This is a genomic window from Deinococcus taeanensis (genome assembly GCF_020229735.1).
GTDB classification, from domain to species: Bacteria; Deinococcota; Deinococci; order Deinococcales; family Deinococcaceae; genus Deinococcus; species Deinococcus taeanensis.
This window is the reverse complement of the sequence record NZ_CP083459.1, coordinates 284207-339983: the sequence shown is the minus strand read 5'-3', so window position 1 is coordinate 339983 and position 55777 is coordinate 284207. Positions and strand designations below refer to the sequence as shown.

Annotated in this window: 53 protein-coding genes and 3 pseudogenes (2 of these 56 cut by a window edge); 21 read left to right on the top strand and 35 right to left on the bottom strand. The window is 66.1% G+C overall.

Annotation, left to right across the window (positions count from 1 at the left end):
• On the top strand, positions 1-166 hold the final stretch of the coding sequence (locus tag LAJ19_RS21160; RefSeq protein WP_225524626.1) for a RidA family protein. Its footprint begins 197 nt before the window's first position; 166 of the gene's 363 nt are visible here — the last part of the coding sequence; its start codon lies off the left edge, out of view; it ends in the stop codon at positions 164-166.
• 438 nt (positions 167-604) lie between these two features.
• On the opposite strand, the gene LAJ19_RS21155 is transcribed toward LAJ19_RS21160, so the two are convergent.
• Entirely contained in the window at positions 605-1045 is a 441-nt protein-coding gene (locus LAJ19_RS21155; protein ID WP_225524624.1) for a hypothetical protein, read from the bottom strand.
• Between the two features lie 205 nt (positions 1046-1250).
• Here LAJ19_RS21155 and LAJ19_RS21150 point away from each other — a divergent pair, with 205 nt between their 5' ends.
• Complete coding sequence (locus LAJ19_RS21150) at positions 1251-1670, top strand: hypothetical protein (RefSeq protein WP_225524622.1); 420 nt, start codon at positions 1251-1253, stop codon at positions 1668-1670.
• A gap of 236 nt (positions 1671-1906) precedes the next feature.
• Here LAJ19_RS21150 and LAJ19_RS21145 read toward each other — a convergent pair whose 3' ends face one another.
• The 7 genes from LAJ19_RS21145 to LAJ19_RS21115 form a co-directional block, all read right to left on the bottom strand.
• A complete protein-coding gene (locus LAJ19_RS21145; RefSeq protein WP_225524620.1) occupies positions 1907-2731 on the bottom strand; it encodes a hypothetical protein in 825 nt (274 codons plus the stop codon).
• A gap of 368 nt (positions 2732-3099) precedes the next feature.
• Positions 3100-3348, bottom strand: a complete 249-nt coding sequence (locus tag LAJ19_RS21140; protein WP_225524618.1) for a hypothetical protein — start codon at positions 3346-3348, stop codon at positions 3100-3102.
• A gap of 437 nt (positions 3349-3785) precedes the next feature.
• Positions 3786-4499, bottom strand: a complete 714-nt coding sequence (locus LAJ19_RS21135) for a phosphatase PAP2 family protein (RefSeq protein ID WP_225524616.1) — start codon at positions 4497-4499, stop codon at positions 3786-3788.
• Positions 4500-4623: 124 nt separating this feature from the next.
• Entirely contained in the window at positions 4624-5823 is a 1200-nt protein-coding gene (locus LAJ19_RS21130; RefSeq protein WP_225524614.1) for an FAD-dependent monooxygenase, read from the bottom strand.
• Positions 5820-6464, bottom strand: coding sequence for a TetR/AcrR family transcriptional regulator (locus LAJ19_RS21125; protein WP_225524612.1), 645 nt, complete (start codon positions 6462-6464; stop codon positions 5820-5822). The genes LAJ19_RS21130 and LAJ19_RS21125 overlap by 4 nt, the downstream gene beginning before the upstream one ends.
• Positions 6461-6862, bottom strand: a complete 402-nt coding sequence (locus LAJ19_RS21120) for a DUF6463 family protein (protein ID WP_225524610.1) — start codon at positions 6860-6862, stop codon at positions 6461-6463. Before LAJ19_RS21120 ends, LAJ19_RS21125 begins: the two co-directional genes overlap by 4 nt.
• 424 nt (positions 6863-7286) lie before the next feature.
• Entirely contained in the window at positions 7287-7754 is a 468-nt protein-coding gene (locus tag LAJ19_RS21115; protein ID WP_225524608.1) for an Lrp/AsnC family transcriptional regulator, read from the bottom strand.
• Positions 7755-7864: 110 nt separating this feature from the next.
• On the opposite strand from LAJ19_RS21115, the gene LAJ19_RS21110 reads away from it, so the two are divergent.
• From LAJ19_RS21110 to LAJ19_RS21065, 10 genes are all read left to right on the top strand, one after another.
• Entirely contained in the window at positions 7865-8818 is a 954-nt protein-coding gene (locus LAJ19_RS21110) for a DMT family transporter (protein WP_225524607.1), read from the top strand.
• Positions 8811-10025 (top strand): amino acid aminotransferase, encoded by a 1215-nt coding sequence (locus LAJ19_RS21105; protein WP_225524605.1) that lies wholly within the window; start codon positions 8811-8813, stop codon positions 10023-10025. Before LAJ19_RS21110 ends, LAJ19_RS21105 begins: the two co-directional genes overlap by 8 nt.
• Before the next feature lie 336 nt (positions 10026-10361).
• Positions 10362-12092, top strand: coding sequence for a hypothetical protein (locus LAJ19_RS21100; RefSeq protein ID WP_225524603.1), 1731 nt, complete (start codon positions 10362-10364; stop codon positions 12090-12092).
• A 430-nt stretch (positions 12093-12522) separates the two neighbouring features.
• Positions 12523-13599 carry a GGDEF domain-containing protein gene (locus LAJ19_RS21095; RefSeq protein WP_225524600.1) on the top strand — a complete coding sequence of 359 codons (1077 nt, stop codon included), beginning with the start codon at positions 12523-12525 and terminating at the stop codon, positions 13597-13599.
• A 115-nt stretch (positions 13600-13714) separates the two neighbouring features.
• Positions 13715-14683 (top strand): proline iminopeptidase-family hydrolase, encoded by a 969-nt coding sequence (locus LAJ19_RS21090; RefSeq protein ID WP_225524598.1) that lies wholly within the window; start codon positions 13715-13717, stop codon positions 14681-14683.
• A 247-nt stretch (positions 14684-14930) separates the two neighbouring features.
• Complete coding sequence (locus LAJ19_RS21085; RefSeq protein ID WP_225524596.1) at positions 14931-15845, top strand: threonine/serine dehydratase family protein; 915 nt, start codon at positions 14931-14933, stop codon at positions 15843-15845.
• 25 nt (positions 15846-15870) lie between these two features.
• The gene (locus LAJ19_RS21080) at positions 15871-16251 is read left to right on the top strand and encodes a RidA family protein (RefSeq protein WP_225524595.1); all 381 of its coding nucleotides are present in this window, start codon (positions 15871-15873) and stop codon (positions 16249-16251) included.
• A 527-nt stretch (positions 16252-16778) separates the two neighbouring features.
• Positions 16779-16943 (top strand): hypothetical protein, encoded by a 165-nt coding sequence (locus LAJ19_RS21075; protein WP_225524593.1) that lies wholly within the window; start codon positions 16779-16781, stop codon positions 16941-16943.
• A gap of 143 nt (positions 16944-17086) precedes the next feature.
• The gene (locus LAJ19_RS21070; RefSeq protein ID WP_225524591.1) at positions 17087-19597 is read left to right on the top strand and encodes a heavy metal translocating P-type ATPase; all 2511 of its coding nucleotides are present in this window, start codon (positions 17087-17089) and stop codon (positions 19595-19597) included.
• A 53-nt stretch (positions 19598-19650) separates the two neighbouring features.
• Positions 19651-20070 carry a hypothetical protein gene (locus LAJ19_RS21065; RefSeq protein WP_225524589.1) on the top strand — a complete coding sequence of 140 codons (420 nt, stop codon included), beginning with the start codon at positions 19651-19653 and terminating at the stop codon, positions 20068-20070.
• Positions 20071-20160: 90 nt separating this feature from the next.
• On the opposite strand, the gene LAJ19_RS21060 is transcribed toward LAJ19_RS21065, so the two are convergent.
• The 3 genes from LAJ19_RS21060 to LAJ19_RS21050 form a co-directional block, all read right to left on the bottom strand.
• On the bottom strand, positions 20161-20628 hold the full coding sequence (locus LAJ19_RS21060) for a GNAT family N-acetyltransferase (RefSeq protein ID WP_225524587.1): 468 nt from the start codon (positions 20626-20628) through the stop codon (positions 20161-20163).
• Positions 20629-21098: 470 nt separating this feature from the next.
• Positions 21099-24206 carry a PAS domain S-box protein gene (locus LAJ19_RS21055; RefSeq protein WP_225524585.1) on the bottom strand — a complete coding sequence of 1036 codons (3108 nt, stop codon included), beginning with the start codon at positions 24204-24206 and terminating at the stop codon, positions 21099-21101.
• 484 nt (positions 24207-24690) lie between these two features.
• Positions 24691-27111: a putative bifunctional diguanylate cyclase/phosphodiesterase gene (locus LAJ19_RS21050; RefSeq protein WP_225524583.1), complete on the bottom strand. Its 2421-nt coding sequence runs from the start codon at positions 27109-27111 to the stop codon at positions 24691-24693.
• A 334-nt stretch (positions 27112-27445) separates the two neighbouring features.
• On the opposite strand from LAJ19_RS21050, the gene LAJ19_RS21045 reads away from it, so the two are divergent.
• The 3 genes and pseudogenes from LAJ19_RS21045 to LAJ19_RS21035 all read left to right on the top strand — a co-directional run.
• Complete coding sequence (locus tag LAJ19_RS21045) at positions 27446-27709, top strand: WGxxGxxG family protein (protein ID WP_225524581.1); 264 nt, start codon at positions 27446-27448, stop codon at positions 27707-27709.
• Positions 27710-28072: 363 nt separating this feature from the next.
• Positions 28073-28522 (top strand): response regulator, encoded by a 450-nt coding sequence (locus LAJ19_RS21040; protein ID WP_225524579.1) that lies wholly within the window; start codon positions 28073-28075, stop codon positions 28520-28522.
• 534 nt (positions 28523-29056) lie between these two features.
• A pseudogene (locus LAJ19_RS21035) lies at positions 29057-29737 on the top strand (IS6 family transposase); the annotation flags it as partial.
• Positions 29738-30354: 617 nt separating this feature from the next.
• Here the strand turns inward: LAJ19_RS21035 and LAJ19_RS21030 are convergent.
• The 3 genes from LAJ19_RS21030 to LAJ19_RS22240 form a co-directional block, all read right to left on the bottom strand.
• Complete coding sequence (locus LAJ19_RS21030; protein WP_225524577.1) at positions 30355-30639, bottom strand: hypothetical protein; 285 nt, start codon at positions 30637-30639, stop codon at positions 30355-30357.
• Between the two features lie 188 nt (positions 30640-30827).
• On the bottom strand, positions 30828-31787 hold the full coding sequence (locus LAJ19_RS21025) for an alpha/beta fold hydrolase (protein WP_225524575.1): 960 nt from the start codon (positions 31785-31787) through the stop codon (positions 30828-30830).
• Between the two features lie 401 nt (positions 31788-32188).
• On the bottom strand, positions 32189-32320 hold the full coding sequence (locus tag LAJ19_RS22240) for a hypothetical protein (protein WP_432804278.1): 132 nt from the start codon (positions 32318-32320) through the stop codon (positions 32189-32191).
• A 113-nt stretch (positions 32321-32433) separates the two neighbouring features.
• On the opposite strand from LAJ19_RS22240, the gene LAJ19_RS21015 reads away from it, so the two are divergent.
• Positions 32434-32931 (top strand): hypothetical protein, encoded by a 498-nt coding sequence (locus LAJ19_RS21015; RefSeq protein ID WP_225524572.1) that lies wholly within the window; start codon positions 32434-32436, stop codon positions 32929-32931.
• Positions 32932-33029: 98 nt separating this feature from the next.
• On the opposite strand, the gene LAJ19_RS21010 is transcribed toward LAJ19_RS21015, so the two are convergent.
• Positions 33030-33209 (bottom strand): hypothetical protein, encoded by a 180-nt coding sequence (locus tag LAJ19_RS21010; RefSeq protein ID WP_225524570.1) that lies wholly within the window; start codon positions 33207-33209, stop codon positions 33030-33032.
• Between the two features lie 652 nt (positions 33210-33861).
• On the opposite strand from LAJ19_RS21010, the gene LAJ19_RS21000 reads away from it, so the two are divergent.
• Positions 33862-34962, top strand: a complete 1101-nt coding sequence (locus LAJ19_RS21000; protein WP_432804266.1) for an IS4 family transposase — start codon at positions 33862-33864, stop codon at positions 34960-34962.
• 75 nt (positions 34963-35037) lie between these two features.
• On the opposite strand, the gene LAJ19_RS20995 is transcribed toward LAJ19_RS21000, so the two are convergent.
• From LAJ19_RS20995 to lexA, 5 genes are all read right to left on the bottom strand, one after another.
• Positions 35038-36834 (bottom strand): hypothetical protein, encoded by a 1797-nt coding sequence (locus LAJ19_RS20995; protein WP_225524568.1) that lies wholly within the window; start codon positions 36832-36834, stop codon positions 35038-35040.
• A gap of 608 nt (positions 36835-37442) precedes the next feature.
• Entirely contained in the window at positions 37443-37802 is a 360-nt protein-coding gene (locus LAJ19_RS20990) for a PHP domain-containing protein (protein ID WP_225524566.1), read from the bottom strand.
• A 208-nt stretch (positions 37803-38010) separates the two neighbouring features.
• Entirely contained in the window at positions 38011-38253 is a 243-nt protein-coding gene (locus LAJ19_RS20985; protein ID WP_225524564.1) for a DUF6504 family protein, read from the bottom strand.
• Positions 38250-39308: a DNA polymerase Y subunit UmuC family protein gene (locus tag LAJ19_RS20980; protein ID WP_225524562.1), complete on the bottom strand. Its 1059-nt coding sequence runs from the start codon at positions 39306-39308 to the stop codon at positions 38250-38252. Before LAJ19_RS20980 ends, LAJ19_RS20985 begins: the two co-directional genes overlap by 4 nt.
• Before the next feature lie 155 nt (positions 39309-39463).
• Positions 39464-40102: a transcriptional repressor LexA gene (gene lexA / locus LAJ19_RS20975; RefSeq protein ID WP_225524560.1), complete on the bottom strand. Its 639-nt coding sequence runs from the start codon at positions 40100-40102 to the stop codon at positions 39464-39466.
• Between the two features lie 104 nt (positions 40103-40206).
• On the opposite strand from lexA, the gene LAJ19_RS20970 reads away from it, so the two are divergent.
• Positions 40207-40512 carry a hypothetical protein gene (locus LAJ19_RS20970; RefSeq protein ID WP_225524552.1) on the top strand — a complete coding sequence of 102 codons (306 nt, stop codon included), beginning with the start codon at positions 40207-40209 and terminating at the stop codon, positions 40510-40512.
• Between the two features lie 21 nt (positions 40513-40533).
• On the opposite strand, the gene LAJ19_RS20965 is transcribed toward LAJ19_RS20970, so the two are convergent.
• Positions 40534-40875: a hypothetical protein gene (locus tag LAJ19_RS20965; protein WP_225524550.1), complete on the bottom strand. Its 342-nt coding sequence runs from the start codon at positions 40873-40875 to the stop codon at positions 40534-40536.
• A 369-nt stretch (positions 40876-41244) separates the two neighbouring features.
• Between LAJ19_RS20965 and LAJ19_RS20960 the strand changes: the two genes are divergently transcribed.
• Entirely contained in the window at positions 41245-42933 is a 1689-nt protein-coding gene (locus LAJ19_RS20960; protein ID WP_225524548.1) for a glycoside hydrolase family 13 protein, read from the top strand.
• A gap of 153 nt (positions 42934-43086) precedes the next feature.
• On the opposite strand, the pseudogene LAJ19_RS20955 reads toward LAJ19_RS20960, so the two are convergent.
• The 10 genes and pseudogenes from LAJ19_RS20955 to LAJ19_RS20915 all read right to left on the bottom strand — a co-directional run.
• A pseudogene (locus tag LAJ19_RS20955) lies at positions 43087-43642 on the bottom strand (IS701 family transposase); the annotation flags it as partial.
• An 11-nt stretch (positions 43643-43653) separates the two neighbouring features.
• Positions 43654-44067 (bottom strand): transposase, encoded by a 414-nt coding sequence (locus tag LAJ19_RS20950; RefSeq protein WP_225524544.1) that lies wholly within the window; start codon positions 44065-44067, stop codon positions 43654-43656.
• 196 nt (positions 44068-44263) lie between these two features.
• Positions 44264-45247, bottom strand: a complete 984-nt coding sequence (locus LAJ19_RS20945; RefSeq protein ID WP_225524536.1) for an aldo/keto reductase — start codon at positions 45245-45247, stop codon at positions 44264-44266.
• A 14-nt stretch (positions 45248-45261) separates the two neighbouring features.
• A complete protein-coding gene (locus tag LAJ19_RS20940; RefSeq protein WP_225524534.1) occupies positions 45262-45774 on the bottom strand; it encodes an AAA family ATPase in 513 nt (170 codons plus the stop codon).
• A 159-nt stretch (positions 45775-45933) separates the two neighbouring features.
• Positions 45934-46638, bottom strand: a complete 705-nt coding sequence (locus tag LAJ19_RS20935; protein ID WP_225524532.1) for a hypothetical protein — start codon at positions 46636-46638, stop codon at positions 45934-45936.
• A 31-nt stretch (positions 46639-46669) separates the two neighbouring features.
• Positions 46670-48187, bottom strand: a complete 1518-nt coding sequence (locus tag LAJ19_RS20930; RefSeq protein WP_225524530.1) for a hypothetical protein — start codon at positions 48185-48187, stop codon at positions 46670-46672.
• Positions 48188-48212: 25 nt separating this feature from the next.
• Positions 48213-48347: a hypothetical protein gene (locus LAJ19_RS21815; protein WP_255639952.1), complete on the bottom strand. Its 135-nt coding sequence runs from the start codon at positions 48345-48347 to the stop codon at positions 48213-48215.
• A 496-nt stretch (positions 48348-48843) separates the two neighbouring features.
• A complete protein-coding gene (locus LAJ19_RS20925) occupies positions 48844-49344 on the bottom strand; it encodes an RICIN domain-containing protein (RefSeq protein ID WP_225524528.1) in 501 nt (166 codons plus the stop codon).
• 197 nt (positions 49345-49541) lie between these two features.
• Positions 49542-49679, bottom strand: coding sequence for a hypothetical protein (locus LAJ19_RS20920; protein WP_225524527.1), 138 nt, complete (start codon positions 49677-49679; stop codon positions 49542-49544).
• Positions 49680-49701: 22 nt separating this feature from the next.
• A complete protein-coding gene (locus tag LAJ19_RS20915) occupies positions 49702-50124 on the bottom strand; it encodes an ester cyclase (RefSeq protein ID WP_225524525.1) in 423 nt (140 codons plus the stop codon).
• Between the two features lie 56 nt (positions 50125-50180).
• On the opposite strand from LAJ19_RS20915, the gene LAJ19_RS20910 reads away from it, so the two are divergent.
• A complete protein-coding gene (locus LAJ19_RS20910; RefSeq protein WP_225524524.1) occupies positions 50181-50783 on the top strand; it encodes a TetR/AcrR family transcriptional regulator in 603 nt (200 codons plus the stop codon).
• Positions 50784-51282: 499 nt separating this feature from the next.
• A pseudogene (locus tag LAJ19_RS20900) lies at positions 51283-51941 on the top strand (IS6 family transposase).
• A gap of 73 nt (positions 51942-52014) precedes the next feature.
• Here the strand turns inward: LAJ19_RS20900 and LAJ19_RS20895 are convergent.
• From LAJ19_RS20895 to LAJ19_RS20880, 4 genes are all read right to left on the bottom strand, one after another.
• Positions 52015-53868 (bottom strand): SBBP repeat-containing protein, encoded by a 1854-nt coding sequence (locus LAJ19_RS20895; RefSeq protein WP_225524522.1) that lies wholly within the window; start codon positions 53866-53868, stop codon positions 52015-52017.
• Between the two features lie 368 nt (positions 53869-54236).
• Positions 54237-54794, bottom strand: a complete 558-nt coding sequence (locus tag LAJ19_RS20890) for an IS630 family transposase (RefSeq protein WP_225524519.1) — start codon at positions 54792-54794, stop codon at positions 54237-54239.
• Positions 54769-55020 carry a helix-turn-helix domain-containing protein gene (locus LAJ19_RS20885; RefSeq protein WP_225524517.1) on the bottom strand — a complete coding sequence of 84 codons (252 nt, stop codon included), beginning with the start codon at positions 55018-55020 and terminating at the stop codon, positions 54769-54771. The genes LAJ19_RS20890 and LAJ19_RS20885 overlap by 26 nt, the downstream gene beginning before the upstream one ends.
• A 65-nt stretch (positions 55021-55085) precedes the next feature.
• Positions 55086-55777, bottom strand: a protein-coding gene (locus LAJ19_RS20880) for an IS3 family transposase (protein ID WP_255639959.1); it runs 399 nt beyond the window's last position. Within the gene, positions 55086-55777 belong to an annotated coding region that runs on past the window's edge; the region does not span the whole gene.

Genomic DNA, 55777 nt, shown 5'->3' with positions numbered 1-55777 from the left:
GGGCGAGGCATACGAGTGTCTGGAACAACTGAACGACCTGAATGACCCACCTGCGGGCAGTGCGGTCGTGGTTCCGGCCCTGACGCACTCAGGGGCGCTGGTGGAGGTCGAATGTGTGTGCTCTCCGGAAGGGACCAGGACCCCCGCGAAGGCCCCTCAGGGTTGACCGGACGCCCGGCATCACCCTGGACCCGCGCAGGCAGCGCCCGGGTTCACGGTATGGTCACCGTGCGCCGCGGGGCGCTGATGACTGATGCCGGTGGCAGGGAAACGCTGTGCCCTCAACCTCAGGACGGGTCGGGGCATCCACTCCCTTTCTACCGAACGGGCAGGTCGGTCTCTCTCTCCCTGGACCGCCATTCGTGGCACTGTGACTTACCCAGCAGACCGGGGTGTCTTCAGTTCCCTGATCCGTCACGCAGCTGAGAATCTCAGAGATCAAAACCCGGTGGTGAACAGCAGCAGTGGACAGGCGGCGGCACCTTCACCCTACTGACAGGGGAGCCGACCTGACGGGAGGAGCCCTGTTCAGGCTGGCACTGACTTTGGCGTCAGATACCCCTTCCCGCTCTCCAGCGCCGTGTGCCCAGATGCGGGGTGGGGCTCAGTGGCCTTGCGCGCCACGGGGGAGCAGGTGCTCTTCGGCCCACTGTTCAATGACTTTCCCCAGCGCGGCCTTGTCACCGATGTTGAACTCCAGCCGGGTGCCCTGCGTAAAGTCAGGCTGCGCCGTCACCACCAGGGTCTGCGTTCGTACCCCCAGGTCACAGGTCACCTCTCCGACGCCGTCGACGGTCATCGTGCAGCTCAACCCTGTTTCTGAGTCCTGGGAGGTGACGCTGGTCCGTGATGAAAAGCCGGCTTCGTTCAGTTCCCCGGCAATGCGTTTCATCTCGAGGAGCCCAGTGCGGTCCAGCGCATCCTGCGTCGCTTCGTGATCATCGTCATCCTGACGGGTACTTCCGGTCCGCTGCGTTTTCGCAGCCTGTTCGGTGAAGTCGTGCGTTCGTTTCAGTTGGTCCAGCCGCTCGGTGAAGTCGCTCATGGGGCAGCGTAGGTCAGGCACATGAGGGGCGTCCTTGACCTGAGCGGCCAGACGACCACCTGAACGCCCGGGCCGTCACGTCCTTGCTCTCCCCAACAGCTCAGGGCCGCGTGGGGGGCGCGCCGCGCCGGGACATGATGAAGCACCCAAGGTTCAGGGCCACGTGGTGGGCGCCCAGTCAGGTGAGGGGGACTACGCTTCACGAATGACCTTTCAGAGCATTGAGCACTTCGAACGGAGCCGGTTCTATCAGAGCTATGCGCTGCTCCGCAACGACGAACGGACCGACGTCACCGGTGGGCAGACGTTCTCGTATGGGTTCGCGCCGTCCATGCTCGCCGTTGAGGACCTCAGCCTGGATCTGGGACCGGACCGGAGCCACATCACGCGCGTGAGCCTGGTGGTGGCGGAGGAACACCCTGCCGCCGGCCTGAATGAACATCAGGTTCAGGCGGTCCGGATGCTCGTCCGCTTTATGGCGCCCTCAGCCGATGTGGAGGGCGTGGTGCGCGCCGTGGCTTCACTGCTGGCTGCCCCTGAGGCCGGCAGGTCCGCTTCAGTTGGAGCGGTTCAGGTGACGGCGGACCGGACAGGGCCGCTGGTGATTACCCTCGAATGCTGCTGACCTGGACCCAGGCCACAGGTCAGGACCAACGGTGGCTCCGGGACCGGCGTGGATCCTGACGGCGGCGCATCCTATCGGGGGATCTCCCGGAGGCCGGGGTTGGAAGCAGCGGCAATCCGGCGAACCCGCGCAGCAGCACATCGAAGCGGCGGTTACGGGCAGCGGGGCTCTGATCCGGTGATCGGCCAGGTGGACAGGTCGCGGCAACCGGCCGGTCAGAGTGCAGAGCCGTCTGCTCAGTCCTGAGGGGTCCCCAACGGCTGGGTCTGGGTCAGCTCCATCTGCGCTTCGAGGTCCTTCTGGCGCTGTGTTGTCGCCTGCGCCTCCCGCTCCAGGCTGGCCAGCTGGTCCCGGTGTTCTTCCTCACCGTGCTCCAGGGCCGCGATTCGCAGGCGCGCCCGGTCCGCCTGGTCCTCCAGCGCCGCGCGCTGTGCGGCGTGCGTCAGGCCACCCTCCTCCAGGTCCCGCACCCGCGCCAGCGCCTCGGCGCCCAGGGTCTCCAGCTGGACCAGTTCCCGTTCGCTCTGCTCATGTTCCAGCTGGACCTGTCGGGCCTGCGCGTCGCTCCTGACCTGCTGAAGTTCCGCGACCTGCTCGACGCTGTCCGCTTCTCCCAGGGCGGTCGTGATCAGGTCCTGAAGCTGCGCGAGTTGCCGCTGCACCACGGCCCCCAGGGTGTTGAGCAGATTGGCACTGATCTCTTCGAGGGGAGTGCCCTGGACGTCGGTGAGGGTGCGCTGAATGGCGTCACGCAGCGCGGTGGCCGTCCGGATCTGGGCCTGGCTGGACGTCACGATACCCCGGAGCGTTTCAACATGCGCCTGCTCGTCCAGGGCGCCCATGCCGGACAGGGCCTGCAGTTGCGCCTGGGTGGAGGCGACAATCTGACGCAGGGAACGGGTCACGCTGATCTGCTCCCGGCCCGCGCTGATGATCTGTTCCAGCACGTCCCGCTGCAGAAAACCGGCCGCACCGACATGACGCCGGGCCGAGTTGAACGCGGTGTGCTCGGCGGCGTCCCGGAGCAGCTCAGCTCTGGGGTCATCGGTTGGACCGGTCATACGCCAGTGTAGCCCCCCAGGGCACCACTGCGCGGTCTCCGGACGCGCGGCTTGAACTCTCCGGGGCTTTCTGAATCTCTGGCGCTTCAAGCGCCGGGACCTGCCGTGGTTGACGATCTGCTTCCCTCACAGGGGGGCGTCACTTCCAGGCGTCCTCACGGTGGCGGGGTGAGGTCCATGCGCCGCGGAAGCGGACCCCGGACCGCCAGGCCCCAGCTCAGCCTGGCCGGTGCGCCCTCAGGGGAGACAGCCGGACGGGAGCGCTGGAGGGTGCAGGCCGACGCTCTCATGCCGGAAAGCCGAAGGGGCATCCTGCTGCGGCGCGTCTGGTCCATAGACGGGAGCCCCAGACGCGGACTCCCGCCGCCTCACAGCTCGAGCGCTTCTCTGAGGCTCCGGTCACAGTCAGCCTCCAGCAGAGTAACGCGCCGTTCCAGAAGGGCGAACTGGTTTTCCAGCGCAGCCACGCGCATGGACAGGGCAGCCTCCAGCGGTGCGGCGCGCAACACGGTCAGGAATTCACGGTTCTGCCCGATCAGCTTCTGGGAGATCTCAATGGAGCGCAGGAAGCGAATATTCAGATCACGGTCGTTTTCAATGGGCAATGAACGGGTCATGGTTCCTTTCAGCCCGGGTGCCGGGCGGGGGAGGAGCACCTCAGAATCTCCGGTCTGAGGAAGCGCAGCGCTGAACGGCTGCGCTGAACTCTGGAGCCCAGTTCGTTCCAGGCGATATGACTTCAATCGAGGTGAACCTGCCGCGCATGACTCCCAGACCAGTCTTAAGGGTGGACCTGCTCGGTCCAGCTAAGGGTCCGCACGTGATGCCGGCAACCCGCGGTGTGGGCCGGAGCCCAGGCATGATCATGCCCACGCGCAGCGGTTCAGGGTGCCCACGTGGTCCCGCCCAGTCTGGGGCGGCTGCCCGGCGGGGAACTCCAGCGGCGTCCATCCGGACCACTCAGGCCGCTGTAGGGCTGACAGCCGCTTGACCGGATGCCTGCTCAGGCTGGCGTGACGTCGACTGAGAACAGCAGGGCCCAGGTAAATTCCGTTCAGGGAACTTTGTGGGCTTCATCAACTGCCGCGTCACTGACGCGCGACGTTGGAGGGACCCGGTGGATATGCAGGATCTGGGACAGGCCGAACACCCACGCGAGCGAGAAGAGCGCCCCACCGGTGACGTCCGTCGGGTAGTGCACGCCGATGTACACCCTGGAGAGCATCATGCCGAGGACGTACAGCGTGCCGATCACCAGGGCGGGAATCCGCCAGCGCGTCGCCCACAGCAGCGCAATCACCGAGGTGGCCAGGGCGCTGGCGAACATGGCGTGACCACTGGGGAAGGAAAAGTCCGGCTCGGGAAGGAACGGCGTCCAGAACGTTGGGCGCGGACGGTCGAACAGGTTCTTGAGCAGCAGGTTGATCAGGGCCACGCCGCCGAGGCTGACCGCCATGAAGTACGCGCGGGACCGTTTGACGCGGTACAGCGCTGCTACCAGGATCAGCGCGATGGGCGCCATGCCTCGGGCGCTGCCCAGCAGGGAGAAGGCGGCGGTGACGTGGTTCAGCGCAGGGGAGCTGTAGGCGTGAATGGCCAGCATCAGCGGCTCTTCGAACGCGAAGGGCTCTTTCTCGAACACCTCCTGGGCGATCTTGACGAAACCAAGGAAGGGAAGCAGGAGGCCGAAGAACAGGATGAGCAGGGGACGCCAGCGTCGCCTCACATAGTCGGTGAGGTGGCGGACGGAGACGTGGAAGAGAGGCATTTGACGTTTCACCGTACAGCGCTCCGCCCTCTGGTGGAGGAGTGCGCGCTCATCTCCTCTTACATGTCCGGGGAACCGCTGTCTGCCCGCGTCTGGGTGGGTCTTTCGGGTTCAACCACGGGCATCAACTGCCGGTCCCGGCGCTCCGGTCATCCCGCCTGCCTGGGCGTTCAGCTGGACTGACCCCGGGGAGGCCCGCGTCCAGATCAACCTGGAACAGCCGGCGGCTTGACTGCTGCGCCAGGCCCGGCGGGACGAGACGCATGCCCAGGTCGCGTACGGCGCGCAGCGCGCCCTGTTCCAGCTGCCCGGCCCGCCCGAGAAGGCGCGAGCTGGCCTGCACGCCGTTTACCCGTGGCCGCCGCAGGGCTTCATACCGGGCCAGCCCGGCCGGCACGTCCGGCGTCGTGATCAGCTGCTGACCCAGGACCCAGGCGTCTTCCAGCGCCATGGCTGCCCCCTGACCGAGATTGGGCGTCATCGCATGTGCGGCGTCGCCCAACAGGGTCACCCGGCCCTGCCCCCACTGCGGCAGCCGCACCTCATGAATGTCCGTGCGGATCACGGGGGTGTCCGCGTGGAGATGCGCCAGCAGGGCCGGTGCGGGGCCGCCAAACCCGGCGCAGTGGGCCTGCATCTCGGCCATGGTCCCGTGGGCCTGGGGCGGGCCTGGGGGCCGCTCTGGCGCGTTGGCCGTGACATACCCGTACGTCTGGCGCAGTCCGATCGGCACCAAGCCCAGGCGACAGCCCCGGCCCCACAGTTCGGTGGCGTGCGCCGGGCCGGGGACGGGCACCACAAAGCGCCAGCTGGTGTAGCCAGCGTACCGCCGGGGCACGTCCCCGAAGGTCAGGTGCCGCACGGACGAGTGCAGTCCGTCCGCGCCGATCACCGCATGAAACGTCTGGACCGCGCCGCTGTTGAAGGTGACGTCCACGCCCCGGGGGTGCTGGTGCAGCGCCCGCACCGTGGTGCCGAACTGGATCCGGGGGTGCAGATCCCGGCTGAGCAGCGACTGAAGGGCAGCGCGGTGCACACCGACGGCTCCGCCTGAGGCCGCGTAGGAAAGGGTCTGAAGGGGCCGGCCCGCCGCGGTGGTCAGCTGGGCGCCGCTCAGGACCTGCCCGGCCGCGTGCGCGGCCTCCGCGAGGCCGAGCCGGTCGAGGACCCGCAGGGCGTTGCCGCTCAGGATCAGGCCCGCGCCGACCGCCCGGGGGGAGGCGGCTTTCTCGATCAGGTTCACCGCCACGCCGTGACGGGTCAGCACCTGGGCCAGGGCGAGTCCGCCGATGCCTGCGCCCACAATCAGGACGGGGTGGGTCATGGCGTGACCGCCGGGCGCGCGCCGTCCTGGAAGGCCCGGACCTGCAGGTGCAGCAGGGCCGCCAGGCGCTCGCGGGTCTCGGTCAGGTTGGCTTCTCCCGCCAGCCAGCCCACCAGGCACGCCTGGTACAGGGCGAACAGCGCGAAGGCGGCCGTCTGGGGGTTGAGGTCCGCGGCCACCTCACCGGTGTCCTGGCGTGACCGGAGCAGGTCGGCGAGCTGCTGCACGAAGTCTCGCCCCTGCGCCAGTTCCCGGGTGCGCCAGGGGCTCTGATGAAAGAGCACCAGACGGAGGAAATCGCTGGCCAGGGCCTGCCGCTTTTCATAGAAGGCGAAGAAGGGGTCGAAGAGCCCGGGCAGGACCTGGGAGAGTGGTCCCGTGAGGCGGTGGGGCTCCGTGGCCTCGGCCACGGTCTGGGCGATGGCGTCATGAAACACCATGAGCAGCAGGTCGGCTTTGTCGGTGGCGTAGCGGAAGATGGTGCCGGCCGCCACGTCGGCCTCTGCTGCGATCTGCCGGATGGTGGTTGCGTCGTAGCCCTGCTCGGTGAACAGGGTCAGGGCGGCGGTGTGGATCCGCGTCAGTTTGTCCTGTTTGTGCCGGTCGCGCCGGCCGGGCGCCGCCTGAGGTGGCCGTGTCACCGGAGCGCCTCGGGGCGCGCTGTCCGGAAGCGGTACTCGGCGGTGATGAGCAGGAGGGCGGGCGCCAGGTTCAGCCAGAAGCCCCCTGCCGGGGCCAGGGTGACCTGCACGGCCGTCACGAGCAGAAGCGCGAGGCCGGTGCCCTGGGGTGGCCGGTGCCCCTCGCGCGCGGCGCTTATCATCCACGCTCCCCAGATCCACTGGGGGGCCGCGAAGCTGCCGACTGAACTCCAAAACGCCGCCTGCCGGTCGAGGTGTGGCGGCTGCCAGGGCGCACCGAGCATGCCGGGCAACCCATTCGGGGCCAGGACCCCCAGGTCAGGCAGAACGCTGGCCAGCGCCAGCAGGAGGTGGCCAGCGGCCACGGCAATCAAGAGTCGTGCTGCCCAGAGCGTCATGTTTCTCTCCTTGTTGAACGCGTTCATTTCTGAACGCGTTCATTATTCATGCTGGAGCCAGGCACCTGCGAGGAGAATTGTCCTGCAGCCGAGTCCACATAGAGCCCTCGGCTGCGGCGGTGTCGCGGGGGCCCAGCGGGGAAACGGCGTCTGGCCGGCCACTGAATGATTGACCGGAACGTCTGACTGAGAAACGAGCGTGGCGGGGTGGCAGCCCGTCCTTCGTTCCGAAGGTTCTTATGGCCGGTCGCCGCGCATGACAGGCGCGCCCGGCCGCACGAAGCACCGGGCCTGCCCACCCGAAGGGCGGTCTTCCAGGGCGTGCTGAAGTTCAGCTCTGGCACTGGTCTGGAGCTCCCACCCCCCGCACAGGCGAGGTACCGCCCAGGCCGTCAAGTGGCGCACAGATAAGGTTCACCGCAGGTCAGTCACTCGCTTTCAGCCGGGGGAACACTGTGGCCCGTTTGACGTGCCCATAGGCGAAGCTGGTGTCGATGGACGCGACATACGGCACCGCGTGCAGCTGGTACCGGACAAACTCCTCGTAGTCCTTGAGACTCTCCACCAGCACCCGCAACAGGAAATCCGCACTGCCGGTCATGACGTAGCAGTCGAGAACGGCGTCCATGCCCGCAATGGCCCGCTCGAACGTGTTGACGCTTTCGGTGCTGTGCACCTGCAGACGCACCCGGACAAAGGCCGTAACCGACAGGCCGACCGCCTGCTCATCCACCAGCGCGGTGTACCCCTGAATCACACCGGAGTTCTCCAGCTGACGCACCCGCCGTAAACACGGCGACGGCGAGAGGTTCACCCGGTCTGCGAGTTCCTGGTTGCTCATGCGGCCATCCGCCTGCAGGCAGGCAAGAATGCGCCGGTCCTTCTCATCCATAGCGCCCTCCCTTCATGGCAGATTCTGCCAAAATGTCTGTCATCTCAGGCAGTGTTGGGCAGCACGTGACTTTGTCGAAGAAAGGTTTCAGCGCTTCATAGCATAAGGGGATGCGCCAACTTTCCCTGCCCCGACGTTCGCTGCGGCCTGCAGTCGCGCCGGCCACGCCAACCCGCCTGCTCGGGTGGACCGCGCTGTTCGTGACCGTGCTGATCTGGGCCGGTTTCGCGCTGACGATCCGTGCGATCGGAGCTTCCCCGCTGACGTCCGCAGATGTCGCCCTGATCCGCTTCCTGGTCCCCGGGGTCCTGCTGCTGCCGGTCCTCCGCTCGCGGTGGGCCGCCCTGAAATCCGCACCCCGGCAGGCTGCCGCCCTCATCGTCCTGGGGGCGGGCCTGCCGTTTTTCCTGCTGACGGCGGCCGGCGGCACACTCACCTCGGCCGCCCACGTCAGTGCTCTCGTTGCGGGCACGACCCCCCTGGCGGTGGCGCTGGTCGGCTTCGTGCTGTTCCGTCAGAAGGTGGCCGGTCACCAGTGGCCCGGGCTCGCGGTGATTGTGGCAGGGGTGGCGCTGCTCGTGGCCGGACTGCACCTGCATGGCGGCGCCGTGCTCAGCGGCACGCTGATTCTGCTGACCTCCAGTCTGTTGTGGGGCGGCTACACCCTGGGGTTGCGCCGGGCTCAACTTGACCCGCTGACCACCGCGGCGCTGGTCACCTACCCGGCGCTGGTGTGTCTGGTGCCGCTCATGGCCAGCGGCGCGCTTCCCAGCCACCTGCAGCAGGTGTCGCTGGGCGCGGTCCTGCCGTTCGTGCTGGTGCAGGGGCTGGGTGTGGGGGTCGTGGCCGCCCTGACCTACCCCTACGCCATTCAGTCGCTGGGCGCCCTGCGCTGCGCGGCGTTCGGCGCCCTGGCCCCGGTGCTCGCCACGGTTCTGGCGGTGCCCCTGCTGGGTGAGTTTCCCTCAGCGCGTTCGGCCGTGGGCGTGCTAGTCGTGACCGCAGGTGTGGTGCTGTTCAACGTTCTGCCTGCCCGCCCCGCGCAGGAGCGTCCGCATGTTTAAGGGCCTTGCTCCCGTCGCTCAAGACCCGCTCTGGGCCCTGACCGCCGCGTACGCGGCCGACCCGCGTCCGGACAAGGTGGACCTTGGACTGGGCGTGTACCGCACCGCCGAGGGCGTCACGCCGGTGCTCATGGCCGTGCAGCGCGCCGAGGCGCAGCTGGCGGCCGCGGCGCCGTCCAAGACCTACCGGCCGTTGAGTGGCAACGGCGCCTTCAACGCCGGCATCACGCGGTTGCTGCTCGGTGACCTCCAGGAAACCCGTCCGCACACGGTGACCCTTCAGACGGTGGGCGGCACCGGGGCGCTGCGCATGCTGGCCGAGCTGGTGGCCGAGGCCCGCCCGGAGGCCACCGTGTGGCTGTCGGACCCGGGGTACCAGAATCACCATCCCCTGATGCAGGCCGCCGGCCTCAGTATCGCCGAGTACCCGTGGACCGAGAGGAACGGAGTCACAAGCCTCCCACCGCTGCTGGCAGCTCTTGAGCAGGCCCGGCCGGGGGACGTGCTGCTGATCCAGGGCTGCTGCCATAACCCCACCGGCATAGACCTGGACCTGACCGGCTGGCAGGCACTGGCCGACGTCTGCCGGCGCCGGGGCCTGACGCCGCTGGTGGACATGGCCTACCAGGGCCTGGGACGCGGCCTGAGCGAAGACGCCGAAGGTCTCCGGTTGCTGGCCGGCCAGCTGGACACCGTGCTGGTCGCGGCCAGCTGCTCGAAGAACATGGGCCTGTACTGTGAACGGACCGGCGCGGCCCTGGTCGTCGTGTCCAGCCGGCTGGAAGAGCAGGCGGTCCGGAGTGTGCTTGAAAATACCGGCCGGCGCACCTACTCCATGCCGCCCGAGCACGGCGCAGCGATTGCCGCAGAACTGATGGCCGCCCCTGACGCGTGGCAGCGAGAGCTTCACCTGATGCGCGCGCGGATCTCCACGGTCCGTGAGCGCCTGACGGCCGCTCTTCAGGCGGCGGGAGCGCCGGAGGACCTGCAGCGGATCCGGCGTCATCAGGGCATGTTTTCTCTGCTGCCACTCACCCCGCAGGGCATGGCCCGCCTGCGTGACGAATTCGGGATCTACGGCACGCCAGAGGGCCGCATCAATATTGCCGGGATCGCCGACCACCGGATTGAGGCGCTGGCGCACGCGCTCACCACCGTTCACGCACAGGCCCGGCGCGGCCACCCGGTCGGCGCTGACCGGAGTTGACCGGAGGCGTGCGGCCCTGCCAGCCTGACTGGGCCAGCTGAGAGGCAGGCGGCTCGAACACAGCATACGTACGGATCCCGGCGCCAGGGATGCTCCGGCCTTCCCTGGTGGCCGCGCGACCTGACGGGAACTGAGCGGTCCCCGCCGCTCCCTGAGGCGCGTGCTGGGCCATAAGAATCGCCTGCGGGTACTGGCAGCGCCCGGGCTGGGCTGCTGCGCCGCAACCGTGCCCTGCCGGCAGTCACCAGCGGCGCTGGTACGCTTCGCCCTCCCAGGTTCTCCTCGGGACCTCAAAGCTGCGATGGGTCCGCGCAGGAATTGCGTACGATGCGGACCATGATGCGGCACGGCTCTGTTCGCCTCTGCACCCTGAGCTTCCTGTTGAGTGCCAGCAGCGTCTGGCCGGGCAGGGCGGCGGCGCCCGCCGACCCTCAGCTGCTGAAAGCGGCGGCCACCCTGTATGCGGCGGCGGCGGTCGGTGCCATTGCCCGTGACTGGTGTCTGGTGAACGCCCCAGCGGAACGGGCAGTGATTGAACAGGGGTACGCCGCGTGGCGCGTGGCCTCTGGCCTTCCCGGTATCGAATCGTACCTGCAGACCTCCGCCGCGCCGCAACTGCCGGACCTGCGCGCCGCGGTCAATGCCCAGCGTGAGCAGGTGTACGCCGAACTGAACCGCGCCAGTCGGGATCCTGCGGCCGACTGCCGTAACATCCGCGCTCAGCTTGCCGCTCAGGTGAACCTGTCCGTGCTCTATCCCCAGGAGTACCAGCGCACCGCGGCGCTGCGCGCCTCCGGCGTGACCCCGGCCCGCGCGGCCGCGCCTGCAGCCTCCGGCGGGGGGCCGTTCCTGACGAACACGGACTTCGCTCCGCTCAGCCGGGCCTCCGTTCAGGAACTGCTCGGCAAGGCAGGCGGGCAGGCCCCCTATCACGCCGGAGGGCCCCTCAGAACAGGAGCCTACGACTGCGTCGGGCAGAACACGAATGATTTCGCGACCCTCCTGAGCGTGGTCAGGTTCACCCTGACCCTCTACGGGGATCAGGGCCTGCGCATGACGAACGGCACATTCACTGACGAAGCCACGCGAAAGACCACCCCGCTGAAGAGCTTTCAGGCCACCTACCGGTACGACCGGACGAGCGGCGCAATCGAGTTCAACACCGATTACGCGAACGACGACCTGAAGGATTACCTTCACAGCAACGGCCGGTATGACGGGGGCGGAGACGATCCGCCGCTGTTGAACCTGTCCCGGGCGCTCACCGACGCGCGTGGCCAGAGCCTGATCTACGGGCAACAGTCGTTCGGCTACCGGGACGGCCGCCTCACGGTATGCCGCTTTCAGGGCGAGGCCCGGGGGCTCTCCCCGGTGGCGGAGGCGGGGCAGGCAGAGCAGGCAGCACTCGAACAGTTCAATCGCTACCGGCTCAAGCCCAACGCGGGGCTGAAACCCGGTCAGATCGAGGGACTGCTGCACACCTTCGAGAACGAGTACGACGGGATCAATGTCACGGGCCGGGAAACCACGACACTGCTGCTGAAAGACGGAACAGCCTACCTGAACCTCCGTTGGAGCCCACACGACCTGGACGTCGCCGCGTCGCGCAGGGGCGAACCGCAGGCCTGGACGAAATGGCGCCGGCAGGGCGCCGGGTATGAACTGCTGCAGGCGGGACGCTGGACATCACTGAAGGGAACACCTGGCGTGCCCGGAACCAGAAGCGAGGGCCTGACGGGCACATACGAGTTCTTCTCGGCGTACACCTCCGGCACCCTGATGAACGGCGCGACCGCCAGCACCCGGGACGTGTACACGTTCACGGCCGGAGGGCAGTTCACGCGGGCGAGCGGCGGCGGTGTGGCCGGCACCCTGAACAACGGATTCACGGTAACGACCGGCGCCGCAACCGGCCCTTCCACCCTGACCAAAGGAACGTACGTGTTTGACGGCTACACCCTGGAGCTCAGGGGCCCCGACGGCCAGTCGAGCCGCACGTACGCCTTCTACTGGGACAGGAGGAAAAACGAATTGATGATCGGCGGCCGGACCTACTCACGCCGGTAACCCGGCTGCTCAGGGACGAGACGGCCCCTGGCGCACACGTGGATAGCCCCGCGGCGCCGCAGGCGGCCGCAGCCAAAGGGGACCGGGCTGGCCTCAGCGGATCGCGGGGACCAGCGTCTGTGCCCGTGCGTCGTGGCGCCGTGGATGAACCTCAGGTTCAGACGGTCGCCTGGCACTGGGGAGGGCGCCGTCCGGAAAGTGCCGCACCGGGCCAGGCGGGCAGGCGCGGCGTACGGCGACGCGGCACCAGGATGCAGCCTCCTCCACAGCAGGGAGATGATCAACCCACGCTGAACGGTGCTTCAGTCTCCGGCCTGGAGAGCATGGCAGTATGGGTGCAGGCGCACGCCGCCACACATCAAGAGACTGAGTGTTAAACGGATTCTCTCTGGTGGGCAGCGACGGTCTGGGCGCTCCTGACACCTGAATTATGGCTCTGTCGACCCACATCACTGCGCCGTCCGCCCTGGAGCGGCTGCTGTTGTGGGTGCCCTTCTCGAGCGTTCTGTGGGGCACGCCGCTGTACCTGATCTTTTTCGACCCACCCGCCTGGCAGCACCTGGCAGTCCTCGTGGTCATCTTCGTTGTTTTCGGCCTGGCGCTCTTCGGTCCGGACCGTCTGAGGACACCACTGCGCGCCCTGGCACCCCACCTGTACGGCGCGCTGCTCCTCATCATCTGGACGCTCGGGTTCTACGGGTTGCCGGATCATCCGGCCTCGCCGACCGGGCTGGTGTGCACCACGCTGCTCGCGCCGGTGGTGTACGTCCTGCTGTTCGTGCAGAGGCCGCCGCACCACGCCCGGCGGGAGGGCGGCACGCTTCTGCTGTCACTGGTGGTGAGCAGCCTGCCGCACGCGCTGACCAGTGTCGGCCGCGCCGGCCCGTTTGACGGACCGGTGCTGCCGCTGACGCTGCTCGGAGCGCACAGCGCGCTGCTCAGCATACTGTTTCACTTTGCTGCCGCGCAGCGGGAACTGGTCCACCAGCGGGCCAGCGCCACGCAGTTCCATACCCTCGCGCACCTGGACGCCCTGACCGGGCTGGGCAACCGGCGCGCGTTCGATGACGACCTCGCGCGGCTGGAAATCGACGTCAGATCCAGCGGTGACCGGCTGAGTGTGGTCATTATCGATCTGGACGGCCTGAAACACATCAACGACACGTACGGGCACGCCTATGGTGACGCCCTGCTCTTGGCGTTCGCAGAGGCGCTCCGCGAGGCGTTTCGTGACGAGACCCACCTCTACCGGTTCGGCGGTGACGAGTTCGCACTGCTGGTCAGGCCAACCCGCCCGGACGACGCGGTAGACATTCAGGACAGGGTACGCCGGGCCGTGACGCTCACCGCCCGGCGCGGATTTTCCCAGGCGCAGGCCAGCGCGGGGGTGGCAGAGGTGCCGGGCGACGGGGACGCCAGAACGGCCCTCCGGGTGTCTGATGCCCGGATGTACGCTCAGAAGCAGGCCGGCCGGACGACCCCAGGTCAGCCCGGAGGGCCTGATTGAGAGGGACGTGCCGCGCGGAAGGTAGGCTCAGCTGAAGGGCACCCCGCGGTATCCGGCCGCCGCCCGGGTTCGCCCGTCGCGCGGTCGAGGCGCTCAGGCCGCCCTGGAGGTTCACATGACATCCCATTCCCCAGCGTCCACCTACTTCGACACCACCGGCCGGGATGACCGGCTCAGCGGCGGCGTCAAACTCATTCCCGTGACCACGCCGCACGGCACCTACCGCGTGTGGACCAAGCGCGTCGGCAACCACCCCACGCTGAAAGTCCTGCTGCTGCACGGCGGTCCGGGCGCCACGCACGAGTACTTTGAAGCCTTCGACAGTTTCCTGCCTGCCGCGGGCATCGAGTACTACTACTACGACCAGCTGGGCTCGGCATACAGCGACCAGCCTGACCAGCCGGCGCTGTGGGACCTCCCGCGTTTCGTGGACGAGGTCGAGCAGGTCCGCCAGGCCCTCGGGCTGACCCGGGAGAACTTCATCCTGCTGGGTCACTCGTGGGGGGGCATCCTGGCGCTGGAGTACGCCCTGCAGTACCCGCAGCATCTCAGAGCCCTCGTGATCTCCAACATGATGGCCAGCATTCCGCTGTACAACGCGTACGCGCGCGACGTGCTCAAGCCCGCCATGGACCCGGCGGCGCTCGCTGAAATTGAGCAGCTGGAAGCCGCAGGTGCGCACGACCAGCCCCGCTACATGGAACTGCTCGTGCCTCACCATTACGTTCATCACGTGCTGCGCCTCCCGGTGGAGGACTGGCCTGATCCGGTAAACCGCGCGTTCAAACACATCAATCCGTCCATCTACGTGCCCCTGCAGGGACCAAGCGAACTGGGCGCCAGCGCCAAGCTCGCAGACTGGGACCGCACCGCTGACCTGGGCCAGGTGACGGTGCCGACCCTGGTGATCGGCGCGCAGCACGACACGATGGACCCGGCCCACATGGCGTGGATGGCAGGTCAGTTCCCCCGGGGGCAGCATCTGCACTGCCCGGACGGCAGCCACATGGCCCTGTACGACGACCAGGAACGCTACTTCGCGGGCCTGATTGGGTTCCTCAGGGGGTTGGACCGCCTGGACTGAAAGCGCTGGCAGAGCCGCAGAGGGCCGGCCGTGGCGCCACAGGCCCGCCCACCGGCACGCGGAGGGGCAGCGTGAACAGCCGCGCCGGCCGTCCCTCACGCGCGCCCTTGCCCCCGGCCGCTGGATGATGCGGCCGGGCCGCCACCGACCGTCAACGGCAGACCCGGGCGGGCGCACCTGCGGCCCCCTGCCTGGCCGCGGTCAGACCACTGCGGATGGGCGGCGCGGGCGCGCCTAGACTGTCCGGGTGATCACACTTGAGGACGTCCGTGGAGCTGCTGAGCGGCTTGCCCCGTACATTCACCGCACGCCGGTTCTGACCTCGGAATCGCTGGACCGGCTGCTGGGCCGGGAACTGCTGTTCAAGGGCGAGCACCTGCAGAAGACCGGCAGCTTCAAGGTGCGGGGGGCGCTGAACGCCGCCCTGCAGCTGGGCGGCCCCCGCGGACTCGTGACGCTGTCGAGCGGCAATCACGCGCAGGGCGTGGCGTTCGCTTCGCGGGTGCTGGGCGTGCCGTGCGCCGTCGTGATGTACGAGGACGCCAGCGAGACGAAGAAGGCCGCCGTCCGGTCGTACGGCGCGCAGGTTGTGGATGAGGGCGTCACCCGCCTCAACGGAGAAGAGCGGGTGCGCGCCCTGGCTGCCGAGCGGGGGTATCACTACATCCACGCGTACGACGATCTGCAGGTGATGGCGGGGCAGGGCACGCAGGCCCTGGAACTGATCGGGCAGGTGGAGGCGCCGGACGCCGTGCTCGTGGCGGTCGGGGGCGGCGGGATGATCAGCGGCATCGCAACGGTCGTCCAGGCGGTCTGGCCGGGCACGCGCGTGATCGGTGTGGAACCGGAGACGGGCGACGACACGCGCCGCAGTCTGCTCGCGGGTGAACGCGTGCGCCTGGCGGCGCCGCCCCGCACTGTGGCCGACGGCGTGCAGACCATGATGCCGGGCGCACTGACGTTCCCCGTCGTGCAGGCGCGCGTGCATGAGGTGCTCGCGGTGCGCGAGGAGAGCATCGTGGAGGCGCAGCGCCTGATGATGCGCCACCTCAAGCAGGTGGTGGAGCCGACGGCGGGGCTGCCGCTGGCGCCATTGCTGGAAGGCATTGAGCTGCCGCACCGGCTGGGGGTGTTCGTGTGTGGGGGCAACTGGCTGCCCTGACGCGCGGCGTGCTAGAACCTCGCTCATGTCACGACAGAGCTTCACTCCGGAGAACGCCCCGGCCCCGGCCGGGCCCTACTCGCACGCCGTGCGTATCGGTCCGTTCGTGCACACCGCTGGTCAGGTGGGGGTGGAACCGGCAACCCGTCAGGCCCGTGTCGGGGTGGAGGCGCAGACCCGCCAGGCCCTGGAGAACGTCCGCGCGGCGCTGGAATCGGCCGGGGCCAGCATGGGGGATGTCCTGCGCGTGGGGGTGTACCTGACCCGTGCGGAGGACTTCGCGGCGATGAACGCCGTGTACCGTGAGTTCTTCAGTGAGCCTTACCCGGCCCGCAGCACCGTGTATGTGGGTCTCAACCCGGGGCTGCTGGTGGAGATCGATGCTCTGGCGGTCCTGACGCCCTGAGTCTGCGGCCGGTGCCTCTGCGGCCACGCTGCGGTGGTGGGTGGACGCCGGCGAACTCGAGTGACGTCAGAGGATCAGGTCACGGTTCAGGTCAGGAGAGCCGCCGGAGCATGTCGGTGGTTCAGGGTGCGGCCGCCTGGAAAGGTGGGTGGGCGTGGGTCTGCCCTGGTGAATTGTTATCCGTTCTGGGCGGATACAGCCTCATTGCTGCGCGGAGCAGTGGACCACGCGGGGGGCGTCGTTCAGCGCCCCCCGCGCCGCTTTGAACGGCCCTGAGCCTTGGGTCCAGGGAAGGTCGGGAGCGTCAGGGGCACGGCGACGGTCCTGAGCTCTGCGGGCTGGGGCGGGCCGACGGGCTGCCTGCGGCGGCGTTCAGGCATGCGTCAGGTGCAGCGCAATGCGGCGACCCCCTGGTGGAGGGTGGTGTGCGCTGTTGCGCTGGAGTGTGCGCTGGTTCTCAGGTGTGCGCCACCTCGGGGCTGTCACCTTCCTCCATCACGGCGGCGTTGAGCTGCTAGGGGGTCAGGGTGCCTCCCCACGACGGCTCTGCTGGTGTGGAGGGTCGCCTGCGCCGCGGCGACGCGGAGCACGGCTTTCAGGGCGTCAGTGACATCGGTCTGGCCGTGGGGGCAGGCCATGCCGGCGAGCTTGTGTTCCAGCTGATGCAGGGCAGGTCTCCTGCTCTGGCCTAAATCCCCCCAGGGGGGATGGAGAGGCACTTAAGCGCTCAGATGCTTGTCGCGAGTGTGTTTATTTGCGTTGTCTTGAAAATCCCCCTCCCCTGGGTCTATGATTCGGTCACAGTGATCCCCCCGGGGGGGATGGAGGAACGAAGATGACACAGACCATCGAACTCGGCGTGCAGGGCATGACCTGCGCCAGCTGCGTGGGTCGCGTCGAACGCGGCCTGAAGAAAGTCGACGGTGTAGAGAGCGCCACCGTCAACCTCGCCACCGAACGCGCCACCGTCACGTATGATCCGGCCGTCACCACGCCCCAGGCGCTGCTCGACAAAGTCAAAGACGTCGGCTATGAGCCGGTCCTCAGCCACATTGAACTCGGCGTGCAGGGCATGACCTGTGCCAGCTGCGTGGGCCGCGTCGAACGCGCCCTGAAGAAAGTCGACGGCGTGCTGGGGGCTACCGTCAACCTCGCCACCGAACGCGCCAGCATCGAGTACCTGCCCACCAGCGTCAGCGCCGGACAACTCAAAGCCGCCATCCGCGGGGCGGGTTACGACGTCCTGGAAGAGCAGGCCGGCCTGAGCCGTGAAGATCAGGAACGTGAAGCGCGCGCCCAGGAAGTCAAACACCTTCAACGCCAGGTGCTGTTCAGCGCAGTCTTTGCGGTGCCGCTGCTGCTGATCGCCATGATCCCGATGCTGGTTCCCGCTGCCGAAGAGTGGCTGATGACCAGCTTCGGCCACAGCGTGATGGGCACACTGAACTGGGTCATGCTCGCCCTCGCGCTTCCCATCCAGTTCGGCCCTGGCCGGCGGTTCTACCGCCTGGGCTGGACCAGCCTCCGGCACCGGTCCCCCGACATGAACGCCCTGGTGATGATCGGCACGTCCGCGGCCTTCCTGTACTCCTTGATCGCCACCGTCGCCCCGGGCCTGTTTCCCGAAGGCACAGCCCATGTGTACTACGAAGCGTCCGGCGTGGTCATCACCCTGATCCTGCTGGGCAAGTACTTCGAAGCGGTCGCCAAGGGCCGGTCCAGCGAAGCCATGAAAAAGCTCCTCTCCCTGCAGGCGAAGACCGCGCGCGTGGTGCGCAGCGGCCAGGAACGCGAAGTGCCCACCGACGAGGTGCTGGTCGGTGACCTGGTCTCAGTCCGCCCGGGCGAGAAAATCCCGGTGGACGGCGAGGTGGTATCTGGCGCGAGCTTCGTGGACGAGTCCATGATCACCGGCGAACCCATTCCCGTCAGCAAGCAGGCCGGCGCCGGCGTGGTGGGGGGCACCATCAACCAGAACGGCGCGCTGACCTTCCGCGCCACCCGCATCGGGGCCGACACGGCGCTCGCGCAGATCATCAAGCTGGTCGAAACCGCGCAGGGGAGCAAGCCGCCCATCCAGGGCCTCGCCGACCGGGTCGTTGCGGTTTTCGTGCCCGTCGTGCTGGGCATCGCGGCCCTCACCTTCCTGCTCTGGCTGCTGTTCGGCGGACCGGGCGCCCTGAGTTTCGCCCTGATCACGACGGTCGCCGTGCTGATCATCGCCTGCCCCTGCGCCATGGGCCTCGCCACCCCCACGAGCATCATGGTCGGGACCGGCAAAGCCGCGGAACTCGGCGTGCTGTTCAAAGGCGGCGGGGCGCTGGAAGGCCTCCAGGACGTCCAGGTGGTTGCCGTGGACAAGACCGGCACCCTCACCAAAGGCAGACCTGAACTGACCGACCTGGTCACCGCCCCCGGCTTTGACCGGACCAGCGTCCTGCGCCTCGTGGCCGCCGCGGAAGAGCAGAGTGAGCACCCGATTGCGCGCGCCATCGTCGACGCCGCCAGGCGCGACGGGGTGGCGCTCCAGACGCCTGACGCGTTCGAAGCGGTGCCCGGGTACGGCCTGGAAGCGCGCGTGGACGGTCACCTGGTGCAGGTGGGCGCCGACCGGTACATGACCCGGCTGGGCCTGAATGTCGGGGTCTTCGCGGCGCAGGCCGGGCGGCTGGGCGATGAAGGCAAAAGCCCGTTGTACGCCGCCATTGACGGCACGCTGGCCGCGGTGATTGCCGTGGCTGACCCCATCAAGGAGGGCTCGCAGGCGGCCGTGGACGCCCTGCACCGTATGGGCCTGCGGGTCGCGATGATCACCGGGGACAACGCCCGGACCGCCAGGGCCATCGCCCGGCAGCTGGGCATCGACGAAGTGCTTGCCGAAGTGCTGCCCAGCGGCAAGAGCGACGCCGTGGGGGCCCTTCAGGCCAAGGGCCACAAGGTCGCCTTCGTCGGCGACGGCATCAACGACGCCCCAGCCCTCGCCCAGGCCGATGTGGGGCTGGCCATCGGCACCGGCACCGACGTTGCCGTGGAGACCGCGGACGTGATTCTCATGAGCGGAGACCTGCGCGGGGTGCCGAATGCGTTCGCGCTCAGCCGCGCCACGCTGCGCAACATCCGCCTCAACCTGTTCTGGGCGTTTGCGTACAACGTCGTCCTGATTCCGGTCGCGGCTGGCGTTCTGTACCCCGCCTTCGGGACGCTGCTCAGCCCGGTTCTCGCGGCGGCGGCAATGGGCTTCAGCAGCGTTTTCGTGCTCACCAACGCCCTGCGCCTTCGCCGCTTCACCCCCCCTGTCACGGGGGAGGCTGGGGGCGCCCGGTTACGGACCACCGCCCACGCGTAATGTCCTCAGCGCGGGATGCCGAGGTGTCCTGCGCACTTCTCAGGAGAGACCCCATGACCAAACTGACTGTCGGCCCTTACGTCGCCTCGCTGAAAACCGGTCCTGCGCAGGTCCGTGACCGTCAGGCCTTCCTCGACCGGGCCCGTCTGCGCGACACCGTCCCTGTCGTGGCCGGCCTGCCCCTGGTCGGCCTGGGCGGCTCCTGCGGCAAGCCTGCCTTTCTGCTGCCCTACCTTCTGCGGTGGACGGACGAGACGACCCTCGCGCTGGAGCAGGTCGGCGCTGAATTCGACTGCTTCACCGAGTACGGCGCGTACCCGCACCTCAAACTGAACGACGGCGGACAGGAAGTCGCGGCCGTGCAGGACTGGAGCACCATGGGCATAATCTTCATCCGGCCCGGGTACGAGCGTGGCGAGGAACTCCTCGTTCGCCTCCGGGACGCCCTCACGCCGTCCCCCTCAGCGCCGTAAGGTCCGCTCATCAGCGCGGGCGGCCGTAGTTTTTCACGGGGCCCTTCGGCGGAAGCGCCCCACAACGCCCTGCCCCTGTGCGGCCCCCGCTCAAGCGCGCTCCAGGGGCTGCAGGTCAGGCACCCGCGCGAACCCGAGCCGGGCATTGACCGCCCGCATGGCGGCATTGTCCGGATGCACCTCGGTCGTGACCCGGTGGTCACCCCGGGCTGCCGCCCGTTCCAGCGCGCGCCGTTTCAACGCCAGCGCCACCCCGCGCCCCCGGTACGACCGGTCAACGGTCGTCAGGCCGAAACCCGACACGCCCGGCTGAGAAGTGCGGCGCAGACTCGACAGCCCCACCCACGCCTCACCGTCGAGGGCCAGCACCTGCGTGTCTGCCTCTGCCCAGTAACTGGGTCCGAAAATGAACGCATTGAAGTCCTCCAGACTGGGGAAGTCCCCGTCACTGCCCGGACTGTCCAGCACGCCCTGGCGCACCAGAAGGTACAACCGCCGCCGGGTGTCCGGACTGTCCGGAAAGTCAGAGAGCAACCGCAGCGTCAGGGAACAGGCCACAGGGGAAGCGGACACCGGCAGGGTCAGTGCGTACCGGTGCAGAGCATGAGGGGCAGGCGAGGCCATGGTCTTACGCTACGGTACCGGCGTGGGATGCCTGCTGGATCGCAGCTGGTGCAAAGGACTCCACAGTCGGCGAAGGTGACGACGGGCCAGGACCAGTGCTGCCAGCGCTGCCCGGAACCCGCGGGCGCCGCAGGCCGTGACTCTTCAGACCGGCCGGCAGCGGCCAGTGGACATGCACTCGCCGGGTCACCCAGCGCTCCAGTCTTGCGGTCCGCAGGGAGGCCAGCCGGAGCCCTGAGGCCGCAACCACGTCAGCGCTTCACCGGTAGCCACGCCGCACGGCCCTCCCGGCGGTACTCGCGTGGTGCGGCGGGTCCGGCTGCCGGACTTCAAGTGGCCGCATGGACCGGTCGGCCGAACCACGCCGGTAAGGTCGCGCTGGGGGGTGGGGGCCGCCGTGGGCCTCACGCCAACCGGGGTTCCAGACCTTCGGCAGGGAGGGTGAAGTGAAAAGTGCTGCCCGCGCCGGGGGTGGACGTGACCCAGGCGCGGCCCCCATGCCGCTCCACGATGCGCCGCACAATGGTGAGCCCCATTCCGGTGCCCGGGTAGGCTTCACGGCGGTGCAGCCGCTGGAACATGTCGAACACCCGCTCGACATAGGCCTCCTCGATGCCCAGGCCGTTGTCGCTCACGCCGATGTGCCACAGGTGATCAGTCCTCCGCGCGCTCACGTGCACCTGAGGGGGAACGCCGGCCCGGCAGAATTTCAGCGCGTTGCTGAGCAGGTTGGTCAACACCTGCGTCAGTTGAGTCGCGTCCCCTCGCACGGCGGGCAGCGCGTCCCAGGTGATCTGTGCGCCGCTCGCGTCGACTGTCGCGGCCAGGGCGGCCAGGGCGTGTTCCAGTACCGTCTCGGTTTCGACGACCTCCCACTGCTGCGTTTCGGCGCGCACGCGCGAGAACACCAGCAGGTCCTCGATGGTGGCCTTCATGCGCCCCACACCGCCCACCACAAGCTGCGCGTAGCGTTCGGCTTTCGGGTCCGTGCCCGCGTAACGGCGGGCCAGCAGTTCCGTGAAGCTCGCCACGGTGCGCAGCGGTTCCTGAAGGTCGTGGGACGCAACGAAAGCGAAGCGTTCCAGGTCCTGGTTGGAGCGCCGCAGCTCCTCGTTGGCGGCACGCAGTGTCCGCTCGACGTGCTGCCGTTCGGTGATGTCGCGGAAGGTGACGACCACGCCCACCTGACCTCCGTCTCCGTCCAGCAGGGGCGTGGCGGTGTACTCGACAGGGAACCCGGTGCCGTCCTTGCGCCAGAACAGCTCGTCGGTCGCTCGCCGCGGCGTGCCGTCTTGTGTGACGCGGCAGATGGAGCAGTCTGAAGGTGGGTACGGCGTGCCGTCGGCGCGCGTGTGGTGCAGCAGCGCGTGCTGCTGCCGGCCCAGGATCTCTTCGAGCGGGAAGCCCGTCATCTGCAGGGCCGCCGGGTTGGCGAACGTCGTGTGTCCCTGCAGGTCCAGGCCGAAGACCCCGTCCGCTGCGGAAGCGAGAATCTGCGCGTTCAGGGCCCGCAGCTGCATGTTCTCGTCATTCAGCGTGCGTTCCAGCACTTTTCGGTCGGTCAGGTCCAGCACGTACCGGACCTGCGTGTCACCCGTGTCGTCCAGCTGCGCCACCGCCACCAGCACCGGCAGGCGGTGGCCGTTCGCGAGCAGGTACTCCTTCTCGTACGGATCGCTGTAGCCCCGCTCACGGGCCTGGGCGACGGCCTGCGCGTCACGGGCGTGCCATTCCGGTGGGGTCAGGGCGTGCCAGTTCACTGTGTCCGCCTCAAGGTCGGCGCGCGTGACATGCAACAGGCGCAGGTACGCGTCGTTTGCGTACGACACCCGGCCGTCCGGGTGGCCGAGCGCCACGCCGATCGGATTGACGTCCGCCAGACGCCGGAAGTGGTCGGCACTCTCCCGGAGTGCCGATTCGGCCTCTGCCCGGTCGTGAATATCTACGGCGTACCCCAACCACTGGTAGTCGTCGGTGGCCTGGTGGGCTGGGAGCGGCACGACGTGGGCTGCGTGCCAGCGGTAGGTGCCGTCCGCGCGGCGGAAACGGATGTCGGCGCCGTAGGGCGCGCCGGTAGACAGGCCACGCTGGCGCGCGAGCACCGCCCGCCCGCGGTCATCGGGGTGGATCGCCTCGGCCCACTCCAGCCCCTGGGTCTGGGTTGGCAGTCCGGTCATCGCCTGCCAGCGCTGGTTGAAGTGGTTTGACTGCCCCATGCCGGTGGAGGTCCACACGATGTGCGGCAGCGCCTCAAAGAGCGTGCGGTAGCGCACCTCATTGCGCCGCAGGGCGTCACGCGCGCGGTCCTGCTGCAGCGCCAGGGTGGCGAGGCGCGCCGCGGCCCGCGTGACTTCCCGGTGCTCCGCTGTGAAGGTCGTGGGCACCGTGAAGTACAGCGCGAGGGTCCCGTGCACCTCACCGGCGTCATCAAGCAGCGGTGTGGACCAGCACGCGCGGACGCCGATGGCCTGCGCGAAGTCCCGCACATGACCCCATTGGGGGTCCACCTGGTAGTCCTTCACGCTGGTCACTTCTCCGGACTCCGCGGCCAGGCCGCAGGCGCCGCCCGCCCGGCCCAGCGGTACCGCTTGCAGCGCCTCCAGAAGCGGCGCGTCCAGGCTGGGGGCCGCTGTGGGCCGCAGAACCCCCTGCGCCGCGTCGAGTCTGAAAATCACGCAGTGGGCATCCCCGACGAGCCCCTCGACCAGATGCGCCATGCGTTCCAGAACGTCTTCAAGCGCCTCACCGCGGATCAGGGCTTCCAGGACGTCAGTCTGCCCCCGGGCGAGCCGTTCCCCGCGCACGCGCTCCGTGATGTCGCGTGACACTGCCAGGAGGTGCGTGGGCTGACCCGTCGCGCCCGGCACGCCACGCACAGTCACTTCCCACCACTTGGGCGTGCCGGCGAACGTCCGGCAGAAACCCTCGAAGTGCCCAATGCCGCCTTCGCGGGCCGCCTTTACTGCTGCTTCCACCAGTGGGCGGGTGTCGTTCGTCCAGAATTCCGGCCAGGAGGCTCCCGCACAGGCGGCGAAGTCGCCAAGCTCCATGACCCGCAGTCCGCCGGCATTCATGGAGAGCAGGTGCCCGTTCAGGTCGAGGGTCTTGATGCAGTCGGGACTCTCATCCCACGCGAGCTGCGTCGCCTCCGCCGGATGTGCCTGCACTTCGGTAAAGGTGAGCAGCCACTGCCCCAGGAGCCTGCTCTCGTCCGGCAGACGGTGATGGTCGGCGCGGTGAGGGTGGTAGGTGCCGTCCGCGGCGCGCAGGCGTACTGTCAGCGCGCTCGGCCGGTGATGCGCGCGGTCATTGTTCCACTGCGCCACGGCATGCGCAGCCTCATCCGGATGCAGCATGGCCAGGAACTCTGCTGTGCTCAGGGCACCAGCAACCCTCCAGGCGGAGTTGGCGTAGTTCACTTCGCCGGCCTCATTCAAGGCCAGTGCGGGGATCGGCAGGGCATCCAACGTGGACCACCCTGCCTGAAGGGTCTGGTGCACAGGGATGTTCACATGCCCACCTTAACGCAGCAGGAGAGGTTTGTTCTCCTTCTCCCGTCTTTCCCCATGCTTGCTGGCGGCCGGGAGGACCCCTGCCTGAAGGCAAAGGCCCGACACCAGTGGATATGACCGGCTGGCTGGCGTGTTTCCCTGCGCTCCGGCGGACGCTGTGCAGAGAATGCCGGATGTGCTGTCCCGGCGGTCACGGCAGACGTCCTCTCAACCCTGCGCTTCAACAGTGCCGGCCCCGCGTCACCCGGCCGTGATCACGCTCTGGGGTGAGGCTGCTCCTCATCTGACGGACAGGTGACCCGCTACGCGCGGTGGGCCATGCCACCTGAACCCACCGCTGGTCCCGTGAAATGAACAGCCTGCTCCTTCCCGGAGTGCCGGGCCGGTCACCTGCACATTGAACGCCTCGCGCCTGACGCGGCCGCGAGGCCTGACGTGCCCGTGAAGCCCTCCGCCTCCCGTTGCGGTCACTTCCGAACGCGTCCTAACCGTCAGACAACTGCAGTTCCCTGGGGGAGGCCGGCCGGCCCAGCAGGAAGCCCTGGGTGCGCTCGCAGCGCAGCTCGCGCACCTGAAGAAGCTGTGCTGGCGTTTCCACACCTTCAGCAACCACGTCCATCCCCAGGGCGTGACCTAAGGCCACGATGGCCTGCACGACGCGGTAGGCGCCCGGTTTCCGGTCCAGGGCCTGAATAAAAGTCTGATCGACCTTGAGGGTCGTGACGGGCAGGGTCATCAGGTAATTCAGGGCGGAGTTGCCGGTGCCGAAGTCGTCGATGCTGATCCGGACGCCCAGAGCCCGCAGCTCTGAGAGTTTGCGGGCCACGGCATCGACGTCGCGGATAATCATGCGCTCGGTCAGCTCCAGTTCCAGGTCACGGCCGCTCAGGCGGTGGTGTTGCAGGGCGCGGCGCACCAGATCCACAAAGTCCTCACGGGTGAACTGTGCAGGCGACACGTTAAGGCTCACCCGGGGCATCTCCATTCCCCCCTGACGCCACGCGGCCAGTTGCCGGCAGACCTCGTTCAGGACGAACTGCCCCAGCGCATTGATCAGCCCGGTGTCCTCAGCAACCGGAATGAAGGTGGCAGGCGGAACTTCGCCCAGGGCCGGACTGTGCCAGCGCAGCAGCGCCTCGGCCCCGGCCAGCCCCCCGTGGACGTCGTACTGGGGCTGGTAGACCACGCTGAGCTCCTGACGCTCCAGGGCCCCTCGCAGGTGGCTCTCGATGCTGGCCCGGGCGGCGTCCACCGCATTCATTTCCGGCGAGTAGAACGTGATGTTGTTCTTGCCGCCCTGCTTGGCGCGGTACATGGCGACGTCGGCATGCCGCTGCAGGTCCGCAGCGTCGGCGCCGTCCTGCGGATACAGGCTGACACCCACCGAACCACTCACGTGAGCCGTCCGGCCGTCCGCCAGGACCACCGGCTGGCGCAGCGCGCGCAGCACCTTGTTGGCGACCAGCGCTGCGTCCTGGGCATCCTGAACGCCCAGGAGCATCACGGTGAATTCGTCACCTCCCAGCCGGGCCACCGTGTCGTTGTGCCGCACGCTGTCCTGCAGTCTCACGGCCACCTCCCGCAGCAACGCGTCGCCGGCCGCGTGCCCCAGGGTGTCATTGACGGTCTTGAAACCGTCCAGATCGATGAACATCACGGCCAGCATCTCGCGTTCGCGAGCGGCGCTGGCCAGGCCACGCTCCACCCGGTCCTGAAAGAGCGCCCGGTTGGGCAGTCCGGTCAGCACGTCATGTTGCGCCTGATGAGCCAGCCGGGCCTGACTGGCCTCCAGTGCCATGGTGCGCTCGCGCACCTTGAGTTCCAGGTTTTCCGTCAGGCCACGCAGGGCCGTGTTGGCCACGGCGAGTTCCTCCGTGCGCTGCTGCACGCGGAGTTCGAGCTCCCCGGACAGGTGGCGCAGCGCCGCCGTCAGCCGGGCGTTCTCCGTAAAGGCGAGCACCTGGCGCACAACGACCAGGCCGGTCACCAGAGCGGTGCCCCACAACACGCCCCGCCCGACCGGACCGGCCGAGCCCAGTTCAGAGATCAGCAGCCCGAAGGCGGCCGCCAGCGCCAGGTAAGGCAGGCTGGCGGCCGCCTGCTGCAGACCCTGCGCGCCGCGCCAGCCGCGGGCCTCACCGGAGCCCGGCACCTGGGCGGCGGCGGCAAACAACCCGGCCCCCAGCGCCCAGAACAGGTCCACCCACGAGCCCTCGGCGTAGGTGCCGGCCGCTCCCAGCACGACGAACGCCTGGTCCGCCACGATCAGGGCCCCCAGGCCCAGGGCAAGCAGCCCGTCACGCAGACCCAGGGTTCCCCCTCCTCGCAGCGCTATCAGCAGCAGGACGCTCAGCAGCACAAGGTCACCGAACGGGTACGTCAGGCCAATCAGGGCCGCGACCGGCTGCCCGGCATAGGCCGTCAACACCCCGTAAAGCACGTACTTCCACGCAAAGACGCCCACAGCGGCGATCACCACGGCCACGTCCACAAACAGACGCCGGGTGTCCCATTTCGACAGCGGCGCATGTTGAAACCGCAGCAGGCCCACGCCATAAAGCCCCAGGGCAAGCAGGAAGCCGGCGTCGGCCACCGAGGGGAACGGTGGGTCGTGGCGGACCAGAAGCAGATAGGCATACAGCATCTGGCCCACCCCGAAGGACACCAGCCCGCTTCCCAGAATGCGCCAGGCCAGGACGTCGCCGGGGTGACGCCGGGCCTGAAGCACGCACGTGAGGCCCGCCAGCAGAAAGGTCGGGATGTAGATCAGACTGCTGATCCACAGGCGGGTGTCCTCACTTCCCCGTGGCGCGGCCACCCACACGGCGTGGCACACCACCAGCAGAACCGTCAGTCCGAACGTGATCCGTCCCGGCAGCATGTTCAGGGACCCCGAAGGCGTCATGGGTCACTGTACGGAATCCTGTCAACCTGTAGCAATCTCGCCCGGGGTGCCGGCGTGTCGGGGCGGCCGTCGGTGCGTCCAGTGGCCGCGTCGTGCTGTGTCCAGCTGCGGGCGTTCCCCCGTCCGCGGAGCGGGGGGCTGAGTTGCGCGTAGTGATGCATGGCGTGTGTGATGACCTGGGTCATCGCTTGACCGGACGTCATGGGCCACGGCGGCTCGTTACATGGACCGGCCCCATACGGCAGACCTGACCTCGGGTTGTAAAGAAAACGTGGGGAGTGTGTCAAGACTTACGGACTGGTGCTGGGGCGGGGCAGGTGCCATGCTGCGCTGCATGACACCCCTGACTCAGAAAGCGTTCCTCGTCCTGCTGCTTGCCGCCGCGCCCCTGCCCGCCCTGGCGCAGGACACCAGCACCGATACCAAAACGACCGACACGACCACCACGACCGCCACGGAGCAGGACAACGACGGCATGGATTGGGGCTGGCTGGGCCTGCTGGGCCTTGCCGGGCTCGCTGGCCTGCGCCGCCGTGAACCCACCGTCGTGCACACCAACACCACGCACACCGGCACCACCAACAGCACCCACCGCTGAGTGTGACCTGCGTTCAGGCGGCCCACAGGGCCGCCTGCTTTTGTGTGGAGGCCTGGGAACAAGCCGCGCCCAACTGAGATGAGCAGCCCAGCCTGGGCGGTCCGGACAGTGCCGGTCATGATCCTGTGCTGCCGCTGCCTCCTGTGCTGGCCTCCACCGGTTCCAGTCACGCCGTGGCGCGCCCGGCAGCTTCCCTGCGAATTCTCCCGGCAGGCCACGGGTGGCTGGCAGTTCCCTGCGCCAGGTCATGCTTTTGACTGGTGTCCCTCGTGTGCCACGGGGCTGCTGAATCCGCCCTGCTCAGTCACCGTCATGGATGTGAGCCGTGCGATTTATGTCAGGGAGCCTGTGCGAGCATTCAGCATGTCCCACCGCCCAGCGCCGCTGAAAGTGCTCCTTGTCGAGGACCAGCTTGCGGACTGCATGCTGGCCGAGGAAGCCTTTGCGTCCATGACGGACGCCGTGGTCCTGCACCACTGCCCGAGCGGCACCGACGCCCTGGCCTGGCTGCGCGCTCATCTGAATGAGCTGCCCGACGTGGTTCTGCTGGACCTGAACCTGCCGGGCCTCAGTGGCCTGGAGGTGCTGCACGCGATCCGGGATGACCCGGAGTTGCGCGGCCAGCCGGTCATGGTGCTGTCGACGTCCGAGAGTCCTGCGGACATCCGGCGTGCGTACGAACTGCTGGCAGGGGCGTACTGGGTCAAGCCCCTGTCGTTCAGCACGCTGGTCGAGCAGATTGGCGCGCTCGTGCGGTACTGCCGCCACACCCGCTTTCCTGGCCGCCTGTCGCGCGCAGCCCTGCAGGACTAACCCGCACCGCCCCGGTGCACCCCTGGGACTCGGCAGTAGCGCGGCCTGTTCAGCGCCGACAGCCCCGGACCCTCCTGGGTCGTGGGCGAGTCTGGCAGACAGCCCCCTGCTGAAGCTGCCCAGGGCCTCAGCAGGCCACTGACGTTCCGGGCGGAGTGCCCGGATCAAGCCGCGCGGGAAGGCCGCCACGGGCGCCGTGTGAGAGGCAGAGGATGTCTGTCGTGCCGGGCGGAGCCGTTCAGGTCTGCCTCTGTGATGCATCGCCTCCCGGCCAGGAGGCCTGGGCGGGAGGCGTCACGGTCCGGCAGGCCGTGCCGGGCGGGCAGCCTGCCGGGGGATTACATGGACCGCTGAATCACGGTCATCCACATCAGTGGCCTGTCAGCGCGGGCGTCAGACGGCCGCCCCTGAGGGAAGGCGGGCACCAGCCGATGCCCGCAGCCCCCTTCCGGTTCAACACTCCGGGGTGCCCTTGAAGGCCGGCGCTGACAGACACCCGGTTGTGGCAAGTTGTTGGCGTCGGGTTATCCGGTGCTGAACGGTCAGAAGCTTCCAGGGGACCGGTTCCCCCTCGATGTGATCGGCTACGCTGTCAGGCTCTCTCACCGGTTCACGCTGAACTATCGAAATGTCGAAGAACTGCTCCTGGAACGCGGAATCTGCGTGACCCGGGCATCCATCCGCACCTGGTGCATACAATTTGGCGACCGCTTCGCCCAGGTTCCGCGCCACCGGGAACCCCGCCGGGGTTCCCGGTGGCCTCTTGATGACATGCCCTTGGACGTGGGCGGCATCACCCACTGGTTCTGGCGGGCGGTCGATGAAAACGGCACTGTTCTCGACGTCTTTCTTCAGCGACACCGTGACACCGAGGCAGCCAGTGCGTTCTTCCAGCGACTGCTGAGAGCACACCATAACCCCGCGATCATTCACACCGAGAAGCTCTGGAGTTATGGTGCGGCCATTCGGGAGCTTCCCGTGCTCTACGCTGTGGCGCACGTCCAGGTGATCTCCATGGCCCGATGCAACACCCTCGTGGAACAATCCCACGGACCGACACGACGACAAGAATGCCAGCAACGCGGATTCAGGTCACGACGACGCGCCCAAGGCTTTCTCGACGTGCACGCCCGCATCGCGAATCTGCCTCACCCAGCCCGCTGTCCTGTTCGCGCTCATCACCGCCGCCACAATCAGAAACGGGCGTTTCAGCTCTGGCGCGACCTGGTAAAAGCGGGCGGCCTGAATATCAGGCCATCTGCGTCACGGTTATCCTTTCACCGCCCCTGCGCCAACAACTTGCCACAACCGGTGGAGAAATACCCCGGTGAGCTGTACACCGGCCGGGGAAGCCCTCCCGGCATGGTGTATGGGTACGCGGTGCCCGCGGCGTCAGGCCTGAGCGTCTGGGCGCGCCGCATTCCCGATGGAACCCTGATGCAGGTGGAGGTGTTCGCCGATCAGGCGCCGTGGATGCGCATGCCGCTGGCCACCCGGAAGAAAATGATCGATCTGATGGTGCGGGAATTCACGGGAGTTGTCCCGGCCCGCTTGACCATGACCACCATGGGCGGGAACCCACGCAACCCCCGGATGCCGTCGATCAACCCCACTGAGATGTGTGTGGGAGAAGTGGACGAAAGTGGAAGCTGGAATGCACCCCGCAACATCTCTCTGGACTGCGGCTGGAACCTTTACAGCAGTCCTTCAGGGAACCGGTACATCCTGATTTTCAGGTGGATGACGCTGGGATCGAGGGGCGCTGGTCACCGGATGGCTACCGCAGAAAACCCCGTTCAGAAAGGAGGGGGTGATGGTGGAGACACACGGGCTTATTGATCACGCGGCAGATTGGCATTGATAGTCTTGAGACATGCCCGGAGGACCGGGGACATCCGTTGAAGCGTTTGAGGGGTGCTCTGCACTGCGGCTTGGTGGGCCGGGCGTTCCTGGAGCTCGGCCCACTGGATCAGCCGCAGGGCTGCCCGATGCTCCTGATGAAAGTGCAGCAGACGGTCCAGCAGCGCGTCTCGCAGGGTGTCGCGGGTGGCGTGCGGTCCGACGGCGTTCAGCAGGCCTGGGACGATGTCGGCCACCAGAGTTGCCTGGGCGTCCATGACCGCCCGCCAGAGCAGCGCCTTGGAGCCGAAGAAGTAGCTGGGGGTGGCGCGGGCGACGCCGGCAGCAGTGGCGATGTCCTACATGCCGGTCGCGGCAAAGCCCTGCGCAGCAAAGAGATGCGTCGCGGCAGTCAGGATTATGTCGCGGGTGGGGGCGGCATTGCGGGGGCGGGGCTCAGGTGGGTTCACCAGGCCCCCCGGATTTCCTCGACCAGGAACGTCTGAATGAGCTGAAACACTTCATCCAGATTCCCTTGGTGGGGGAGGTGCCCGGCGCCAGGCAGGACCACTACGCGGGCTGCGGGGTGAAGCGTGCGCCACAGGGCTTCATTGCGCCGGGCATCGAGTACGTCGTCCTGCTCGCCCCAAATCACCAGCGTCGGGGCCTTCAGGGCCGTCAGGCCCTGTCTAGTGGCTGCCCAATCGACGTTGCGGTAGATCAACAGTTGCGAATGGAGGTTCCAGGGACGTATGTAGGGGCGGTACATCTCGTCGATGTCCTCGGTTGAAGGGGCGCCCGGCAGGTACATGGGACGCAGGCCCCAGGCCAGTAGGGGTCTGTATGCCGAGAGGTTGACCAGTGCTTCCCCCAGGAGGGGCACATGTCTCAGGCGCCAGAGGAAGGTGGCGGGGTCGTTCAGTCCGGTGCCTGCTAGGGAGACATAGCGCCGCACGCGCTCGGGGTGCCGCTCGGCGAAGTACAGGCCAAACCCGCCGCCCCACGAATTGCCGATGAAGTCGGCCTGCTCAAGCTTTTTGGCCCGCATGAATTCGAGGAGTACAGCATTGATCCCTTCGAGGGTGTAGAGCCTGTTCAGGTCGGTGGATGGAGCAGGGACGGTGTAGCCGTTTCCCGGGGTGTCCAGAATATAGACGGTGTGGTTGGTGGCGAGCCGTGATGCCAGGTCGTAGAAGTCGTAGGCCCAGGAGCCGCCGCCGGGGAGCATCACGACGGGGGGGCCCTGGCCGAGCTGAAGGTAGTGAAGGTCCACTTCGGGGAGGTGGAGTGTGTGGCTCTGCTCCGCTGCCTGCATCCGCTTCAGGAAGGGGGAGTCGGTGGACGGGGTTGCCAGTGGCATGAAAGCGCAGGCGCTGAGCAGGATGCCAGCCGCGGCGAAGGGGAGCACGAGGGAACGTCTGCGCATGGGGCTCCTGGAGGTGAGTAGTTAGGGGGAACGGGGGAGGCGTGGGTTGGCGTCGTCTGTGATGGCGACAGGCCAAGGAGTTGGAATCCGTTTTAGCAAGCTGAACGTTCATTCAGTTCATTCAATGTACGGTCTCCGTCATGATCGGCTCGGGACAAGTGTCACGCCGCTCAACGTCACTGATGACCTGCCCCATGACCAGTTGGCCGCCGCACTGAAATCACTCCCGAGAATGCCTTGCACCTGCGCTTCTTTCGCTGGTGGATAGTTCAGTACTGGACACCTTGTCCTGCTAGTGCGCCAGGGGCTGAAAAACCAGACGCCAAGAGGTTTGCAAACGTCACTTGTGCTGAATGATTCCACTGGAGTGCGTGTGCCAATCGTTCCAGCCGTGACCAGGCTCAGGGCTTTGCGGCCATGGGCTTTGATCTGGATGGGGCGCTGAGCGCCCCATTCACGCCCACACACAGGCACCACACCCAGGCGAGGGTCACGATGCCGAACAGTCGCTCAAGACGATCTGTGTGCGTCATGCCCGTCCGCTCCAGATCGAAGCTGCGGGATTTCATTGAGGAGAACGTGCATTCCACGGACCAGCGAAGTTGGTAGGTCAAACAGGCGTCCTGGGCGTGCTTGTGCTCTCCTGATGACCATGACGGACGATGCGCTCGTAGATGTGTTGTTGATGGCCCGGCACGAGAATCGCCTGGGCTGGTTCACAGCCACCATGGACGCATGGTCAGACAAGACCCGTGCTGGGGTGTTGGATGCGGTGTTCGAGCGCTTGTCGACCGCTGAGCCAGAGCTGCAGATCATGCTGTATCAGGTGGGCCGGGCCGTGGTCGCTGAACGGCCTGCACCCTTTGCAAACCGAGTGCTGGCTGCTGGCGGGCCGGACGCCCTCCTGACTGAGGTCTGCTGGTCGATTGATGGGTGGGCAGACGCGGCGTCGGTCCCTCTGTTGATGGCACTGGTCCGTTCCGATCGGGGGATAGGGGTGAAGCGACAGGCATTGCTGACCCTGCTTCAGACGCGGGATGCAGGTGTGCCGTCGATGTTGGCTGAGGTGGCCGCCTGGAAACTGGACTCGCCTGAGGGAAAGGAACTGGTGACCTTCATCCGCGAACTTCAGCGGAACACCTGAGCAGGGAGGGCGATCACAAGGCATCGTTGTTGCCATTCAGCAACGGTGGTCTCGCAGACGTCGACCTGGAACATCACCAGCGTTGGCCAGTGCCCAGTTCAGCCGGAGCGATCCAGCACTTCAGGATGGTGCGCCCTCGCGTGAGCCTGAAGTGCATCGCCAATGATCCCGAACGGGTTGCGCCCCTCGGTTACCTTGATGAAACGCAGCAGAAGAAGAGGAAAAAGGACGTTCCACACGGCTTTGGTTAAATCGTTTGGGTACGCAGCTTGAGGCATGAGCGCCCCACCTCCGACCTCTGCCGTGCACGGACTATGCTCCTGGGAAGACCTGCGCCAGCACATTTTTCAGACTTACTTTAAACGGGGTGATCAATCAATTCCACCGGACCATGCTGCTGGGGCTCCATGAGGTATGGAGCAGCACGACGTCGTCACTCCCGTTATTGGGATGGCTTCTAGGCTCATGGCTCAGTGTGAACCTGAGTCATGAATTTGACTATCCCCGAATTCGCCAACAAAGTCCTAACGCGTAATCACAGACTCTCTGTTTTCACAAACAGAAAGCGTCCCCGGTAGGGGACGCTTTCTTATAATTTCTGTCAGGCGGTCAGGATATCCGGCACTAAGCTACTTTTATTTGCCAGTGAACTTACTCAACATTTTAAAGATAAAGTATCCGGCTATTGAAGTCAGCAATGCGAGATAAAGAGTGTTCGTGCCCTTTACCAAGGTCGAATAGGCGCAAAATGCCCACAATCCGAGGAGAACTAGCCAGGCGGCAACTTTCAACGGCAGTATGATTGTACGCATTGGTAGCTAGAATTGTAGACCATTTCGCATGTTCTGGTTTCTACCTCAGCACCTGACACTTCGCCAGAAATGGCGTCCTGAACGCAGTGGAGCATGACAAGGGGCGGTATCTGGGTCTGTGACGAGCTCAGAGACCGCCCGACTGCATGCTGACACGCTGGCTGCCCACCTCAAAGCCCATCTCCCTCATCGCCGCCTCGATGCTCTGAGGCGGCTCGCGGAAGTCCTCCTGGCCGTCCTCCAGGCTGAATCCACGCTCCACCGCAAGATCGCGCTCCATCTCCCCAGAGCGGCAACCCTGGAATCCAAGACCCGGACGGTTGCCCGGGTCTTCCACGATGCTCAACTCACTCAGCAGGACGTCTGTGGCGTCCTGCTTCCCTTGCTGCCCGACGGCAAGCTCACCCTGATCATGGACCGCACGACGTGGCACGACGGTCAGACGCCGCTGAACATCCTCGTCTTGGGCGTTCTGCTTGGGGGCGCGGTGATTCCCCTCGTCTGGTCGATCCAGCCCCATCAAGGCAGCAGTGCAGCTGTTGCCCGGATCCTCCTGGTCGCTCGTCTGCTCAAGGTGTTACCTTCCCGGCACTGGGCCGTGTTGATCGCGGACCGGGAGTTCGTGGGGCGCGAGTGGTGCTCGTTCCTACGCTGGAAACGCATCCAGCAGTGTCTCCGCATCCGGGAGAACACCAGGACCTCCGATGAACTGGTGCGAGACCTGTTCACGACGCGGCAACCGGGACAGGTGCGCGCCCTGTTCGAACGGACGTGGGTGTATGGGGGCTGGATGCACGTGGTCATCACCCTGTCCCCCGCGGGGGACAGGGTGATCGTGGCATCCGATTTGCCCGTGCTGGACGTACTGAACACCTATCGGCTCAGGTGGGCGATTGAATCGGCGTTTTCCGCCTTGAAATCTCGAGGGCTGAATCTGGAGGCCACGCACATGACAGCGCCAGAACGAATCTCTCGGCTCTTCGGACTGCTGTGTATCGCGCTGGCCTGGATGACCCGGGTGGGGGCGCAGCGGGGAGCGACCCAGTCCCCTCGACGGGACAAGCGCGGGCGAGCGGTCGTGAGCGTGACGCGGATCGGGTGGCAGATTCTCACTCAGGCGGCGCGGTGGGGCGGCGATAACTTCTGGGACTGCCTGCGGCTCCTTGGGATGCCATTTCCAACCGCCAGCACATCAGTTTCCCGAGGTGTCCGGTGCTGAGCAAGCCCCCATCCCAAACTGATACTCCACCAAGGTGTTGCAATTTCATAACCCTTACCGGGTCATTCATCCCTCTTATAGGCAGCTTGTCCCGTTGCCTGTAACCATCCCGACGATCGGCATGGCCTTGGTGTAGACCGCCAGGAAGCACGTGTCACCCGTCTGCAGGGCGGTGGCCGCCGGGGTGAAGGTGGTGATGGTCGAGGCCGAGACGCTCGTGTCCTGCGTCAAGAGGAAAGGAACAGCAGTGCCACGCCGCACCCACACCTCAAGCTTCAAGATGTTGTCTCCCAGAACCGGGTAGCTGCGCTCAGTGAAGCGGGTCACGCACAGCGCGCGGGTCGGAGCTGTACTCATGGCGTTGCAATTGAAGATGTCGAGTGTGAAAGGGGCGGCACGGATCATGTCGGTGTACGTTTCGGTGGCTGGGGCGAGCTCACGGGCGTTGAAGAAGCGTAGGAAATTATCGAACTCGCGGCCCGGCCCATTGCGTCCGAAGCCTTCCAGCTTCAGCGTGTTGCGAGTGCCGGATGTGATCTGCTGCGGTACGGACACCAGTGCGGCCACCTGGCGAATGCCATTCTTGTCGACCCACAGGTCAAAAGCGGCCGGCCCGGCACGCAGGATCCAGTTGTCGAAGACGTAGGCTTCGGCCGAGGCGTCAAAACGCGTCACCTCATCTCCCGAACTCATTTGCAGCACTCCTGAAGGAGTGGGCGTAACGGTGTTGAACCGCGTGATCTGACCGCTACTGAGGTTCAGACTGGCCCCCAGATCCAGTGCGACCCTCAACCCGCCTTGCGCCTCGAACGTCGTGTCTGGACCGCTGAAGTCACCGGAGAACTTCACGCCCAGTCCCCGCTCACTGGTCAGGCTCGTAAACAACGGCAGTGGGATTCCGGCAATATTCCGGGTAATGGGAATACGGGTGCGGCAGTCGACCGAGCCGCTGAAATTGCGAGTGATGCGGCCAGACAAGGCCAGGCTCGCGTCCAACGTGCCGCGAAAGCGCACCTTCACGACATTCTCGCTCCCGAAGCCGACGTTGACCCGGATGCCTGTCCTCGACTCGTCCGTATTGAAGCCGATATTCATCGTGGGTACGGCCAACGTGATCGGCGGTGTGGTCCCAACGTCGCTCAGTTCACATTCAACGGCCCCATTTCCGACGAAAGCCTGAGGCGCGAAGCCTGGAGGGACAGTGTCAGGCGCACCTGAGAAATTGATCTCCTCGTCAATCAGTAACTTGCTGAAGATCTCCTCGTAGGGCGTGACTTCCAATGTCACGAGCTTGCCGCCGCCTGGATAATCCTGCACATTCACGATCTTGCCCTGCAGGCGTTGCCCACCCTGATCATTGCTGGACCGTCCCTGACTGAACCACTTCTTGCCCAGCGTAGGAGTCAGGTTCTGAACCACCACGGTGTACTGGCTGCCGACCGTGGGGGCCTGATCGGGTGCTAGTCCCACGAAGTTGGGCCCAGCCAGCACGTTGGCGGCCGCTACTTCGGTCACGTCACTGTTCAAAGTGGCTACTGCCGCGATGACTGGACGGCTGCGCACTGATCCCGCGACTGCCGTAATCTGGGTCGAGCCGACCGTCAGAGCCTGCACCTGATCAGCGCCCACGGCCGCGACCTCCGGCCGTGACGATTCGAACTGAACCGGCGTACTGAGCTTCTTCCCACTGGCGTCGTAGGCACTGGCTGTGATGGGTACCGATTTCCCGGTGCCTGTCAGCAGCAGCGATGGCTGGTCAATCTCAACCCGCGCCACCACTGGACTGGGCGGGAGGTAACCATCAGTCGTTCCCCCTCCATTACAGCTCGCCAGTCCCAGTGTCAGCGCACTCCAAATCAGGATTTTGTTCATATCGTCCTCCCCTTTCCCCATACAGATCGGCTGTATTCCGTTCGACCACTCACAGCTCAACGCAGTGTCTGGAGCGGCCGACGCTCAACGTGCTGCTGTAATTCCTCCCAGGAGCGGAAGTGCCATTGCTTCCGGCTGCGAAGGTCCTACAGGTGCAGGGTCAGGCGCGCCCCCTCACGCTCAATGCGCAGGATGTAAGCAACCTTCCCTCTGAACCACGGATCGTACGGCACACCATCAGGTTGCCTGCTGACGCGTTTCACCAGCGTCTCAGGTGGCCGGGGTCAGGAGCGGGCGTATAAACGCTCTCTACGACGGTCTTCTGGCCCACGATGAGCTGAGGGGACTAATTCCGCGGTTCCCAAGCGTTTCACGCTAATGCAGACGATTCCCCTCTGACTGCCCTGTCTCGTACAGGACGATTTGGGCGTCCAGGTATCCACGGGTCTGTAATGCCTCCGGCCGCAGCCTCGGTTCGTGTGACACCTTAGCCAGAGCTGAGGCGACCTGGCACTGCAACTCCAGTAGGCCCTCAGCACGGGCGATCTCCAACGCTTCTTGCCATAGAGGGGCTGCCTCGGCTGCTGCGTCAAACCCAGCACGCAGCATCAGTCCGTGACCAAGCCATTCGCGCATTTCATGGCGGCGGGCATGTGCGACCAGCGTTTGGGCACGTTCCAGAGCCATGCCCTGTTGCCCTTCCAGACTGAGCAGCAGTACCTCCGCACGCAGCAACACCGCTTCAGCACGGGCAGCGTCACACCGATGACCGCGCCCAGGCCGTGCTCGTGCGCTTCGGCGCAGAGTTCGACGGCGCCGGCGACACTGCACCAGTCCACCAGCCCGACGGCCGTGAAGCCCGCGCGCCTGGCGGTCTGCACCAGCTGGCGTGGACTGACCGTGGACCGCCCTTCCGAAAAGAAGGACTGGCAGGTCAGCAGCGCGCCCAGGACCGTCGGCGTGGTCATGTGCAACCCTGACCCGCGAGACGCTGCGGACCGGACGGAAGCGACCGACCCATGCCACCACCTGGGCCGCGCAGCACCGCCAGACCGTGGCCGCCGTGGGCCTGCCGCACAGCCCTGGGGAGGGGACGCAGGTGCAGGCCTGACCGGGTCGCGCCCAGGTGACCGTGCGGGGCCTCAGCCTGATCCTGCAGCACGTTCCGGCCCTGAATCAGTCCTGAACGCGTGCCAGCCACCAGCGTCCCCCCTCGCCGTCCTCGCGGTGCAGCTCCGCGGTCAGGGCGCCCGCCTGCACGAGGTAGCAGGTGCGCGGCACCTCCCCCAGCCACCACCGCCCGCCATACCGCCAGCGGTCCATGACCGACTGCACGGCGTACACCTGACCGTTCCAGATCAGCCGGCGGGGCTGGCCAGCCCGGCAGTCCACCTGCACCTCATCCTGGTACGCCTTCACGGGTCACGCCCCTCGAGGAAGGCCAGCACGCCCTGCACCACGCGCTCATGCGCCTGCGCGGGAGGCGGCCGCCACGCGTGCCGGGGCGTCATGCGGCCCGGGCGCACGTCGCCGGTCACCCAGTCCACCCAGGCGTACTGCGCGTCGGTGGCGTACGCCCAGGGGTCAAGCCACTCCACCCGCACGAGCGCGTCCGGGAAGCGCGCCAGAACGCCTTTCGTAACCTTGAGCTCCGCCACCCCAGCCCAGAGGCCGACCATCCGCGAAGGCTGCGCGAGGCCGCCGAGGGTCACGGTCAGGCGGTCCACGCCCAGCGGCAGCGCCCCGGTCTCCCCGAAGGCCAGGCCGGCCACGCGGGTGAGGGCGGCGCCGTCCAGCGGCCACTTCAGCTGCCGGGTGGCGGAGAGCCGCCCGCGCAGGGCCGCGCGCAGCTCCGGCAGCAGGGCCCCCAGCGCCGCGTGCGCCGGCGCCGGTTCCGTCAGGGGAACGTCGAACGCGAGTGACATTTCGAGCAGCTGTCCGGCGTGGTACTTCCCGACGCCGGGAGTCCGTTCGCCGTTCAGGAAGCGGTTGACCCGCCGGCCGACGTCGACGCCCAGAAAGGCTTCGCGCTGCCCGGGTCGCCACGCCATGACGCCGCCGAGGTCCCGCAGGCCCAGGAAGGCCAGCCGCTCAAGGACGCAGAGCGGAACGCCCAGAACCTGCAGGTGCCCGAGCGGCGTCACCTGCAAGAAGGCCTGCTCCGCCGCAGTCCCGGCGCCCACCGCGTGCACCTCGCCCGGACGAGCCCGCAGGGCCGCGAGGTGCGCCAGTTCACAGCTGGCGGCCAGGCCGACGGGCGCGTGCAGCGCCGCGGCAAGGTCCCGGGCGGCCCCCACGCCCACGGTGAGAAAGGCAACGCCGGGGGTTCGCCCCTCGACGCGGTTGCTGAAGCGGGCGTACAGCTGTTCCAGCACTTCATGCCAGGTGGCCTGCGCTTCCGGCGCCGGCACGAGCGCCGCATGCAGGTCCGGGCAGCGCGACAGCGCCGCGGTCTCGCGCAGACCGGGCTGCACGCTGGCCTGCTGCGCGAGCGGACAGGACTGAACAACTCTGTGGGCGGCATTCAGGACAGCGGCGGGCACCCCAGGGTGCTGACAGCGGACGTGTTCAAGCGGCCAGGGGCTCAGCAGGACGCAGGCGGTGAGACTCGGCGCGCGTCCCGCCACGGTCAGGGCCTCCGCGCCAGGGGCCGGGGGCCAGCCATGCCAAGCCGGGCAATCATGCGCCCCTGCACCTGGACTTCACTGGCCGGGAAGGTCATGCGCGGCATGGCCGGGTTCTCGCTGATCAGGATGACGTCCTCAGCAAAGTGATACAGCCGCTTGAGCGTCGCGGCGTTCTCACCGGGAATCAGAACCACCGCCACCTCGCCGTCGAGCACTTCCGGTGCGGGGCGCACGAGGACGTAGTCGCCGTCCATGACGCCGATCCCGGTCATGGATTCGCCGCGGACCTGCAGGAGAAAGTCGCCTTCTTTCACGCCGAGCAGGTCGTCGAGGCTGGGTGTAACGTGATCGGGGGTCTGCTCCGCGAGGATCGGGGCGCCCGCAGCGACCTGCCCGTAGATGGGAATCCCCGACTGAATGGCGAGCCGGGCCTGGTCGGTGAGGTGCAGGCGGCCGCGGGCGCCGGTGCGTTCGATCAGGCCAAGGGTGGTGAGGGCCTTGAGATGAAAGGAGATGGTGCCTTCGGTAAGGCCGGCGGCGCGGGCCAGTTCGGCGGCACTGGGCGGCCCACCTGCCTCCCGGGTGAGGCGGACGATCAGGCGCAGCAGGTTCTGGCGAAGGGGGGTGAGGCGGGGGGGCATGGTCAGGTGTCTCCAGAAACTATCAAAGAAAAGATTGATAGTTTCGTGTATGGTGACCGACACCAGGATTCCGCGTCAAGTCCGCCGTCCTGGGGGAGACCTTTATGGAGGAGACCTGCACCCGCCGCATCGAGATCCGGATGGTCCGGACCGAACAGAAACGCTACGAGAAAGGCACTGTGGTCCGCACGCCCGGCCCCGACCCCCTCAGGATCGGCGCCCTCATGCACGCCGACCTGACGCGCGCCGCGCAGGCCCGGTACGGCGAGGACACCGAAGTGACCTTCCAGATCGGCGCCGCCCCCGACATCCGTCTGCACGGAACCTTCCCGGACAAGGCGCCGGTGGTCCGCGCCTGGATGCAGGGCGTGATGACCGAAGTGCTGGAGAACCTCAGCGACGTGGAATGAGGCGTATTCCCATGCGACAGGTCAGGTGTCATGCTCGCCTGTGAGTACCTGGCTCACGAACGCACGCGTCGACATTCCTTCCGGAAGACCCGGAACAGGAAGAACAATTTCGGTCAGGTGTACCCCCTGCTCGTCTTCCACCTCAACCGTGCTCCCTGGCGCCGCGAAAAGCGTCACGTCCCGCTCCCCCCAAACGAGCTCGACCTCTCTTGCACGCACGCCACGAACTGTCACGGTCACCGTCACACCGCTCAGCAGCACGACCTCTTCCCCCCAGGGTTCCAGCACCAACGTCACGCCGTGCGGCTTGTCATTTCGAGCTTGTAAAAGAACAAAGGAAAGAGGGTCAGGAGAAGCCTGCATGCCCGTAGGGTACCTGTCAGTGCGCGACTCCTGATTCGGCCGTTTGTCATCTCGGTCCGGTGCCCAGCGCCCTGACTTTGCCTTTTATTGACGCGCAACTAGCCCAGCACCGGAGCCTTGATCCTGGTGCCCCCTGGGCTGAGTGAGGCCACCAGAAGCCGTTGGCGTGAGGGGAGGAACCAGGCCAGGCGTGCTGACCCCAGCAGACGCCCATTGTTCTCGCGTATCGCTGGCGCTTTTTCGGGCATCCAAAGAACCTGTTGAGCACTGAGCCCCGCACGGGGTGTCAGCATGCCGCCTGCCCTGGCACCGTTACGAAGTCGTTCATCGTAACGCGGTGACGCAGCCTGCACGTGGTAAGTGTGGACAATGCCCCACCTCACGCCTGCTCCCTGGTGGAAGGACGCCGTCGTCTATCAGATCTATCCCCGGTCCTTTCAGGACAGCAACGACGACGGCGTCGGTGATCTGCGCGGTATTACGGCGCGGCTCGACTACCTCGCCCGGCTGGGCGTCGACATCGTGTGGATCTCGCCGATCTTCACGTCGCCCAATGACGACAACGGCTACGACATCAGCGATTACCGCACCATCATGCCGGAGTTCGGCAGCATGGAGGACTTCGACGAACTTGTCCGGGAAGCCCGCGCGCGCGGCCTGAAAATCATGCTGGATCTGGTGGTGAATCACACCAGCGACGAGCATCCCTGGTTTGTCGAATCGCGCTCGGGCAGGCACTCACCGAAACGCGACTGGTACGTCTGGCGCACGCCGCATGACGGCAACCCGCCGAACCACTGGCAGTCGTACTTCAGCGGCAGTGTCTGGGAATTCGACGAGCCCAGCGGCGAGTACTACCTGCACCTGTTCAGCCGCAAGCAGCCGGACCTCAACTGGGAAAACCCGCTGGTGCGGCGCGAGGTCTACGACATGATGCGGTTCTGGCTTGACAAGGGCATCAGTGGCTGGCGCATGGACACCATCAACATGCTGTCCAAGCCGCAGGACTTCCCGGAGGGTCACCCTCTTCCTGGCACGGACCTCACGGACGGGCAGCCGCACTTCCTGAACGGGCCACGCATTCATGAGTTCCTGCAGGAGATGCACCGCGAGGTTCTGAGCCAGTACGACGTCGTGACCGTGGGTGAAACACCGGGCGTCACGCCGGCGGAGGGCGCGCTGTACAGCGGCGAGGACCGCCATGAGCTGAACATGGTCTTTCACTTCGAACACGTCTTTATCGGTGACGACCGCGCCGACCGCGGCAAGTGGGGCAACGAGGCCTGGACCCTGCCGGAACTCAAGCGCATCATTTCGCGCTGGCAGACGGAATTGTACGGCCGCGGCTGGAACAGCCTCTACTGGGACAACCATGATCAGCCCCGGGCCGTCTCTCGCTTTGGTCACGACCGCGAGTTCCGTGTGGAGAGCGCGAAAATGCTGTGCACGGTGCTCTTGTTTCTGCAGGGGACGCCTTACATCTACCAGGGGCAGGAGCTGGGAATGACCAACGTCAGTTTCCAGCGCCTGGACCACTACCGCGACATCGAGACGATCAACGCCAGCCGCGTGCTGCGAGACGAACACGGCTGGGACGATGAGCGCATCCTGGCGGCCGTCTGGGCGCGCGGCCGCGACAATGCACGCACGCCCATGCAGTGGGACGACTCAGTGCACGCGGGTTTCACCGCCGGAACCCCATGGATTGGCGTGAACCCCAATTTCCCGGATGTCAATGCCCGAGCGGCGCAGGCAGACCCGGCGTCGGTGTGGCATCACTACCGTGAGACCATCGCGCTGCGGAAATCCTTGACCGTCGTGCGGGACGGAACGTTCACGCTTCTGGACGAGGATCATCCGAGCGTCTTTGCCTACATCCGGGATGACAGCCTTACGCGGCTGCTGGTTGCCGCGAACTTCAGTGACCAGCCTGTTCATTACGCGATTCCGGACGAATTCATGGGCGGCGCGGTGTTGAGCAACAACTACCGCACGCTTGACGTTGTCAATGCCCTGCTGCTGCAGCCCTACCAGGCCGTGGTTCTGAAGGCCCGCTGACGAGTCAGGCCAACCAGGGACGGCCGCCGGACCCGGTGGCGGGGCATGTGCTGACGCTCAAAGGCCTGTTCCCTGGATCTGCCCGTACCACCAAGAAGATGGCTGTCGGCGTGAACTTCAATGCTGTGGTGCGTAGCTATACTTCGGGGAAATTCAGGGGCTACTGAATAATGCTGTGCAGCACGGGCAATATTGAAGATGGGCACTGAATCGCCGGAGAATATCCCCGGCGATCTCCCTTCGAATCGCGGGGACGGACTCCCCTAACAAGCCATCGGGTTGGGACAGGCGCAGCCATTGCAAGAACAGCAAGGCCACCACGCAGAGCACGATGATGCAGGCCCTGCCAGCTTCGGCCCTCGAAGTGATCCAGACCCCTCTTCTGCTTGAGTTCCCGGAGCCCCAATTCACACGCCCAGCGCTGCTTGATGACCTGAATCAGGTGCTCGAAGGCTGTCTCAGGCGGCAGATTACAGAGGTAATCCTTATTTTCATCACGAGCACATTGCTCATCAATCACCCAGGCACCTTCCAGGGGAAGGTGCTGCCCCCGGGCATTCTCGTTGCCGTCCGCCAGCCGAACGTACTTTGCCGCGAACGTGCCGCTCAGCGGTCCTTTCGTCCCTTGACGCCACATCACGCGTCGCCAGGATTCCTGACTGAGCACGGTCTCAATGGTTTCGGCCTCCTCCGATGGTGTCGGGTTCAGTACCGGACACCTTAGCCTCCGACCGCGCCAGGAGCTGGAAAACGAGTCGTGAAGAGATTGACAAAGGGAACTCGTGCTGGACGATCCCACCGGAGTGTGTGTGCGAGGCATTCCCAACCAGCGGTGACCAGGCTCAACGCCTTGCGGCCATGAGCCTTGATTGGGATGGGGCGCTCCAGCGCCCCATCCACACCCCCACGGAGGCACCAGACCCAGGCGAGGGTCACTATGCCGAACAGCCGCTCAAGGCGATCGTCCTGCGTCATCCCTGTCCGTTCCAGGTCGAAGCCACGCGATTTCATCGAAGAAAACGTGCACTCCACCGACCAGCGGAGACGATACGTCAAACAGGCGTCCTGGGCATGCAAATCGGTTGCCAGACAGACCAGGTCGCCAGCCATTGACCGGGTGACCACGATCTGCATGCGGCACCCATACGTGAGGGGCAAGTCCACAGGAACGACGGCCTGAGAGGGGCTCCGGCCATGACACCCCTCCAGGCAGACTCACCGCTGACCGGGTCAGGCCGCCGCCCGCCACGCCACGGCCGGGCCAGACAGGCTTGTTGCGGATTGACGCCCCTTCAGCTCTCTGCCTCTCCCGGCCGGGTCGAAGCTGCCTTTACCACAATGAATGAACCTGTGGACGAATCAGATCGTCGTAGACCGCCCTCACGCCCTGAAGCTGCGCCGTGTCAAGAGGCGGTAAGGCGGCCGCCGCCGTGTTGTCGGCCGCCTGCTGCGGCGTCCGGGCGCCTGGAATGGCACAGCTGACTTCCGGAAACATCAGAATCCACCGCAGCGCAAATTGCGCCAGGGTCACCCCTGCGGGCACGAGGGGACGCAACCGCTCCACCGCCTCGAGCCCGGTGGCGTAGTCCACGCCCGAGAAGGTCTCGCCCCGGTCAAACGCTTCCCCGTGGCGGTTGAAGTGACGGTGGTCGTCTTCGGCAAACGCTGTGTCGCGCTTCAACTTGCCACTGAGCAGGCCGCTGGCGAGAGGAACCCGCGCGATGATGCCCACGTCATGTTGACGCGCTGCGGCAAACAACGCTTCGGCAGGCTTGAGCCGGAAGGCGTTGAAAATGATCTGCACCGTGGCGACATGCGGATGCTCAATGGCGGTCAGGGCTTCCTGCACGGTTTCGACGCTGACGCCGTACGCCCGCAGCAGGCCGTCCTGCACCATTGCGTCGAGCGCCGCGTAGACATCATCGCGCTCGTAGACCTCGGTGGGCGGGCAGTGCAGTTGCAGCAAATCCAGCGCTTCGACCCCGAGGTTGTGCACACTCCGCTCCACAAAGGCCTGCAAATTTTGACGGGTGTAGCCGGCGGCGGTGTGAGGGTTGAGGCGGCGGCCTGCTTTGGTGGCCACCACAAACGGCTCGGACCGCTCGCGGCGCAGCTGGGCCAGGAGCCGCTCGCTGTGTCCGTCGCCGTACACGTCAGCGGTATCGAAAAAGTTAACGCCGAGATCAAGCGCGCGGTGCAGCGCGGCGAGACTGGTGTCATCGTCAACGGCCCCCCAGGTGCCGCCGATCGCCCAGGCGCCGAAACCGATGGGGGAAATCAGGTGCCCTGTTTTGCCAAGTCTTCTGGGTTCCATACGTACTCCTGTCGTCAGAGAGAAACGGAATGTCGCGGGTGGAAATCCTGTGCCGAACAGCTGAAATGACACCATAGCGCGCTCACCGGCCAACTGAAGGTGCTCGGTTCAACGTGTGGTTTGGACTTCACTATGGCAGAGCCTCCACAAAGAACCCCCGCGTGGGGCGGGGGCCTGTGAGGGTGGGGCTCAGGGCGTGTCGGCGGGAGGGCAGGGCAGGGCGAGCCGAACGTCACCGTTTCACCGGGGGTCTGGCCTGATTGAGGTCGACTGGATTTGTGGTTGTAGGCGTCGTCTCTTTTGCGTCTCAGCGCCGCCTGGTAGTCGGTCCGGGCGTTCATCATGCGCAGCGGCGGCGTCAGGTGGGGATGTTGCCGGGCCAGGCCCAGTGCCTGGGTGATCGCGCGGTAGGCGGCGTTGGACTTGGGCGCTGTGGCGACGGAGATGATCGCCTGCGTGAGGGGCAGTGTGCCTTCAGCGGAGCCGAGGCGCAGCGTGGCTGACCAGGCGGCGTCGGCCTGCCCCATGGCCTGGGTGTCCGCAGGGGCAGTTCGTGTCAGGCGTGTATTTCCAGGAACCGGCCGACTGGCGAGGCTCCGCAGCGGAGTGGGTGAATCTCACTGAAGAGGACAGACCGCGGAGGCACCGGAAGAACCCAGGGCCGACCCCTCTCCTGGAGAACAACTCTATTTCTGGCAATCGAGGCGCACCCGGAAGCTTGGTGTGGGAGTGGTGTAGGCCACCTTGCCCGCAATCAGGTACCCGGCGGTCAGGCGTTTGGGATCGAGTTGCACCACCAGCTTGGCGGGCCTGGGTACGCTAGAGGCCGTGGCACGGGAGTCCTGCACATGAAACCGCAGTTGATAGGTCACGCCGCCGGCCTGGGTGAGTTCCTTGTACAGGAATGGTTCCTCGGCGGTGCGTTCCTCAAAGACAAGGGTGTTGCCGTCCGGCTGCACGAGTTCGATGGCGGTCAGGCCGGTGTCGTGCAGCGAGGTCCTGGTCGCGGTGCCGTTGCGCAGCTCGACCGTGACGCCCCAGCCGGAGCCGAGGCCGACATCGGGGCCGATGGGCTCGACCTTTCGGGTGGTCAGGCGCCAGATGCCGTTGAACAGCGTCTCACCGACGCAGCCCTCCAGAGAGGCGCGCTGGTTGGCCCCACCCGGCGCGGTGGCCGGGGCCGGGGCGCCCAGGGTCAGGGTGCTGCCGTTCACACTGGTCTGGACGCCCAGCCGCTTCAGCGCCGACAGAGGCACGTAGGTCTGGCCATTCACGACGATGGCCTGTCCCTGAGTGACCTGACCGTTCACGATGATGGAGTAGTTGGTGGCGGCGAGGGCGGCGCCAGAGAGGGCGGCGAGGGCCAGCAGATGAAGTCTGAGTCTGGGCATGGATTCTCCTGAGCAGCTCCCCGTCTGACCCTCAGTACAGGATCAGTGTGAAGCCCTGGTAGGGGTTGGCGTAGGCGTAGCTGGCGGCGAAACGAGTCACCACGACGACTGAATCGTTCTCGTATAGGACACCTGAAATGGTAGGAAATTTGCATGGAAGATCGAAACACTGACCCTGGTTATCGGTCAGCGTGGCGGCGGCAAAGGTGGTGCGTGTATCGAAGCCGAACACGACGCGCCACTGCCCGGTGCTACTTTCGATGGAATACCCACAGGGCGCGGTGGTCATGGCGGCGCCTGTCACTTGCGAGTTGTAGCAGCGCACAATCTGCTGCCCGGCGGGTCTGGTCACGTCCACGATGACCATACCCTTGGCCCAGCCGCCCGCACCGACGCTCTGCACCGCGTTCCCCACGGCCTTCATGGCAATCGGCCCGGTGCCCTGCACGCCGATGCTGCCCGACGACTCTCCGCCCACACCCACACCGCTGGGCGAGTGGCCGTAGACACCGAAGCCGTTGCTGGCATGCGTGCCCTTGACGCCGAAGCCGCTGGCACCAGTTACGGCGCCCTCAACGCCGGTGCCGCCGCTCCCGGAGGTGCCGCGCACGCCGGTGCCGCTCGCGCTCGTGCCCTGCACACCCGTCCCGGCAGAGCTGAGACCACCCACGCCCACCGAGTTGACGGGGTCTGCGCGGCCCTGGACCCCGGCACCGGCCGAGCCAGAGGTGTTCTCGCCGTAGACGCCGGTCCCGGAGGCGCTGACCGAACCCTTCACGCCGTAGCCCTTCTCGGCGGTGCCCAGCACACCCGAGCCCGAGGTGCTGCTGCCGCGCACGCCCGAGCCCGGCACACTCTCGCCCCAGACGCCCGACGAGCCCGGACCCACCGAATTCACGCCGCGCACGCCCGCCGCGCCGCTGACCTTGGATTCGCCGTATACACCTGCAACGCCCGTATTCGTAAAGCCCACCACGCCAAAACTGGACTCCGAGTACGCACTGACCCCGTATCCCTTGACACTGATGCCGTACACGGCGTGGCCGTCGGTGCTCGAACCGCTCAGGGCGATGCCGGCGGCGTTGGTCACCGAGAAGGCGGGTGTGTTGCCGCTGGCGGTGGCGGTAAAGGGTAGAGCCAGGCTGCCGCCACCCGTGCTGGTGGCACTCAGGATAAGTTTGCCGGCCTGGGCACTGTCGATCTTGAGGCCTGTGCCCGCTTCCAGGGCCAGGCTGCCGGTCTTGCCGTTCAGGCTGGCCACGCCCGCACTGCCCGCCGCGCCGATCTGATCGACTCCGCAGCTCAGTGCGCCGGCCTCGGTCACGCCCTGCACGAATTGACCGGCCGCGCAGGGCGTGGCGGTCAGTTTGGTCTGTTTCCCTGATTCCAGAGCGGCAATTCCCGCCTTTAGGGCGCTGAAATTGGCGTTGACCTCGGCTGCCCGGATGGGCGTGCCCGGCTGGAACGTGGTGAAGGTTTCGGCGGCCAGCGCGCCCAGCGGAAAGAGCAGCGCGCCCAGGAGAAAGCTGTTGGTGCCTTTGAAGTTCATGTCAGACCTCCTGTGGAGGCAGAGGTTACTGCCAGGCTGCGGTATCCCAGGTACTGGTTTCCCAGGTGCCCTGGGCCTGAGGCGTCGGGGCGCCGCCTCCACAGGCGGCGAGCAGGAGGGCCAGGCAGAGCAGCAGGGTGAAGCGGTTGCTTCGGGTCATGGAAACTCCGGTGTGAGGGTGGAGGGGTGGGGGCGGTGGACAAAGCCGTCAGACGGTGTGCTGAGCGCTCACGCTCATGCGGTGGGGTGGTCGCCAGGGCCAGGGAGGGGAGAGGCGCTGGAGTTTGAAGTAGTGGGAGCGCCGCAGTGGCAGCAGGCTTGCCGCAGGCGGGTGCCGTCGTTCACGCAGTAGCGCCCGACGGAGGTGGTGGGGACGGCCCGCAGGCAGTGTGCACAGAGGCGGGAGCAGTCCGGTGGGGTCCTGCCCTCCTTCTTGATCTTCCTCTGTGGTCGCCACGCGGTGACCTCCTCGGGGGCTGAGCCAGGCGGATGGAGAAAGACGAGGGCCGGAGGACACGGGGCAACCGGTGCCCCCCAGCGCCCCACCACCTCGCCCAGTGTCGGGCACTGCCCCCTTGCCCGCCTGCGTGTCGCGGTGGGGTCGCTCAGGGCACACGGCTTGAGGCGATTCTCCTCAACCGATGCAGTTCCGGCCGTCAGTTGATGCGGACCGACTCGGGGATCAGTTTCCAGAGCTGGCAGGCGCCGCCGGCGTAGGTGGACCCTGGATTCAGGGAGATGGGCGTGGCGCAGGAGGCGGCGTCCAGAAACTGCCCGTTGGATTTGAGCTGAATCTTGTACCAGCCGCCGCCGGCGGGAACGAAACGCCACAACTGGCAGGCGCCGCCCGCGGAGGTCGAGCCGGGGTTGAGGGTCACGGGGCTGGCGCAGTGGTCGGCGTCCAGGAACTGCCCGTTGGATTTGAGCTGAATCTTGTACCAGCCGCCGCCCGTGTGAACGAGCGTCCAGAGTTGGCACGCTCCTCCTGCATACGACGAGCCCGGGTTCAGGCCCAGGGTGGCGGTGCAGTGGTCAGCGTCCAGGTACTGGCCATTCAGCTTGAGCTGGAGGCGGTAGTACCGCTGGGGTGAGGACTGGGCCAGGGCACTGGAGAGCAGCAGGGCGCCGGCAGCGGCGGTCAGGACTTGTGGAAGCATGGAGGATCCTTGCCCTGCTGGTCTGGGCTCCGGGCAGACAGGGCGCCTCGTCCGGAGAGATGGGGTCGGTCGGCATGACGCGAAGCGGTCCTGGTGGAAGTCCGTTGACTCCGTAGCGAAATGGCGTTCAGCACGTACAGCCCAGGAAGTCGACAAACGAGGTGAGAAGTCCCTGCAGGACATGTCCCACCGAGAAGTCAACGGACCAGCACCAACTCCGCAGGGACGCGGCTGGTGTCCCAGGGGGTCACCCCAAGGCGGTACAGCAGGTGGTATCCCGGAATGCCGTAGGGCCGGTGGCACGCCTCGCGGAGTGGTGCCGCTGCTGATGACATGACTCGTGCCTCCTCGTGGACTTCAGGGGACCGGCGCTGCGTGGGAGGGTTCAGGGGTCAGCTGTTTCATGAGCTCCGGCATGTCCCACAGGTGCCACAGGTCATGTCCCTGGCCGCCGACCACGTGAACGAAGTGCATGTGCCGCACCCGAACGCTCCGGCCGGTCGCGGGCAGGCCGCGGAACGGGCCGCTGTGTGTGCCCGTCATCACGGAATTCATGGCGACGATGTCACCGTCACTCAGCAGGTGTTGAATCTCGAAGTGAAGGTCTGGGAAAGCGGTCCTGAGCATGCTGATGACCTGTTTCAGGTGCACCCTGAAATTGGTGTCGGGGGTCTCCTGGTGGTCGACGGCACCGGGTGCGAGGAGCTCGTCCACCGCACCGAGATCCCCGGTGTTGAAGGCGCGTTCGATCATCTGGCGAACCACGTCGGTACTGTTCATACCTGACCTCCACTGAATGTAGTTGAACTACACTAAAACAAGTTATACTCTCCTGGATGACCGAACGCAACTCCACGCTGACCCACCGCCAACGTCAGGCCCTCGCCACCCGGGCGCTCATCGTCCAGGCTGCCACCGAGCTCTTCATCGAGCAGGGCTACGGCCTCACCACCATGGACGCCATCGCCGCCAGGGCGGGCGTGGCGGTCAGTACGGTGTACACGATCTACACCAACAAACTCGGCATCCTGAAGGTGATCCGAGAAGCCTGGCACCAGGACTCGGGGCAGCGCGAGGTGTACGCCCAGGCGAGCGCCGAAACGAACCCCGGACGCCGTCTGGACCTCGCTGCGCAGGCCACGCGGCAGCAATGGGAGCGCAGCGCCCAGATGGTCACGATCTACCACAGCGCCGCCGCCATGGATGCCGAGGCAGCGACCGAACTCAAGGCCGCACTCGCTGGCCGACGCACCAACATCAGTAGGATCGTTCGATCCTGGGCGGGCGACTACCGCGTGACGCCAGACCGGGCGGCGGCCATCTACCTCGCCCTGACACGGGCCGAGGTGTATCAGGAACTGGTGGTGGAATGGGGGTGGTCGCCGGACGACTACCAGGCCTGGCTCGCCGAGCTGCTCAAGGTGCAACTGCTGCGCTGATACACAGAGAGGTGCGTCTGGGACTGCTTCTACAGGTTCTGGCAACTGAACGTGAATAGGCTCACGAGCCGTGAGTGATCGGAAGCTCAACCCCCACCGTTTTCCCTTGCGCATGATCGGGTACGCCCTGCGGCTATATCACCGCTTCCCGCTCACGCAGCGGGCCCAGACGCATGTCTGCCGTTCTCAAGAATGGTAGTCCGTTGACTCTGGAAAGGAACGACGTTCAGCACGCATTCCAAGAGGAATGTTGACATCAGCCTCCACTGCGACTGGGATGCAATTGCCGGACAAATCAACGGACTACCAATAATCCTTCTGTTCCCCCTCCTTTGTCAGTCAGGATGCGCGGGGGCCGGCTATGCGCCGGTCAGGAACAGGGGGGCTGGCGCCGCTGGGTCGTCGGGGACTCCTGCGATGAAGGCGTTCCAGTCGTCGGGCAAGGTTTCACCCACCTCGCGGTCAGAAGCTTACCAGCGACCGATTCCCGCTTGAGGTCATTGGGTACGCCATTGGGCTGGACCACCGCTTCACGCTGAGTTATCGGGACGTCATGGAACTCCTGCTGGAACGAGGAATTGTCGTCACCCGCGAGTTCATCCGCACCTGGGGCATCAAGTTCAGCGACCTGTTCGCCGAGGGCCTGCGCCACCGGGAACCCCGTCAGGATTCCCGGTGGCATCTCGACGAGATGCACGTGGGCGTCGGCGGCGTCACCCAAGGGTTGTGGCAGGCCGTCGACGAACATGGCGTCGCCCTGGACGTCTTCTTGCAACGACGCCGAGACACTGAAGCGGCCAAGTCATTCTGTGCCCGGTTCCTGGGTGAACATGGTGTGCCGCTCGCGGTGCACACGGACAAGCTGTGGCGTGACGGTGCAGCCCTTCTCCGGTACTCCACGGTGTGGCGCACGTCCCGGTGGTCTCCGCGGCTCGCTGCAACACTCTGGTTGAGCAGTCCCATCGTCCCACACGACGACAAGAGCGCCAGCAACGCGGCTTGAGATCACGGCGACGAGCACAGGGAGTTCTTGACCTGCACGCTCGCATCACGACTCTGCACCATCCGGCCCGCTGCACGCTTCCCACGCATCATCGTCCTCACCACCAAAAACGGGCTTTCGTGCGTTGGCGCGACGTCGCGAGACAGGTGGCCTGAATTTCAGGCCACCTGTCTCACCGAGGCTCTTTCATCGCCTTGACGCCAACAACTTGCCACAACCCCGCCAGATTCAGGGTCGTGCGGGTGCCATTTTCATGACGAACGCGTCGAGTTCACCCTCGGAACGCTGGCCTGGAAAGACCCCTTCGGTGCTGCCAGCCACATAAACATGACCGGATGAATCAACGTGGACATCGCCGGAGAAGTCATTGGCGGGCGTGGCAATCTGCTGCTGCATGCCGGGTGCGCCGTTGGCCGCAAAGCGCTTCACGAACACGTCGATGACGCCACCGGAGGTGGACGGCAGCGAGTGCCAGGTCACGAAGGCTTGACTGTCCGGCCCGATGGCGACGGCCCTAACCTGTTCGGTGTCGGCGTCACCCCACTGCCGGGTCCAGGCGGCGGCGCCGTCTGACAGGAACTTGCTCAAGAAGGCATCCCCGGCCCCGCTGTTTGCCTGTCCTGGAAACGTGCCATAGACGTTGCCGGCAAGGTAACTGTTGCCGCTTGCATCGACAGCGAGGCCTCGGGGAAATACGGCATCGCCCGCCGCTCCAGTCCCGAATTGACGGGTCCAGCGCTCGGAACCGTCCGGCGCGTACGCCTGGAGGAAACCGTCTTCCTTCCCAGACTGCCGCTGACCGGGAAAAGGCACCCTGGTGTTCCCGGTGACGTAGAGGTTGCCGTGCGTATCCATGCCGGCGTCACTCACCGCACTTCCGGAACGCAGGCGTTGCGTGCCGTTCACCACCGTGACGCTCTCGGTCGCCGCGAACTGCCGCGTCCACAATGCGCGCCCGTCCGGGCTGTATTTGCGAATGAAGCTTGTTTCCTCGCCCACCAGCGGATTGAAGGCCGGGTCGAACGCCCCAACGGTGTTGCCTACGACGTACACGTTCCCGCTCGCGTCGATGGTCACGGCTTCAGCGTCGTCATGCCATGAGGGGTGCGAACTGAACTGCCTGGACCATGCGAGCGTACCGTCCGGGGTGTACTTCAGGACGAAGGCGTCCCCGGCGAAGTTCTCGCCATCAAAACCAGGAAGACGCCCATGCACCAGCCCGCAGACGTAGAGGTTGCCGGCGGCGTCCAGGCGAACGTCGGCGGGGTAGATCTGTGTGCTGTGGGCTGAGGTCGTAGCGCCGAGCTGCCGCGTCCAGAGTTCCCGACCGTTCACGTCGACCTTGCGGACGAAGAGCTCCGGCCCGGAAGGATGCGCCCGGGTCTGCCCGGGGAACGCGCCGTTCGTGGTGCCGACCACGTAGGTGGAGCCATGCCCGTCCGAGGTGACGGCGTTTGCATCATCCGCCTGGTCCGTCCCGAATTGCCGCAGGAAGGAGGAGGACGCCCCGACCGGCTCGATCACAAGGTAATCGACGATGGCGTTGCGGTCCCAACCCCGACCGGCGTACAAGTCGTTGAGGAAGGTTAAATGCAGCGTTTCGCCCGGACGAACATCCGCTTCGCCGAGGGGCTTCACCGCGTAGGCGGTGTTGTCCAGCGTGGCCGTCCCGATGCGCTGCCGGGTTCCATTGCTCAGCGCCACGATGGGGGCGCCCTCGTACTGCTCGCCACGGCCTCGGATCGCGATCCTGTAACGGCCAGCGGGGAGGTGGTGGGGCACCGTGAACCGGACGAGGTCGTTGGTGCCGAGCAGAATGATGGCCCGCCCGCCACTGGCGTCCGCGTCGATGATCGGCCGACCGCCAGAGCGGGGGTCCGTGACGGTTTCCGGCGTGAGTGTCGCCTCCACCTCAGCAGCTTCCGCTTCCAGCAGCAGCCCGCCCGTCAGGGTGGCACTGGGAGGGTCGGCGGGCGGGCTGCACCCGATCAGGGCGGCGCTCAGCAGCAGCGCTGCGCCCACGGAAACCTGGGGGTGGGACGTAACGGTCGGGTAGATGCCTATTGGACATTCCTTGCGCATGCTGTCTCCTGGGCTGAGGGCTCAAGTGGGCGACTGCCTCTCGCTGAGGGTCACTAAGAGAACGTTCAGCCTTGCCTCCATCTTGCGAAGTTCCCCTGGCAGCGGCGACTATAAAAACTCGTGCACATCGGTCACTCACTGCTGATCGTGACGAGCCGAGATTGGGAAGGCCACTTGCACGGTACCGTGCAAGTGGCCTACGTCACTCGGAAGGTCCGCAGCATGGTGGTTCTGCAGGCGTGATTGTCGGCAAAGGCGCGCCCGCCCTGATGTCAAGACCGTACTCCCCAGCACCTGACACTTTTGTGTGTTGAGCACAGCTGGGCCTGCCTCAGTTTCACGCGTTCTGGCAACTTACTGATCTGTGCTTAAGTCGGTAACGAAGCGGTCAAAGGCGTGGCCCGGATGAATGCCAGCGGGCGGTCTTTACGGCGAATCCGTTGCCAACCCAAGGTCAGGCGAGCTTTCAACGCACGGACCGTCGGGGCGCAGAAGTTTCCCAAGAGATTCCGTTTGATGTCCGCCCAGACCAACTCAATGGGATTGAGTTCTGGCGCGTCTCCCGGGAGAGAGACCAGCGACAGGCGTTCGTGGCCCGCCACGAACGCCTGAACGACTTTGGCGCGGTGAATCATGGCCCGGTCCAGGACCACGACGACCTCTCCCGCGATATGACGCAACAGGTGCTCGAGGAAGGCGACAACCTGAGGCGAACGAACCGCGCCGTGATGGGTGTGCTGGAAAAACTGGCCGCCCGTGGTGATCGCTCCGATCACGCAGAGGTGTTCCCGACGCAGCCGGGTGGGAACCACTGGCGGCTGCCCACAGCGGCCCCAGGTGCGCACCCTAATCGTTTTGAAGCTGAACCCGCGTTCGTCCAGGAAGGCCACGGTGTCGCCCTCAGCGATTTTTTTCCAGCGCCTCACCGTGTACTCGAACCCAGGTGGCCACTTCTTCTTCGTTACGTTCCACGGCCCGCACCGCGGGCCGCTGATACGAGAACCCCCAGTGTCTGAGTGTGCGCGAGAGATGCCCACGATTGAGCCAGACCCCGAACTTCAGACCGATCACCTCCCGAATACGCAGGGTGGTCCAGGCACTGGTTTCAAAGCCACGCTCGCGGGGATCACCTTCGATGATCGCCTGAATCACCGCTTGCTGCTCAGCATGAGGTTCCCCCCTCGGTCGGTCCAGTCCGGTTGCAATGAAATCGTACCTCAGCCCGCCTGTATCAGGCGGGCAAACGTTTGAGGTGAGTGGTTGTCGAGGGAACTGTGCGGACGGATCTGGTTGTCGTCCTGGTGCCAGGCAGACACGATCAGACGGGCCCGAGGCAGCGCCTGAAACCAATGGAGATTCAGGCACTCATCCCGGACCCGCCCATTGAAACTCTCGATATAGGCATTCTCGGTGGGCTTTCCAGGGCGGTTGAGGTGGAGGACGATCCCGCGTTCGTGGGCCCATTGATCCAGCGCTTTGCTGATGAATTCCGGGCCATTGTCAGTGACAATCATGGCTGGTTGAGCGCGCTCAGCCAGCACGCCGGTCAGCAATCGGGCGACATCTGCACCGGTGATCGAAGTGCCGACATGCATGAGCAGGCATTCCCGGGTAAAGTCGTCCACCACGTTGAACACCCGGAAGCGCTGCCCTGAGGCCAGTTGATCGGACATGACATCCATGCTCCAGCGCTGATTCGCTGCACAAACGAGCGGTTTGTGCAGCCGTTCTCCGGCGGCCAGCCTCTTGCGGGCCTTGCGACGCACAGCCAGCCCTTCAGCACGGTACATCCGGTACGCCCGTTTGTGGTTCACCCTGTGTCCTTCGCGCTCCAGCATCACATGGAGACGACGGTCACCGAACCGAGGTCGTTCGCCTGCCAACTCTCGCAGCCGGGTCTTCAAGGTTT

Bases quoted from the DNA above. Each gene is read 5' to 3' on its own strand.
- LAJ19_RS21155 (WP_225524624.1), bottom strand. From the start codon at position 1,045: ATGAGCGACTTCACCGAGCGGCTGGACCAACTGAAACGAACGCACGAC.
- LAJ19_RS21150 (WP_225524622.1), top strand. From the start codon at position 1,251: ATGACCTTTCAGAGCATTGAGCACTTCGAACGGAGCCGGTTCTATCAG.
- LAJ19_RS21145 (WP_225524620.1), bottom strand. From the start codon at position 2,731: ATGACCGGTCCAACCGATGACCCCAGAGCTGAGCTGCTCCGGGACGCC.
- LAJ19_RS21140 (WP_225524618.1), bottom strand. From the start codon at position 3,348: ATGACCCGTTCATTGCCCATTGAAAACGACCGTGATCTGAATATTCGC.
- LAJ19_RS21135 (WP_225524616.1), bottom strand. From the start codon at position 4,499: ATGCCTCTCTTCCACGTCTCCGTCCGCCACCTCACCGACTATGTGAGG.
- LAJ19_RS21130 (WP_225524614.1), bottom strand. From the start codon at position 5,823: ATGACCCACCCCGTCCTGATTGTGGGCGCAGGCATCGGCGGACTCGCC.
- LAJ19_RS21120 (WP_225524610.1), bottom strand. From the start codon at position 6,862: ATGACGCTCTGGGCAGCACGACTCTTGATTGCCGTGGCCGCTGGCCAC.
- LAJ19_RS21115 (WP_225524608.1), bottom strand. From the start codon at position 7,754: ATGGATGAGAAGGACCGGCGCATTCTTGCCTGCCTGCAGGCGGATGGC.
- LAJ19_RS21110 (WP_225524607.1), top strand. From the start codon at position 7,865: ATGCGCCAACTTTCCCTGCCCCGACGTTCGCTGCGGCCTGCAGTCGCG.
- LAJ19_RS21105 (WP_225524605.1), top strand. From the start codon at position 8,811: ATGTTTAAGGGCCTTGCTCCCGTCGCTCAAGACCCGCTCTGGGCCCTG.
- LAJ19_RS21100 (WP_225524603.1), top strand. From the start codon at position 10,362: ATGATGCGGCACGGCTCTGTTCGCCTCTGCACCCTGAGCTTCCTGTTG.
- LAJ19_RS21095 (WP_225524600.1), top strand. From the start codon at position 12,523: ATGGCTCTGTCGACCCACATCACTGCGCCGTCCGCCCTGGAGCGGCTG.
- LAJ19_RS21090 (WP_225524598.1), top strand. From the start codon at position 13,715: ATGACATCCCATTCCCCAGCGTCCACCTACTTCGACACCACCGGCCGG.
- LAJ19_RS21080 (WP_225524595.1), top strand. From the start codon at position 15,871: ATGTCACGACAGAGCTTCACTCCGGAGAACGCCCCGGCCCCGGCCGGG.
- LAJ19_RS21070 (WP_225524591.1), top strand. From the start codon at position 17,087: ATGACACAGACCATCGAACTCGGCGTGCAGGGCATGACCTGCGCCAGC.
- LAJ19_RS21065 (WP_225524589.1), top strand. From the start codon at position 19,651: ATGACCAAACTGACTGTCGGCCCTTACGTCGCCTCGCTGAAAACCGGT.
- LAJ19_RS21050 (WP_225524583.1), bottom strand. From the start codon at position 27,111: ATGACGCCTTCGGGGTCCCTGAACATGCTGCCGGGACGGATCACGTTC.
- LAJ19_RS21045 (WP_225524581.1), top strand. From the start codon at position 27,446: ATGACACCCCTGACTCAGAAAGCGTTCCTCGTCCTGCTGCTTGCCGCC.
- LAJ19_RS21040 (WP_225524579.1), top strand. From the start codon at position 28,073: ATGTCCCACCGCCCAGCGCCGCTGAAAGTGCTCCTTGTCGAGGACCAG.
- LAJ19_RS21030 (WP_225524577.1), bottom strand. From the start codon at position 30,639: ATGGACGCCCAGGCAACTCTGGTGGCCGACATCGTCCCAGGCCTGCTG.
- LAJ19_RS21025 (WP_225524575.1), bottom strand. From the start codon at position 31,787: ATGCGCAGACGTTCCCTCGTGCTCCCCTTCGCCGCGGCTGGCATCCTG.
- LAJ19_RS22240 (WP_432804278.1), bottom strand. From the start codon at position 32,320: ATGACGCACACAGATCGTCTTGAGCGACTGTTCGGCATCGTGACCCTC.
- LAJ19_RS21015 (WP_225524572.1), top strand. From the start codon at position 32,434: ATGACCATGACGGACGATGCGCTCGTAGATGTGTTGTTGATGGCCCGG.
- LAJ19_RS21010 (WP_225524570.1), bottom strand. From the start codon at position 33,209: ATGCCTCAAGCTGCGTACCCAAACGATTTAACCAAAGCCGTGTGGAAC.
- LAJ19_RS20995 (WP_225524568.1), bottom strand. From the start codon at position 36,834: ATGAACAAAATCCTGATTTGGAGTGCGCTGACACTGGGACTGGCGAGC.
- LAJ19_RS20990 (WP_225524566.1), bottom strand. From the start codon at position 37,802: ATGACCACGCCGACGGTCCTGGGCGCGCTGCTGACCTGCCAGTCCTTC.
- lexA (WP_225524560.1), bottom strand. From the start codon at position 40,102: ATGCCCCCCCGCCTCACCCCCCTTCGCCAGAACCTGCTGCGCCTGATC.
- LAJ19_RS20970 (WP_225524552.1), top strand. From the start codon at position 40,207: ATGGAGGAGACCTGCACCCGCCGCATCGAGATCCGGATGGTCCGGACC.
- LAJ19_RS20965 (WP_225524550.1), bottom strand. From the start codon at position 40,875: ATGCAGGCTTCTCCTGACCCTCTTTCCTTTGTTCTTTTACAAGCTCGA.
- LAJ19_RS20960 (WP_225524548.1), top strand. From the start codon at position 41,245: ATGCCCCACCTCACGCCTGCTCCCTGGTGGAAGGACGCCGTCGTCTAT.
- LAJ19_RS20950 (WP_225524544.1), bottom strand. From the start codon at position 44,067: ATGCAGATCGTGGTCACCCGGTCAATGGCTGGCGACCTGGTCTGTCTG.
- LAJ19_RS20945 (WP_225524536.1), bottom strand. From the start codon at position 45,247: ATGGAACCCAGAAGACTTGGCAAAACAGGGCACCTGATTTCCCCCATC.
- LAJ19_RS20940 (WP_225524534.1), bottom strand. From the start codon at position 45,774: ATGGGGCAGGCCGACGCCGCCTGGTCAGCCACGCTGCGCCTCGGCTCC.
- LAJ19_RS20935 (WP_225524532.1), bottom strand. From the start codon at position 46,638: ATGCCCAGACTCAGACTTCATCTGCTGGCCCTCGCCGCCCTCTCTGGC.
- LAJ19_RS20930 (WP_225524530.1), bottom strand. From the start codon at position 48,187: ATGAACTTCAAAGGCACCAACAGCTTTCTCCTGGGCGCGCTGCTCTTT.
- LAJ19_RS21815 (WP_255639952.1), bottom strand. From the start codon at position 48,347: ATGACCCGAAGCAACCGCTTCACCCTGCTGCTCTGCCTGGCCCTCCTG.
- LAJ19_RS20925 (WP_225524528.1), bottom strand. From the start codon at position 49,344: ATGCTTCCACAAGTCCTGACCGCCGCTGCCGGCGCCCTGCTGCTCTCC.
- LAJ19_RS20920 (WP_225524527.1), bottom strand. From the start codon at position 49,679: ATGTCATCAGCAGCGGCACCACTCCGCGAGGCGTGCCACCGGCCCTAC.
- LAJ19_RS20915 (WP_225524525.1), bottom strand. From the start codon at position 50,124: ATGAACAGTACCGACGTGGTTCGCCAGATGATCGAACGCGCCTTCAAC.
- LAJ19_RS20910 (WP_225524524.1), top strand. From the start codon at position 50,181: ATGACCGAACGCAACTCCACGCTGACCCACCGCCAACGTCAGGCCCTC.
- LAJ19_RS20895 (WP_225524522.1), bottom strand. From the start codon at position 53,868: ATGCGCAAGGAATGTCCAATAGGCATCTACCCGACCGTTACGTCCCAC.